This window comes from Paraburkholderia suaedae, from assembly GCF_040812055.1.
Taxonomy (GTDB): domain Bacteria; phylum Pseudomonadota; class Gammaproteobacteria; order Burkholderiales; family Burkholderiaceae; genus Paraburkholderia.
On record NZ_JBFOAH010000035.1, the window covers coordinates 1 to 57,214 of the forward strand.

At 64.6% G+C, this 57,214-nt stretch carries 51 protein-coding genes, 2 tRNA genes and 2 pseudogenes; 29 read left to right on the forward strand and 26 right to left on the reverse strand.

From position 1 onward, the window contains the following. Positions 1–345 precede the first annotated feature (345 nt). From ABQJ48_RS32050 to ABQJ48_RS32075, 6 genes are all read left to right on the forward strand, one after another. A complete protein-coding gene (locus ABQJ48_RS32050; protein ID WP_367841955.1) occupies positions 346–891 on the forward strand; it encodes an NUDIX hydrolase in 546 nt (181 codons plus the stop codon). Between the two features lie 9 nt (positions 892–900). Further along, positions 901–1,638 carry a leucyl/phenylalanyl-tRNA--protein transferase gene (gene aat, locus ABQJ48_RS32055; RefSeq protein WP_367841956.1) on the forward strand — a complete coding sequence of 246 codons (738 nt, stop codon included), beginning with the start codon at positions 901–903 and terminating at the stop codon, positions 1,636–1,638. Between the two features lie 104 nt (positions 1,639–1,742). Then, entirely contained in the window at positions 1,743–2,564 is an 822-nt protein-coding gene (locus ABQJ48_RS32060; RefSeq protein ID WP_367841957.1) for an arginyltransferase, read from the forward strand. 250 nt (positions 2,565–2,814) lie between these two features. Next, entirely contained in the window at positions 2,815–3,837 is a 1,023-nt protein-coding gene (locus ABQJ48_RS32065; RefSeq protein WP_367841958.1) for a quinone-dependent dihydroorotate dehydrogenase, read from the forward strand. A gap of 196 nt (positions 3,838–4,033) precedes the next feature. Then, positions 4,034–4,828 carry a cystine ABC transporter substrate-binding protein gene (locus ABQJ48_RS32070; RefSeq protein WP_367841959.1) on the forward strand — a complete coding sequence of 265 codons (795 nt, stop codon included), beginning with the start codon at positions 4,034–4,036 and terminating at the stop codon, positions 4,826–4,828. A gap of 203 nt (positions 4,829–5,031) precedes the next feature. Continuing rightward, positions 5,032–5,691 (forward strand): amino acid ABC transporter permease, encoded by a 660-nt coding sequence (locus tag ABQJ48_RS32075; protein WP_367841960.1) that lies wholly within the window; start codon positions 5,032–5,034, stop codon positions 5,689–5,691. A 43-nt stretch (positions 5,692–5,734) separates the two neighbouring features. On the opposite strand, the gene lepB is transcribed toward ABQJ48_RS32075, so the two are convergent. The 5 genes from lepB to ABQJ48_RS32100 all read right to left on the reverse strand — a co-directional run bounded on the left by lepB (position 5,735) and on the right by ABQJ48_RS32100 (position 10,646). Further along, a complete protein-coding gene (gene lepB, locus ABQJ48_RS32080; RefSeq protein ID WP_367841961.1) occupies positions 5,735–6,433 on the reverse strand; it encodes a signal peptidase I in 699 nt (232 codons plus the stop codon). Between the two features lie 127 nt (positions 6,434–6,560). Beyond that, a complete protein-coding gene (locus tag ABQJ48_RS32085) occupies positions 6,561–7,559 on the reverse strand; it encodes a Gfo/Idh/MocA family protein (protein ID WP_367841962.1) in 999 nt (332 codons plus the stop codon). Between the two features lie 137 nt (positions 7,560–7,696). Next, positions 7,697–8,416, reverse strand: coding sequence for a FadR/GntR family transcriptional regulator (locus tag ABQJ48_RS32090; protein ID WP_367841963.1), 720 nt, complete (start codon positions 8,414–8,416; stop codon positions 7,697–7,699). A 487-nt stretch (positions 8,417–8,903) separates the two neighbouring features. After that, positions 8,904–9,956, reverse strand: a complete 1,053-nt coding sequence (locus ABQJ48_RS32095) for a sugar phosphate nucleotidyltransferase (RefSeq protein ID WP_367841964.1) — start codon at positions 9,954–9,956, stop codon at positions 8,904–8,906. A gap of 162 nt (positions 9,957–10,118) precedes the next feature. Then, on the reverse strand, positions 10,119–10,646 hold the full coding sequence (locus ABQJ48_RS32100) for a GNAT family N-acetyltransferase (protein WP_367841965.1): 528 nt from the start codon (positions 10,644–10,646) through the stop codon (positions 10,119–10,121). 352 nt (positions 10,647–10,998) lie between these two features. On the opposite strand from ABQJ48_RS32100, the gene ABQJ48_RS32105 reads away from it, so the two are divergent. The 7 genes from ABQJ48_RS32105 to ABQJ48_RS32135 all read left to right on the forward strand — a co-directional run bounded on the left by ABQJ48_RS32105 (position 10,999) and on the right by ABQJ48_RS32135 (position 20,112). Continuing rightward, on the forward strand, positions 10,999–11,247 hold the full coding sequence (locus ABQJ48_RS32105) for an acyl carrier protein (RefSeq protein ID WP_367841966.1): 249 nt from the start codon (positions 10,999–11,001) through the stop codon (positions 11,245–11,247). Next, complete coding sequence (locus ABQJ48_RS32110) at positions 11,244–12,521, forward strand: acyl-CoA dehydrogenase family protein (RefSeq protein ID WP_367841967.1); 1,278 nt, start codon at positions 11,244–11,246, stop codon at positions 12,519–12,521. The genes ABQJ48_RS32105 and ABQJ48_RS32110 overlap by 4 nt, the downstream gene beginning before the upstream one ends. Further along, the gene (locus ABQJ48_RS32115) at positions 12,522–13,574 is read left to right on the forward strand and encodes an amino acid--[acyl-carrier-protein] ligase (RefSeq protein WP_367841968.1); all 1,053 of its coding nucleotides are present in this window, start codon (positions 12,522–12,524) and stop codon (positions 13,572–13,574) included. After that, complete coding sequence (locus tag ABQJ48_RS32120) at positions 13,571–14,617, forward strand: DUF1839 family protein (RefSeq protein WP_367841969.1); 1,047 nt, start codon at positions 13,571–13,573, stop codon at positions 14,615–14,617. Before ABQJ48_RS32115 ends, ABQJ48_RS32120 begins: the two co-directional genes overlap by 4 nt. A 39-nt stretch (positions 14,618–14,656) precedes the next feature. Further along, on the forward strand, positions 14,657–17,329 hold the full coding sequence (locus ABQJ48_RS32125; RefSeq protein WP_367841970.1) for a glycosyl hydrolase 2 galactose-binding domain-containing protein: 2,673 nt from the start codon (positions 14,657–14,659) through the stop codon (positions 17,327–17,329). Positions 17,330–17,955: 626 nt separating this feature from the next. After that, entirely contained in the window at positions 17,956–18,690 is a 735-nt protein-coding gene (locus ABQJ48_RS32130) for a Crp/Fnr family transcriptional regulator (RefSeq protein WP_007182187.1), read from the forward strand. Between the two features lie 36 nt (positions 18,691–18,726). Next, positions 18,727–20,112, forward strand: coding sequence for an undecaprenyl-phosphate glucose phosphotransferase (locus tag ABQJ48_RS32135; RefSeq protein ID WP_367841971.1), 1,386 nt, complete (start codon positions 18,727–18,729; stop codon positions 20,110–20,112). 289 nt (positions 20,113–20,401) lie between these two features. On the opposite strand, the gene ABQJ48_RS32140 is transcribed toward ABQJ48_RS32135, so the two are convergent. The 6 genes from ABQJ48_RS32140 to rnr form a co-directional block, all read right to left on the reverse strand. Then, positions 20,402–20,824 carry a helix-turn-helix domain-containing protein gene (locus ABQJ48_RS32140; RefSeq protein ID WP_367841972.1) on the reverse strand — a complete coding sequence of 141 codons (423 nt, stop codon included), beginning with the start codon at positions 20,822–20,824 and terminating at the stop codon, positions 20,402–20,404. Beyond that, the gene (locus tag ABQJ48_RS32145) at positions 20,821–20,943 is read right to left on the reverse strand and encodes a type II toxin-antitoxin system HigB family toxin (protein ID WP_367841973.1); all 123 of its coding nucleotides are present in this window, start codon (positions 20,941–20,943) and stop codon (positions 20,821–20,823) included. Before ABQJ48_RS32145 ends, ABQJ48_RS32140 begins: the two co-directional genes overlap by 4 nt. Positions 20,944–21,336: 393 nt before the next feature. Further along, positions 21,337–22,581, reverse strand: a complete 1,245-nt coding sequence (locus ABQJ48_RS32150) for a glycosyltransferase (RefSeq protein ID WP_367841974.1) — start codon at positions 22,579–22,581, stop codon at positions 21,337–21,339. 511 nt (positions 22,582–23,092) lie between these two features. After that, positions 23,093–23,788, reverse strand: a complete 696-nt coding sequence (gene rpiA / locus ABQJ48_RS32155) for a ribose-5-phosphate isomerase RpiA (protein WP_367841975.1) — start codon at positions 23,786–23,788, stop codon at positions 23,093–23,095. Between the two features lie 77 nt (positions 23,789–23,865). After that, a complete protein-coding gene (gene rlmB / locus ABQJ48_RS32160) occupies positions 23,866–24,609 on the reverse strand; it encodes a 23S rRNA (guanosine(2251)-2'-O)-methyltransferase RlmB (RefSeq protein WP_121319478.1) in 744 nt (247 codons plus the stop codon). A gap of 225 nt (positions 24,610–24,834) precedes the next feature. After that, entirely contained in the window at positions 24,835–27,336 is a 2,502-nt protein-coding gene (gene rnr, locus ABQJ48_RS32165) for a ribonuclease R (protein WP_367841976.1), read from the reverse strand. A gap of 303 nt (positions 27,337–27,639) precedes the next feature. On the opposite strand from rnr, the gene ABQJ48_RS32170 reads away from it, so the two are divergent. From ABQJ48_RS32170 to ABQJ48_RS32180, 3 genes are all read left to right on the forward strand, one after another. Next, positions 27,640–27,726, forward strand: a tRNA-Leu gene (locus tag ABQJ48_RS32170). Positions 27,727–27,944: 218 nt separating this feature from the next. Then, positions 27,945–28,031 (forward strand) — tRNA-Leu (locus ABQJ48_RS32175). A gap of 370 nt (positions 28,032–28,401) precedes the next feature. Next, entirely contained in the window at positions 28,402–28,950 is a 549-nt protein-coding gene (locus ABQJ48_RS32180) for a DUF488 domain-containing protein (RefSeq protein ID WP_367841977.1), read from the forward strand. 728 nt (positions 28,951–29,678) lie between these two features. On the opposite strand, the gene ABQJ48_RS32185 is transcribed toward ABQJ48_RS32180, so the two are convergent. Further along, a complete protein-coding gene (locus tag ABQJ48_RS32185; protein WP_367841978.1) occupies positions 29,679–30,191 on the reverse strand; it encodes an A24 family peptidase in 513 nt (170 codons plus the stop codon). Between the two features lie 209 nt (positions 30,192–30,400). Here ABQJ48_RS32185 and ABQJ48_RS32190 point away from each other — a divergent pair, with 209 nt between their 5' ends. Then, positions 30,401–31,372, forward strand: a complete 972-nt coding sequence (locus ABQJ48_RS32190; protein ID WP_367841979.1) for a LysR family transcriptional regulator — start codon at positions 30,401–30,403, stop codon at positions 31,370–31,372. A gap of 22 nt (positions 31,373–31,394) precedes the next feature. Here ABQJ48_RS32190 and ABQJ48_RS32195 read toward each other — a convergent pair. Continuing rightward, positions 31,395–32,112: pseudogene (locus ABQJ48_RS32195) on the reverse strand (aldehyde dehydrogenase family protein); the annotation flags it as partial. 150 nt (positions 32,113–32,262) lie between these two features. Next, entirely contained in the window at positions 32,263–32,955 is a 693-nt protein-coding gene (locus ABQJ48_RS32200; RefSeq protein ID WP_367841980.1) for a phosphatase PAP2 family protein, read from the reverse strand. 468 nt (positions 32,956–33,423) lie between these two features. Here ABQJ48_RS32200 and ABQJ48_RS32205 point away from each other — a divergent pair, with 468 nt between their 5' ends. After that, positions 33,424–33,882, forward strand: a complete 459-nt coding sequence (locus ABQJ48_RS32205; protein WP_367841981.1) for a hypothetical protein — start codon at positions 33,424–33,426, stop codon at positions 33,880–33,882. A 216-nt stretch (positions 33,883–34,098) separates the two neighbouring features. Here ABQJ48_RS32205 and ABQJ48_RS32210 read toward each other — a convergent pair whose 3' ends face one another. Continuing rightward, complete coding sequence (locus ABQJ48_RS32210; protein ID WP_367841982.1) at positions 34,099–34,482, reverse strand: hypothetical protein; 384 nt, start codon at positions 34,480–34,482, stop codon at positions 34,099–34,101. A gap of 421 nt (positions 34,483–34,903) precedes the next feature. Between ABQJ48_RS32210 and ABQJ48_RS32215 the strand changes: the two genes are divergently transcribed. From ABQJ48_RS32215 to ABQJ48_RS32245, 7 genes are all read left to right on the forward strand, one after another. Then, positions 34,904–36,151 carry an MFS transporter gene (locus tag ABQJ48_RS32215; protein WP_367841983.1) on the forward strand — a complete coding sequence of 416 codons (1,248 nt, stop codon included), beginning with the start codon at positions 34,904–34,906 and terminating at the stop codon, positions 36,149–36,151. 640 nt (positions 36,152–36,791) lie between these two features. After that, the gene (locus tag ABQJ48_RS32220; protein WP_367841984.1) at positions 36,792–39,290 is read left to right on the forward strand and encodes an acyl-CoA dehydrogenase; all 2,499 of its coding nucleotides are present in this window, start codon (positions 36,792–36,794) and stop codon (positions 39,288–39,290) included. Positions 39,291–39,388: 98 nt separating this feature from the next. After that, complete coding sequence (locus ABQJ48_RS32225) at positions 39,389–41,059, forward strand: 3-oxoacyl-ACP reductase (protein WP_473094221.1); 1,671 nt, start codon at positions 39,389–39,391, stop codon at positions 41,057–41,059. Between the two features lie 2 nt (positions 41,060–41,061). Continuing rightward, positions 41,062–41,988: a MaoC family dehydratase gene (locus ABQJ48_RS32230; protein ID WP_367841985.1), complete on the forward strand. Its 927-nt coding sequence runs from the start codon at positions 41,062–41,064 to the stop codon at positions 41,986–41,988. Positions 41,989–42,114: 126 nt separating this feature from the next. Then, entirely contained in the window at positions 42,115–43,416 is a 1,302-nt protein-coding gene (locus ABQJ48_RS32235; RefSeq protein ID WP_367841986.1) for an acetyl-CoA C-acetyltransferase, read from the forward strand. Between the two features lie 151 nt (positions 43,417–43,567). Next, positions 43,568–45,349: an AMP-binding protein gene (locus tag ABQJ48_RS32240; protein WP_367841987.1), complete on the forward strand. Its 1,782-nt coding sequence runs from the start codon at positions 43,568–43,570 to the stop codon at positions 45,347–45,349. Between the two features lie 87 nt (positions 45,350–45,436). Next, entirely contained in the window at positions 45,437–46,450 is a 1,014-nt protein-coding gene (locus ABQJ48_RS32245; protein WP_367841988.1) for a DUF1571 domain-containing protein, read from the forward strand. Here ABQJ48_RS32245 and ABQJ48_RS32250 read toward each other — a convergent pair. The 5 genes from ABQJ48_RS32250 to ABQJ48_RS32270 all read right to left on the reverse strand — a co-directional run bounded on the left by ABQJ48_RS32250 (position 46,447) and on the right by ABQJ48_RS32270 (position 50,203). Beyond that, positions 46,447–46,896 carry a hypothetical protein gene (locus ABQJ48_RS32250; protein ID WP_367841989.1) on the reverse strand — a complete coding sequence of 150 codons (450 nt, stop codon included), beginning with the start codon at positions 46,894–46,896 and terminating at the stop codon, positions 46,447–46,449. The two genes, ABQJ48_RS32245 and ABQJ48_RS32250, sit on opposite strands and share 4 nt — an antisense overlap. A 45-nt stretch (positions 46,897–46,941) precedes the next feature. Beyond that, positions 46,942–48,519 (reverse strand): FAD-binding oxidoreductase, encoded by a 1,578-nt coding sequence (locus ABQJ48_RS32255; protein WP_367841990.1) that lies wholly within the window; start codon positions 48,517–48,519, stop codon positions 46,942–46,944. A gap of 90 nt (positions 48,520–48,609) precedes the next feature. Next, a complete protein-coding gene (locus ABQJ48_RS32260) occupies positions 48,610–49,479 on the reverse strand; it encodes an anti-sigma factor (protein ID WP_367841991.1) in 870 nt (289 codons plus the stop codon). Then, on the reverse strand, positions 49,472–50,044 hold the full coding sequence (locus ABQJ48_RS32265; RefSeq protein ID WP_367841992.1) for an RNA polymerase sigma factor: 573 nt from the start codon (positions 50,042–50,044) through the stop codon (positions 49,472–49,474). Before ABQJ48_RS32265 ends, ABQJ48_RS32260 begins: the two co-directional genes overlap by 8 nt. Before the next feature lie 15 nt (positions 50,045–50,059). Next, complete coding sequence (locus ABQJ48_RS32270; RefSeq protein ID WP_367841993.1) at positions 50,060–50,203, reverse strand: hypothetical protein; 144 nt, start codon at positions 50,201–50,203, stop codon at positions 50,060–50,062. Between the two features lie 377 nt (positions 50,204–50,580). Here ABQJ48_RS32270 and hfq point away from each other — a divergent pair, with 377 nt between their 5' ends. Further along, positions 50,581–51,084: an RNA chaperone Hfq gene (gene hfq, locus ABQJ48_RS32275; protein WP_367841994.1), complete on the forward strand. Its 504-nt coding sequence runs from the start codon at positions 50,581–50,583 to the stop codon at positions 51,082–51,084. Between the two features lie 412 nt (positions 51,085–51,496). Then, positions 51,497–51,706 (forward strand): hypothetical protein, encoded by a 210-nt coding sequence (locus ABQJ48_RS32280; RefSeq protein ID WP_367841995.1) that lies wholly within the window; start codon positions 51,497–51,499, stop codon positions 51,704–51,706. Between the two features lie 379 nt (positions 51,707–52,085). Here ABQJ48_RS32280 and ABQJ48_RS32285 read toward each other — a convergent pair whose 3' ends face one another. Further along, a complete protein-coding gene (locus ABQJ48_RS32285) occupies positions 52,086–52,802 on the reverse strand; it encodes a DUF2968 domain-containing protein (protein WP_367841996.1) in 717 nt (238 codons plus the stop codon). A 733-nt stretch (positions 52,803–53,535) separates the two neighbouring features. Between ABQJ48_RS32285 and ABQJ48_RS32290 the strand changes: the two genes are divergently transcribed. After that, positions 53,536–54,021, forward strand: coding sequence for a DUF2147 domain-containing protein (locus ABQJ48_RS32290; protein WP_367841997.1), 486 nt, complete (start codon positions 53,536–53,538; stop codon positions 54,019–54,021). Between the two features lie 193 nt (positions 54,022–54,214). On the opposite strand, the pseudogene ABQJ48_RS32295 reads toward ABQJ48_RS32290, so the two are convergent. After that, positions 54,215–54,562, reverse strand: a pseudogene (locus tag ABQJ48_RS32295) (transposase); the annotation flags it as partial. Positions 54,563–54,643: 81 nt separating this feature from the next. On the opposite strand from ABQJ48_RS32295, the gene ABQJ48_RS32300 reads away from it, so the two are divergent. Beyond that, positions 54,644–55,666, forward strand: a complete 1,023-nt coding sequence (locus ABQJ48_RS32300; RefSeq protein WP_367841998.1) for a site-specific integrase — start codon at positions 54,644–54,646, stop codon at positions 55,664–55,666. Between the two features lie 109 nt (positions 55,667–55,775). On the opposite strand, the gene ABQJ48_RS32305 is transcribed toward ABQJ48_RS32300, so the two are convergent. From ABQJ48_RS32305 to ABQJ48_RS32320, 4 genes are read right to left on the reverse strand one after another with little or no spacing between them, the layout of a single operon-like run. Next, complete coding sequence (locus ABQJ48_RS32305) at positions 55,776–55,973, reverse strand: hypothetical protein (protein ID WP_367841999.1); 198 nt, start codon at positions 55,971–55,973, stop codon at positions 55,776–55,778. Positions 55,974–56,026: 53 nt separating this feature from the next. Further along, the gene (locus ABQJ48_RS32310; RefSeq protein WP_367842000.1) at positions 56,027–56,596 is read right to left on the reverse strand and encodes a hypothetical protein; all 570 of its coding nucleotides are present in this window, start codon (positions 56,594–56,596) and stop codon (positions 56,027–56,029) included. A gap of 28 nt (positions 56,597–56,624) precedes the next feature. Next, complete coding sequence (locus ABQJ48_RS32315; RefSeq protein WP_367842001.1) at positions 56,625–56,858, reverse strand: hypothetical protein; 234 nt, start codon at positions 56,856–56,858, stop codon at positions 56,625–56,627. Then, on the reverse strand, positions 56,855–57,193 hold the full coding sequence (locus tag ABQJ48_RS32320) for a hypothetical protein (protein WP_367842002.1): 339 nt from the start codon (positions 57,191–57,193) through the stop codon (positions 56,855–56,857). Before ABQJ48_RS32320 ends, ABQJ48_RS32315 begins: the two co-directional genes overlap by 4 nt. Positions 57,194–57,214 lie beyond the last annotated feature (21 nt).

Here is a 57,214-nt window from a genome sequence, read left to right on the forward strand (position 1 = left end):
CTACTTCCAGCTTGAAGCTGGCGTCAAATTGCCGGCGCCTTCTTGTTGTCATCTTGCTCTTTTTCCTCGTCGATTCAGGGATTGTCCTCCTATCGACCTGTCCGAGGAAATTAGACCACTACACTCGGCGGCAAACCGTTATTGCGTTATCGGAAACGTATTCCGCTCTATCGCATGGCACAGCGGCGAGCGCGGTCTATCGCGGCAGTCACCGGTTGAGCGGGTGGCAGCCGCATTGCCGGCGCGTCCATTGCCGCCGGCATGATGTACCCATTCCCCCCAACCCCCGCATCTCCCCGCCCGCCCCGGTGATAAACTCCCATCACCCCTTCTCGTCCCCATCCTATGAAATTCTGTTCTGTCTGCGGTCAAGGCGTCAGTCTGAGCATTCCGCCGGGCGACAACCGCGAGCGCTTCGTATGCGTTAGCTGCGGCACGGTGCACTATCAGAATCCGCGCAACGTCGTCGGCACCGTCCCGGTATGGGACGACAAGGTGCTGCTGTGCCGTCGCGCGATCGAGCCGCGCTACGGCTACTGGACGCTGCCCGCAGGGTTCATGGAAATGGGTGAGACGACGGCCGAGGCCGCGTCGCGCGAAACGCTGGAAGAAGCCGGCGCGCGCGTCGAGGTGCAAAATCTCTTCTCGCTGCTGAACGTGCCGCACGTGCATCAGGTGCATATCTTCTATATGGCGCGGTTGCTCGATCTCGACATCGCCGCCGGCGAGGAAAGTCTCGAAGTCAAGCTCTTCGAGGAACACGAGATTCCGTGGGACGAGATCGCCTTTCCCACCGTCGGCCAGACGCTGCGTTTCTATTTCGCCGACCGCGCCACCGGCAGCTTCGGCCTGCACACGGGCGACATCTTCCGCTCGCTGCGCGAAGGCTGAGCGGCCCGCATGGTTCCCTGGCTCGGACCCGACGATCCGTTTCCGCCCGTCGAACGCGCGCTCGGCGCGGCCAGCGGCGCGCCCGGCCTGCTCGCGGCGAGCGGCGACCTGCTGCCGTCACGGCTGATCGACGCCTACCGGCGCGGCATCTTTCCGTGGTATTCGGAGGGTCAGCCGGTCTTGTGGTGGAGCCCCGACCCGCGCATGATCCTGCGCCCCGCGGAATTCAAACTATCGCCGTCGCTGCGCAAGACGCTCAAGCGCGTGCTGCGCGACGACGCCTGGGAAATCCGCGTCGACCATGACTTCGCCGGCGTGATGCGCGCGTGCGCGCAAGCGCCGCGACGCGGACAGCGCGGCACATGGATCACCGCGGACGTCGTCGAGGCGTATTCATCGCTGCATCGGCTGGGCGATGCGCACAGCGTCGAGAGCTGGTACGAGGGCAAGCGCGTCGGCGGCTTGTACGGTGTGTCGTTCGGCACGATGTTCTTCGGCGAATCGATGTTCGCGCACGCCACCGACGCGTCGAAAATCGCACTGGCGGCGCTGGTCGGCCACTTGCGCCGCCACAAAATAGAAATGATAGACTGCCAGCAGAACACGTCGCATCTGGCGTCGCTGGGCGGTCGCGAGATAGCGCGCAAGGCGTTCATCGCGCATGTTCGCGCGTCGGTCGACGCACCGTCCATTCCCTGGGGCTTCGACAAGACCGCGTTGCTCGAGGTGCTCGCGCGGGCGGCGTAACAGGAATCAGGCCGAATCCGGGCCCGCCGCCCACGGGGCCGCGGGTCGCGAGCCGCAAGGCATGCCGGGTTCGCATTACCAGAGACGCTTCGAGAGCTGCCAACGTGACTCATCCCAACGAGCTGCCTCTTTCTCCGCTTTCAGCGCTGCAATTTTATGCAACGGCGCCCTATCCCTGCAGTTACCTGGATGGCCGCATCGCGCGCTCGCAGGTCGCCACGCCCAGTCACCTGATCAATTCGGACGTCTACACCGACCTCGTGAAGGCCGGCTTCCGGCGCTCCGGGGTGTTCACCTATCGGCCGTATTGCGACGGCTGCCGCGCGTGCGTACCGGTGCGCGTGCCGGTCGAGCGCTTCGAGCCGAACCGCACGCAACGGCGCGTGTGGAAGAAACACGGCGAACTGATCGCCACGGTCGCGCCGCTCCATTACGACGAAGAGCATTACGCGCTCTACATGCGTTATCAATCGGCGCGGCATGCGGGCGGCGGCATGGACCGCGACAGCCGCGACCAGTACGAACAGTTCCTGCTGCAGAGCCGGATTAACTCACGCCTCGTCGAATTCCGCGAGCCATTGCGGGATCGGCCTGATCTGCCCGGCATGCTGCGCATGATCAGCATGATCGACATCCTCGGCGACGGGCTGTCGTCCGTCTACACCTTCTTCGAGCCCGCGCTCGCGCACACCAGTTTCGGTACCTACAACATCTACTGGCAGATCGAACAGGCGCGCAGCCTGAAGCTGCCGTACGTGTATCTCGGCTACTGGATCCGCGAGAGTCCGAAAATGGCGTACAAAGCGAATTTCCGTCCGCTCGAAGGGTTGATCGACGGTGCTTGGCACTTGCTCGATCCCGCCAGCGTCGACCCGCCGTCGGCCGATCTGGCGATTCACGGCAGGCGCGGGCCGCTTAGGCCGTAAGCGCAGCGGCTCATGGCATAGGCACTTGGCACCCGGCACACCCCGGCACCGGGCACCGGGCACATGGCACCGGGCACATGACACAGCAGCGCAACAATCACACCAGCACACCTTCGCACCCACGCACCCACGCGCAGTCCCGCATCCCGCCCCCGGCGCAGCCGTTCCCGGATCCGTGGATCAATCTCATTAACGCGGCAAAGCCGGTAAAATAGCGGGTTCCCATTTTTCGGCCGTCCGGCCTCCTCCCGTGTTCAGTTCCCTCTACCCGCTCGTACGCGCCCAACTCTTTCGCATGGACGCGGAAGACGCTCATCATCTGACCTTGCGGATGCTCGGCGCAGCCGGCCGCACCGGCCTCGCCGGCATGCTCGCGCCGCACGTGCCGCAGGCGCCGCGCACCGTGATGGGGCTGACATTCCGCAACCCGGTCGGGCTCGCGGCGGGACTCGACAAGGACGGCGCCTGCATCGACGGGCTGGCCGCGCTCGGCTTCGGCTTCATCGAAGTCGGTACCGTGACGCCGCGCGCGCAGCCGGGCAACCCGCGCCCGCGCATGTTCCGTCTGCCGCAGGCGAACGCGGTGATCAACCGGATGGGCTTTAACAACGCGGGTGTCGACCAGTTCGTGAAGAACGTGCAGGCGGCCCGCTATCGCGGCATTCTCGGGCTGAACATCGGCAAAAACGCCGACACGCCGATCGAGCGCGCCGCCGAAGACTATCTGTACTGCCTCGAACGCGTGTACCCGTTCGCGAGCTACGTGACGGTGAACATCTCCTCGCCGAATACGAAGAATCTGCGCCAGCTGCAAGGCGCCGGGGAGCTCGACGCGCTGCTCGCGGCGCTCAAGGACAAGCAGCAGCGTCTGGCGGACCTGCATGGCAAGCTCGTGCCGCTCGCGCTGAAAATCGCGCCGGATCTCGACGACGAACAGATCGGGTCGATCGCCGGCACGCTGTTGCGCCATCGGTTCGAAGGGGTGATCGCCACTAACACCACGCTTTCGCGCACCGCGGTCGCCGGCCTGCAGCACGGCGACGAAGCCGGCGGCCTGTCGGGCCAACCCGTGTTCGACGCGTCGAACGAGGTGATCCGCAAGCTGCGCGCCGAAGTCGGCGAAACGGTGCCGATCATCGGCGTCGGTGGCATTTTCTCGGGCGACGATGCGCGTGCGAAGCTGGCAGCCGGCGCCTCGCTGGTGCAGCTTTATACTGGCTTTATCTACCGTGGACCGGCGCTGGTGGCAGAATGCGCGCAGGCGCTCCGATAAGCCGCGCGCCCACTGGCACCCGAAGCGCCAGCAGCGCTCGCCGCGGGCGGCCGAGCCCGGCGCCCCCTCGGCCCGATCCACGGCGCCTGTCGCGCGGCGCGGATAATATAGACATAAACAAACGGTATTTAGCTTCGATAGCTTGCTTTGCTAAGCTCTCGTCCGTCAAAACTTCAGACGAATAACAAGGAACACGATGAAATTCGGCTTGCTCAAAAAGCTCCTCGTCGCCGGTCTGATCGGCGCGTCGTTCACCGCCGTCGCCGCGCACGCGGAAGACCTGCTCGATCAGGTCAAGCAACGCGGCACGCTGCGCATCGGCCTGGAAGGCACCTTCCCGCCGTTCGATTCCAAATCGCCGTCGGGCGAACTGGTCGGCTATGACGTCGACATCGCCAAGGCGGTCGCGGCCAAACTCGGCGTGAAGCCCGAGTTCATCACGACCGAGTGGAGCGGCATCATCGCCGGCCTGCAGGCGGGCAAGTTCGACGTGATCGTCAACCAGGTCGGCATCACCGACGCGCGCAAGAAGGTGCTCGACTTCTCGCCGCCCTACACGTATTCGGCCGCGCAGTTGATCCAGCGCAAGGACGACTCCCGCCAGTTCGAGTCGCTGGAGGATCTGAAGGGCAAGAAGCTCGGCGTCGGACTGGGCACGAACTACATGGACATGGCGAAGTCCGTGCCTGGCATCGACGTGAAGACGTATCCAGGCGCGCCCGAATATCTGCGCGATCTCGCCGCCGGGCGCCTCGACGCCGCGCTCAACGACCGCCTGATGCTCGCTTACCTGCTGAAAAACTCGCAGTTGCCACTGCGCACCGGCGCGACGGTCGGCCCGGGTAACCCGTCGGGCATTCCGTTCAGGAAGGGCAATCCGAAGTTCGCCAAGGCGATCGACGACGCGATGACCCAGCTCGAAGCGGACGGCACGTTCACGAAGATCTCGGAAAAGTGGTTCGGCATCGACGTCAGCAAGCCGATCAAGTGAGACTTGCGGGATGACACGAAGGGCGGCATCGTCGGCGATGCCGCCCTTCGCGTTTGTTCGGAGTCGCGAGGGCGTCGCCGGTTGCACCGCGCCCGCTGCCCGACGATTCCCAGCGCGCGCGGTCACTTCCCCGCATGCAGTCGCGCCGAAGCGCCCGCCAAAGTTTATGATGTGCGCTTTGCGCGCCAACCAGACCACTCCACATGTCCATCACTTCGCTGCTCGTCCAATCGCTTCCTGTGCTGGTACAGGGTGCCGTCCTGACGGTCAAGTTCGCGGTTCTGTCGATGTTCTTCGGCCTGATCGGCGGCGCGGTGCTCGCGTTGATGGGCATCAGTCACAGCCGTGCGCTGAACTGGATCGCGCGCTTTTACGTGAGCGTGATGCGCGGCACGCCGCTGCTGGTGCAGATCTTCGTGATCTACTACGGCCTGCCGAGTTTCGGCATCTCGCTCGATCCCACGCCGGCCGGCGTGATCGCGTTATCGGCGAACGTGGCGGCTTATCTGTCGGAGAGCATGCGCGGCGCGATTCTCGGCATCCCTTCGGGGCAGTGGCTGGCCGCCTATAGCCTCGGCCTTTCGCGCCGCCAGACACTGCGCTACGTGGTCGCCCCGCAGGCGTTGCGCATCGCCGTGCCAAGCCTGTCGAATAGCCTGATCAGCCTGATCAAGGACACCTCGCTGGTGTCGGTGATCACGGTGACCGAGCTGCTGCGCAGCGCGCAGGAAATCATCGCGTCGACCTATCAGCCGCTGCCGCTCTATCTGGCCGCCGCTGCGGTGTACTGGGTGTTGTGCCAGGTGCTGGAATGGGCGCAGCGCTGGTATGAACGGCGCCTCGCGCTGCCCACGCGTCATTGAGCATGACCGATTGGGCAGCCGCTGACCGCCCTGCCGCCCCGCGCTAACGGCCGGCGAGCGATGCCGCGGCATCCAGCGGCGCGCCGAAGCGCTCGAAGCGCGGCTGGTAGAAATGCTCGGGATCGAGCGAGTACGCGACGCGCCGCGTGCGACCCATCAGCTCCTCGCGTGGAAAGAAGCCGAAGTAGCGCGAATCGGCACTGTCGTCGCGATTGTCGCCGAGCATCAGATACTCGCCTCGCGGCACGATGACCGGACCGAAAGAATCGCGCGGACTGGGCGCGTCCGGCGCGAGCCGCACCGAATGCGCGACACCGTCGAAACGCTCGGTCAGGTAATCGCCGCGTGACAGCGCGTCGCCCGGCAGCGGCGCGCGATTCTGCGGCTGATAAGCGGCGCGCACGCCGTTCACGTACAGCACGTTCTCGCGCATTGCGACGCTGTCGCCGGGCAAGCCGATCAGGCGCTTGACGATCAGCTCGTGCGCGGCCGACGAGTCGATCGTGACGATGTCGCCGCGCTTCGGATCATGCAGATGCGCAATCGCGATATGCGTGAACGGCACGCGCAGATCGTAGGCCATCTTGTCGACGAAGATCCGGTCGCCCTCGCGGATGGTCGGCAGCATCGATCCGCTCGGCACGACGTTCCAGTCGGCCACGGCGCTGCGAAAAAGCACCATCAGGAACAGAAAGGCGACGAGGCTCTTGTTCTCGCGCCACAGTTTTTTGAGCATGCGCATGACGTGCGGCTCCAGTGAAAAGGTACATGAACGGTGCCCCGCAACCGCGTTTTTCACCTTCGCAGTCGCGTTCGCGGGCCCGCGCAGATCGTATCACCGTGGCTCGCCGGTCTGCGTTTTCGCGTTGTTACTCGCCCGCGAATTTCAATCCCAACGCCGCACGCGCCGCGTCGGCCATCGCGATCATCTGCAACGACTTGCTGTGCGGCATCAGCGGGCTCTCCAGTCGCCCCGCGCGGATCAGCTCGCAAAAGTGCGCGGTCTCATAGTTCAGCCCGCCGCCAGTGAACGGTTCGTCGAGGTCGACCACGCGCCCATCGGCGTAGCGGATCGTGGCGCGCGACGGATTCCACCAGGGTTCGTGAATCGTCACGTGCCCGCCTTTGGCCATCAGCAATGCATCGCCTTTGCCATGCAGATCGAGCCCGCAGAAAAGCTGCGCAATACCGCGCTCGTGCTGGCTGTTCAGGCTGGCAAACGTATCGACGCCGGTCACGCCGAGCCGTCCCAGCGTCTGCACTTCACGCGGCGCGCCGAGCCAGTCCACGGCGAGGAATATCTCGTAGATGCCGATATCGAGCAGCGCGCCGCCCGCGTGTTCGAACGATAACGACGGATGATCATCCGGCACGCCCGGCACCGAACAGCCCGCCCGCACGAGACCCACGTCGCCGATCGGGTCGGCCGCGAGATGCTCGCGCAATTTTTTGTAAAGCGGATAGAACGGCGGCTTCATCGCTTCCATGAAGAGCCGTTGCGCGGCGCGCGCCGCGTCGAGCACGCGTTCGAGTTGCGGGCGGTTGATGGTGGCGGGCTTTTCGCACAGCACATGCAAGCCGGCTTGCAGCGCGGCGAGCGCATAATCGGCATGACTGTCCTGGACGGTGGCGATGTAGAGCGCGTCGATACCGTGCCTGAGCAGCGCATCGAAACTCGCGCAAGCCTCGCCGCCGAATTCCCCGGCGAAGGCCTGCGCCGGTTCGGCGCGGCGCGACCAGAGCGCGGCGAGTCGCGCCTGCGGCACGTGCGCGAGGCCTTGGGCAAAGCGACGGGCGATCCGCCCGGCGCCGACGATCCCCCAGCGAACCACGTCGCCCTGAGGCTTTTGCTGCGTCGCGATTGTCATCGTTTCCTCGAGTCCTGCATTAGACGAGGCGCTATTGTCGCGCATGCCGAACGTGGACGCGAATCCCGGCTTGCGCCTTGCTTCGGGCGCTGTCTTTCGAGGCAACGATGATTGGCAGGCCGCCTGCGCGGCTGCGTTCAGACGTGCGTGGGCGGCTCAGCCGAAAATTTGCCGCCGACTTCTTCGGCAGAGTAGGCGATCATCGCCAGCGCGGCCATTTCCGCTTCTTTGGGCTCGCGCCGTTCGATCGCTTCGAGCACCCGCTGATGCGAACTCACCGCCGTTTCCCACAAACCATTCTTGTCGGCGACGAGCGGGTTGACGGTCGACAGCGCGCCGCGCACGATCGCGGCCATCTGCTTGAAAAACTGATTGCCGCTCGCCACCACGATGCGGGTGTGGAACAACTCGTCGGCTTCCTGATAGCCCGGCTCGCCCGGACGGATCGCGCGAAACGCGTCGAACGCGTCGCGGATCGCGGCGATGTCGGCGCCGCTGCCGCGCGCGGCCGCCTGGGCGGATGCGTGCGGCTCGATCAGCATGCGAAATTCGATCACGTCGCGCAGAAACACGGGGTCCGGCTTCGCACGAAAACGCCAGTTCACGACGTCCTCGTCGATCATGCGCCAGTCGCTCATCGGCCGAATGCGCGTGCCGATCTTCGGCCGCACGTCCAGCATGTCGCGCGCGAGCAGCATCGACAGCGCCTCGCGCATCACGGTGCGGCTGACGTTGAACTCTTTGGACAGCACGTCCTGCGGCGGCAATATCGCGCCGTACTTTTCTTCGACGATGCCGGTGACAAGCCCATCCATCACTTTGCTCACCAGCGATCGCTCTTTGTTTGCCTGTGCCATGACACTCCCCGAAGCGGTGTTTCCCCCGCGCAGCCTGTTGATCGAGTGGCCCTTCGTGTCGTTTTGTCGTGCGGCAACTGTGCTATCACGATACGTTGCTAGCTTCAAAACGGTTGCGCCAGTTGGGACACTTCCTGACAGGGTTATCCCTCTGAAGATTTGTTTCTTCGATGTAACGCCGGCGCTTTAAAGGGCCATATGTTTGCGCGTCAAGCGTGCCTGCGTTGCGAAGGTTGCATAGTGCGAATACGCACGTAGCGCGATGAAATTGTCTGATTTGCACGCACCTGCCGTTGCACCGGCGCAAAGCGCGAGCAGTCGGGGTGCATGTCGGAGTGGTGAACGCGCGCGCCGTATGTCGCGGTATATGGCCGTATATGCCGCAGCGTGGCTCTCGCGCCCGCGCCGGGAGCACCGCACCGTGCGCCACGGCTGTCTTGCCGCTCGACGATAAGGTTGCATCTGCAACGACGGCGCTCGCCGGGCTTCACGAAGATGCGGGCGCGATCACACCGGCGCCCTCGAACGCCACACCGAGGTCCGCGAGGTTAAGGGCGCCATGCCTGATGAACGGGCCCCACCCCGCGTTGCGCTCGCTCGCGTCCGACCAGCCCGCGAGCAGCGGCACCGTCACGCCGGCCACACGTGCGTCGGTCGCAATGCGCTCCATTAGCGCATCGTCGATCGAATCGGACGGACACGAGGCGAATGCATCGCGCGCGAGGCGCAGCGCGCCGTCGCTGTCCTGCGGGGCATCCCTGAATGCGTCGGCGCACGCAGCGGCGATGACCGGACGGCACAGCGCGATCGTCGACAGCCACACCGACGCGCGCACGACGAAGATGCCGCTGTTCCACCAGTACTGACCGCAAGCGACATAACGTTCGGCGAGCTCCGCATCGGGCTTGTCGACGAAGCGGACGATCGCGCGCGCGCCCCGCGTGCCGAGCGCCGTGCCCGTGCGCAGGTAGCCATATGCGGTTGCCGCGCGCGCCGGCGGCACGCCGAAAGCGACGATTGCGCCGTGCGCCGCGTGCGTGAACGCCTCGGCGAGCGCGATGCCGAACGCCGCGTGATCGGCGATCAGATGCTCGGCCGGCAGCGCCACGATGATCGGATCGTCGCCGCAAGCGGCCGCCGCGCGCGCGGCGAGTGCGGCCACGGTGAGTGCAGGCGCGCTGTTGCGCGAATTCGGTTGGACCACTAGGCGCGGCACGTGTCGCTCAAACGCTTGCGACCGCAGCGCTTCGCAGCAGACCACCAGCGGCGCCGCTGTCGCGAGCGGATGAGTTGGCGACATGTTGTGCGCGGCCACGACGAATGCGTCATCGAGGCGATCCAGCGTCGCTTCGAGCAGCGACTCTTCGCTCGTCAGGCCGGTCGGTTGTCGCGAACCGCGCTCGCACGCTGACGGCCAGCGCCGCGTGCCCGCGCTACCCGCGAGAAGCGCCGGCTGCACGGACACACGCACAACCGCCTGCGGAAGACTCGCGCTCGAGCTCGGATCGAGCGAATTGCCTGGTTCTACGATGCGATTCATGAGCGCTTCTCGTGGGTGTGCGGTCCGATTTGATCAGTCATCCTAATCATTGATGTGAGCGATGCCATGCCGGCGGTTGCGCACACGCACTTCGCCCCATCTGCCCGCGCAAGCGCCGCAGCGCTGCGGCGCATGACACCGGGGCGATGCTCGCGCGCGCCGTTATAGCAGCTCGAACGTGTCGACCACGGTCGTGCGCGCACGCTGGCGCGAGCCGAAGCGCGGCTCACTCGCGCGGAGCTGGCGCGTGAAGCCGATGAACGGCACACCGTGTTCGAGAAACGGCCCTTCCGTCTTGCGAAAGCCGAACTGCTCATAGAAGCCGCGCAAGCCGACCGGCGCGCTCACGCGCACGGCGCGCCCCGGCCAGCGTTGCGCGATCGCTTCCAGCACGCGTTCGATCAGCATCTCGGCCGTGCCGTCGCCGCGCCGCATCGGACTCGTGAGCACCTTGTCGATGGTGATCTCCGGATCTTCCGCGTCGCCCGGTTGCACGCGCGCATAAGCGAGAATCGGCATAGGCCGCGCCATGTCGTCCGCCGCAAACACATGCAGCGCGTTTTCATCACGGCCATCGGCGTCGAGGCAGACGTGTGACTGTTCGACCACGAATACCGCGCTGCGCGCCCGCAAGATCACATAGAGCTCGCGTGCCGAGAGCTGATCGAATTCCAGCGTTTTCCAGTTCATCCGGTTCCTCAGCGATCAGTGGTTCAACAGAGGCCGGCATTGCATGCCGCCCTCGACGGCCCGCTCGGCACGCGGCGCATCTGTCATGGCTACACGGTACATCCGCGAAACGGCAGTTTCCGTGCGCCATCGCACCGACGCTGGAGGTTGACGATTCTTAAATAGCCCTACCGGTGAACGGCGTCGCAGCGACGCTCTGCACATGGCAGACGATAGCCGTAGGCGTGACGCAGTCACATGCGTCGACAGCGCAGCGATGCGGACCGGGGCGATAACGACAAAAAAACCGCACCTGTAGCGGGTTTTCGTCAAGACCTTTCGAAGACTGATGGATCACAAGGGGCACCACAAAATGAAGAACGAATTGCGCCGCATCCTTTCCGAATCCGCCCGCCTCGATGTTTCCCCCGATAGCCTCGCGGACAACGCCGATCTCTACGCCGCGGGTCTGTCGTCGCTTGCGACGGTGCATGTGATGCTGGCCATCGAAGAAGCGTTCGACATCGAGATTCCCGACCGTCTTCTGACGCGGCGCCTGTTCTCGAGCATCGATTCGATGGCCGCTGCGATCGTCGAATTGCAGCAGGCGAAAGCAGCATGAACGCGCCGCTCATGGACGCGTCGGCGCCGCGCAGCGAAGCGCCGGCGCACGACGGCGCGGATGCGGCCGTACAGCTGAGCGCGCTCGATGCCAAGCCGTGCTGGCGCGCCGCGGCGCATCGCTGCAGTGCGGTAGCCGCGCAATTCGCCGATGCAGTGGACCGCGACGCGCGCTTCCCGAGCGAGGCATTCGATGCGCTCAAGCGCGAACGTCTGCTGTCGGCGATGGTGCCGGCGGCATTCGGCGGCGCGGGGCTGTCGCTCGCGGAAGTCGGTGCCATTTGCGAGACGCTCGCGCAAGGCTGTGCGTCCACTGCGATGGTGTACGCGATGCATCAGATCCAGGTCGCGTGCATCGAGGCCCACGGCAGCGAGTCGGCCTGGCACCGGCATCTGCTCGGGCAGCTGGTCGAGCATCAATGGCTGCTCGCTTCGGCCACCTCGGAGGAAACCATCGGCGGCAACATGCGCACGAGCGCATGTTCGGTCGAACTCGACGGCGCGCGCTTGCGCATCGAGAAGCTGGCACCGACCATTTCGTATGGCGCGCACGCGGACGGCATCCTGATCACCGCGCGCCGCACGGCCGAGTCGGCCGCCGCGGACCAGGTGCTGGTCGTCGCGTTGCGTGACGACATCCAGCTGGAAAAGCGTGGCGGCTGGGACGCGATGGGCATGCGCGGCACTTGCAGCGAGGGCTTCCGGCTCGTCGCGACGGGACTTGCCGAGCAGATCCTCGCGACGCCGTTCGCCGAGATCGCCGACCAGACCATGCTGCCCGTCTCGCACACGCTGTGGGCTGCCGTGTGGACCGGCGTCGCCGGCGACGCGGTGAACCGCGCCAAGGCGTTCTTTCGCGCCCAGGCTCGCGGGAAGCCCGGCTCGGTGCCGCCCGCCGGGTTGCGCCTTGCCGAAGCGGTCGGTCTGCTGCAGATGATGCAGGCGCGGCTGGCGGTCGCGCTCGAAGCGACGCGCACGGCCCACCTCCCCCGCCACGGCGGCGCACAAGCGGATGCGCCGCTCGCCGCGCAGCTCGGCTTTGCGTCCGACATGAACACGCTGAAAACCAGCATCTCGACCACCGCGCTGCAGGTCGTCCACGAAGTGCTGATGATCTGCGGAATGGCAGGCTACAAGAACGGCACGCCGTACAGCGTCGGGCGTCACTTGCGCGACCTGCACTCAGCGCCGCTGATGATCAATAACGACCGCATCGCGCAAAACACAGCGAGCCTGCTGCTCGCACAGCGCCCTGCCGCCCCGGGAAGAGCCTGAATGAACAACACGACACCTACCGCTGCCGCAGCCGGTGCGGCGGCCGAGCCCTGCACGGCACCGGCCTTTCGCGACGAGTTGCTGGCCGCGGGCCTGCTGATCGACACCGGCGAAAACGGCCTGTATGGCCGCAGCCAGGTTTTCGAAGACGTAGTGGACCGTTTGAACGTGGCGATCACGCATCTGGGCGCGGACCAGCAGCCGGAAGTGCTGCGCTTCCCGCCGGCCATGCGTCGCACCGATTTCGAGGACAGCGAATACCTGAAGAGCTTTCCGACGCTGGCCGGCACCATTCATTCGTTCTGCGGCAACGACATGGGCCACCAGCGCCTGTTGCGCGCGTTGGACGATGCGCTGTGCGAGAGCGGCGACGCGCGCAGCGATGCATGGATGGCGCAGCAAAAACCCACGCGCGTGGTGCTCACGCCCGCCGCCTGCTATCCGGTCTATCCGGTCATCGCCCGACGCGGCGCGCTGCCCGCCGACGGCTGCACCATCGACGTGTTGTCGTATTGCTTCCGTCACGAACCGTCGCTCGACCCGGGCCGCATGCAGATGTTCCGGCAGCGCGAATACGTGCGCCTGGGCAACGCCGAACAGGTGATGGCATTCCGCCAGATGTGGATAGAACGCGGCTCGCTGCTGGTGACGCTGCTGCAGTTGCCACTCGACGTCGAGCTCGCCAACGATCCGTTCTTCGGGCGCGGCGGCAAGATCATTGCCGACAGCCAGCGTGCCCAGGCGCTGAAGTTCGAGCTGCTGATCCCGGTCGCGGACCCGCGCGGCAAGACGGCGTGCCTGTCGTTCAACTATCACATGGAGCATTTCGGCGCGATCTGGAAGATCGCGTGTCAGGACGGCTCGGTGGCGCACACGGGCTGTGTCGGCTTCGGCATGGAGCGCATCACGCTCGCGCTGTTGCGCCATCACGGGCTCGACGTGAACCGCTGGCCGGACGACGTGCGCGCGCTGCTCTGGGGCGACACCGAAGCACGCGTTGCACAGGGCATGCAGCAAATCCACGCGACGCAACGTACAGGAACCGGCGCATGAACCCGTCTTCGATCACCGCGGCTATCGGTACGCCTTGCGCGTTGCCGTTGGACGGTGGCCTGCCGGCTCAAGGCACGGTTTGCGCGCGTTCGCGCGAGCACGTCCCGCACGCGCTGCACCGGGGCGAGCGCGTGTGGCAGGAGACCAACTGCTACGTCGATCTGTGGATCGAACTGCTGCACGGCTTCGGGCTCGATCCGCGCGCGGCGCTCGCTTTCACCGTCACGCAGGATTTCGAGGGCGACCAGTTCACGTTCTTCAAGTTTCCGCTCGAAGATCTCGAACGGCTGTACGGCGCGCAGGTGCAGGAACTGGCTATCTACGATTCGCTCGAAGCCCGGGTGCTTGCACAGACTCTGCGGGGCCACACGGTGCTGGTCGAGGTGGACGGCTATTACCTGCCGGATACGCGCGCCACCTCGTATCGCCGCGAGCATCCGAAGACCACCATCGGCATCGACTTCATCGATCCTGACGCACGCCGCCTCGGCTACTTTCACAACACCGGCTATCACCGCCTCGACGGCGACGACTACGACGGCGTGTTCCGCAAGCTGGCGCAGTTCGCGCAGCAACCCGACCTGCTGTTTCCGTACGTGGAATTCGTCAAGCAGGCGCGGCCCGCGCTGGAGGGCACCGCGCTCGCGGATGCGTCGGCGGAACTGCTGTGCGCGCACCTGCTGCGCCGCCCGCTCGGCAATCCGGTGTCGCAATGGCGTGCCGCGTTTCCCGCGCACCTCGACATGCTGCTCGAGCGCGGCGAAGCGTTCTTCCACCCGTATTCGTTCAACCTGATGCGTCAGCTCGGCGCGAACTTCGAGCTTCTGTCGAGGTATCTGCAGTGGCTCTCGAGCCAGGGTTTCGGCATTCCGCAGTCGATCACCGATTGCGCGCAGCGTATCGCGGCGGAGTCGATGGTGATGCAGTTCCGGCTCGTGCGGGCCATCGCGCGCGGCCGACGCGACACCTGTGAAGATTGCTTCGACGTACTCGAAAGCGCTTATGAAAACACGCTGCCGCCGCTCGCCGCGCTGGTGTGCTGACACGCGTTTCGCACAGCGTCCGCTAGTCGGGAGTTCGCCGTGGATGCACTGATGCTGGAGCCGGCCGCCGACGAAGGTGGCGACGGCAGCGGCCGGCTTGCGGCTGCGACCATCGCCCGTCAGGACGTGCAGACCGCGCCGACAGACCCGCCGGACGATACGGACGTGAACGCCGCCAGCGTGGACAGCACGCCTGAATCGCTTTGGCCGCAGCGGCTCGAGATCGGCTGGCAATGTCTCAGCACGCCAGCGGGCGCCTTCGAATCGCCACTGGATTTACCGGCGCACGGCTGGCTCGAAGCGCAGGTACCGGGCACGGTGGCTGGTGCACGCCGCGCGGCGGCCCAGCTCGACATCAACGATCCGCCCCCGCTCGCGTTCGACGATCACTGGTATCGCATCACGCTGTCCGGTGTCGGCAAACGCCGCTTGCGCCTGCACGGACTCGCGACCCTATCCGAAGTGTGGCTCGACGGCGTGAGGCGACTGGAATCCGATTCGATGTTCATCGCACATGATCTGGACATCGAACTCAATGGCACGACCACGCTCGCGCTCCGCTTTCGCTCGTTGACCCCTGCATTGACGCAGAAGCGTGCGCGCGCGCGCTGGCGGCCACGGCTCGTGTCGCCGCCCACCTTGCGCAACGTGCGCACCACGCTGCTCGGCTACATGCCCGGCTGGTGCCCCTCGATCCAGGCAGTCGGCCCATGGCGCCCTGTCGAATTGCTAGGCAGCACGCCGCACGCGTTCGATACCGTCGATCTGATGAGCCGGATGGAAGGCAACGACGGCGTCGTTTCGCTGACGTTACGTTTCGTGAATCCGCACGACCCTGCCGCCTGCCGCGCAACGCTCGAATGCGGCGCGGCTATATCGTCATTGAAGTGGAGCGATGCCCACACACTCAGCGGCAGCGTGCGCGTAGCTGACCCACGACGCTGGTGGCCACACACGCACGGAACCCCCACTTTATATCCTGTCACGTTGCAATTGGATGACGGCTGTGCAACGCGTCACGCGCTCGGTCCGATCGGCTTTCGCAGCATCGAGGTGGAACGCGGCGCCGACGGCGCCGGTTTCGCGTTGCGCGTGAACGGCGTACCGGTGTTTTGCCGCGGCGCATGCTGGAGCAGTGCGGACCTCGTCACGCTCGCCGGCACCGATGCACAACTACGGCATACGTTTGCGCTGGCTCGCGACGCGGGCATGAACATGCTGCGCGTAGGCGGGACGATGGTGTACGAGTCGGACGCGTTTTACGCACTCGCCGACGAATACGGGATTCTCGTGTGGCAAGACTTCGCGCTGGCCAACTTCGACTATCCGAACGATGCCGCATTCAGAACGTCGATCGAGCGTGAAGCGAGCCAGTTTCTGATCCGCACGCGGCGCTTCGCAGCGCTCGCGGTGCTGTGCGGCGGCAGCGAAGCCGACCAGCAGGCCGCGATGTTCGGCCTGCCGCCAGCAGGGCGCGCACAAGACGTGTTCACGGCACACCTGCCGGCAATCGTCGCGCGCGAACGGCCGGACCTGCCCTATGTCGGCAACTCGCCGTCGGGCGGCCCGTGGCCGTTTTCCACCGACGAAGGCATCACCCACTACTATGGCGTGGGCGCCTATCAGCGTTCGCTCGACGACGTGCGCCGCGCAAGGGTGCGCTTCGCCGCGGAATGCCTCGCATTCGCCAACGTGCCCGACGACGCGACCTTGCGCGACGCGCTCGGCACGCGAAACCCGCACGATCCGCGCTGGAAGGCCGCCGTGCCGCGCGACCCTGGCGCGGGCTGGGATTTCGACGACGTGCGCGACCACTATCTGCACACGTGCTACGGTGTCGACGCTGCGCGGCTGCGTTACGAAGACAATGAGCGCTATCTGGATCTGTCGCGCGCCGTGGTGGCGGAACTGATGAGCGAGGTCTTCGCCGAATGGCGGCGTGCGGAGTCCCACTGCGGCGGCGCGCTCGTCTGGCAGTTGCAGGATCTGCGCTGCGGCGCGGGATGGGGCGTGATCGATGCCACAGGACGGCCCAAAAGCGCGCTACACGGGCTGTCGCAAACGTTGCAACCGGTACAGGTGGTCATCACCGACGAAGGGCTCAACGGCCTCGACGTTCATCTGATCAACGAGCGAGCGCAAACGTTTAGCGCGCAACTGGAACTGCTCTGCCTGCGCGACGGCAAGGTATGCGTTGCCAGCGCGAACTGCCCGGTCGAGCTGCAGCCGCACAGCGTGCAACGCGTCAGTGCGGCCGCATGCCTAGGCCAGTTCTTCGACTTCACGCATGCCTACCGTTTCGGCCCGCGCGCGCACGACGTCACAATTGCAACACTGCGCGATGCGGCGAGCGGCGCGATGTTGTCGGAAGCATTTCACCTGCCTGATCGGCGGGTGCACGAGCGTCGGGATCTCGGCCTCACGGTGGCCGTCGAGCACACGGCTGACGGCTGGCGCCTCGTCGTCGAAGCGCAGCGCTTTGCGCGCTTCGTCCACATCGTCGACCCGCACTATCGGGCCGCGCACGACTGGTTTCACCTCGCGCCTAACCGCCCTCGCATCGTGCCGCTCATCGCGACGGCCCCCTTCGCCTCGCCGCAAACAATGGTTGCGCGCGCAGCCAACTTCGCATGCAAAGATGATGCAACATGTGCGGCACCCTCGGGTGAAGTGCGCGCAATCAATGCGATATCCGCCACGTTCTACGGCTGAGCGTTCCGCTGAGCTAGGCGGTCCTTCGCCAGCGGCGAAAAATCTCACGCTACGCGCGTGCATATGTCTGTTTGCCGGCATCACTGTTGGTTCTCGTACGACTCCCTGCCCTCCAAAAACGCGAACCGTACGGCAGCGAACGCAGCCCATTGAACACTTCTGAATCAATTCCGGCACATCCCGGACATCGCATTACGACGAGCACTGGAAGGGCCTCGCAACCCTCAGACAACTGCAGGCGAATCGCCGAAACTAGCTGCAAACCCAATGCCATCAATGCGTGGCATCGTTTCGCCCGGGGCGGCGCAGGACACCCCTCCAGGCGAGGCGTTGTGCAGAAGTGAAACAAAAAGACTCCTCTTGCGCGACCCGTTGGCCGCCGGCGATTCGCTGCGCCGCACCCGGGCTCGCTTTGCCTGCCATTGGCACGCTCCTCGCTAATATCCCTGCGCAGCACGGCGCCGCCCCATCGAGTTTTAAAAGAATGCCGGTGACGCAAGGCCAATACGGGGCCGGTCCTGTTCATCCTGCGCTGCTCGCCGGGCAGCATGTGGTTCTCACTGGATGCAGGCACCGGATCAAAAACAGAAAGTCGCCACACCGCGGCTTTCACGCGAGGACCGATCATGTTGACACTTCAATCAGATCTGCACGGTAACCATTTGCTCGGCGCATTGCCGTCGCACGAATGGCAAGCGCTAGCTCCCCACCTCGAACTGGTTCATCTGCGCACCGAGCAGTTGCTGTGCGATTCCGGCCAACGCATTCATCACGTCTACTTCCCGACCACGGCCATCATCTCGATGCTCTCCACGATGGAAGACGGCAGCTCCGTCGAAATCGCCGCTGTGGGCCGCGAAGGCATGACCGGCGTACCGGTCCTTACCGGCGGCGAAACCATGCCGAACCGCGTGCAGGTGCAATGCGCCGGCTTCGCGTACCGGATGAGCGCCCAAGCGCTCAAGCAGCAATTCGCCCGCTCGGATTTCCTGCGCCGCCTGATGCTGCTGTATATGCACGCCCTGCTCACGCAAGTCGCGCAAACCGCGGCCTGCAATCGTCACCACGCGCTGAACAAACAACTGTGCCGCTGGCTGCTGATCGAGGTGGATCGCGTTGCGTCGAACGATCTGACGGTGACGCAGCAACTGATCGCCGACATGCTCGGCGTGCGCCGCGAAGGCATTACCGAAGCCGCCGGCAAACTGCACGACGAAGGCCTGATCCACCACAGCCGTGGGCACATCAAGGTGCTGGACCGCAAGGGCCTCGAAGCGCGCGCATGCGAATGCTACGGCCTCGTCAAGCGTGAGTTCGACCGTCTGCTGCCGCGCCTGCGCCAGGCCGAAGCCGTCGAATAAACGCTGCACCGTTCGACCTGTGAAGAAAACCGAAATATGTTCAGGAATACTGCGCGTTGTCTCGACGCACTCTTCGTGATTGCGGGAGGGCTGCTTGCTCACTGGCTGCGCTACGCCGCGCCTGTGCCGTTGTCGGACACGCAGTGTCTTCTGATCGCCTTCAACTGCGTGCTCGTGCTGCTGCTGTTTCCTGGCTTCGGCGTGTATGAGAGCTGGCGCGGCAAAGCGTTGGCTCCAGTGTTGGCGAGAATCGCCGCGGCGTGGATGGTCGTGGTCGCCGCCGGCCTGGTACTGGCGTTCACGCTGCACCGGGTGGATGCGGTGTCGCGTCTATGGTTCGGCTATTCGACGCTGACCTCGGGTGCGCTGATCGTCGCGACGCGATGCGCGATGCACGTCGTGCTGCGCAGCGTGCGAAGCCACGGGATCAACATGCGCACGGTCGCGATCGTCGGAGCGCCCGGGTTTTCGCGCACCCTGCTCGCCCACCTCGAACATGCGCCGCAAGCCGGCTTCAAACCGGTCTGCGTGTTCGACACCAGCGTCGAAGGCGCGGGCGCGTATGGCCCGCGTCTTGGCCGCCTGCCGGTGCTGACCGATCTGGACGCGTTCGCCGACAAGGTGCGCGACGAGCGCGTGAACGAAGTGTGGCTCGCGCTGCCCCTTTCCGAGGAGCATACGCTGTACCGCTTCACGCGCACCTTCAGACACGACTTCGTGAACTTGCGCTTCATTCCGGACGTGCGCAGCCTCTCCCTATTCCGGCAGGCGCCGGTGGACGTGGTCGGTTTGCCCACGCTCAACCTGAGCGCGACGCCCATCTCGCCGCCGCAGATGTGGGCGAAGCTGATGTTCGACCGCCTGTTCGCGGCGCTGGCGCTGCTCGCGCTCGCACCGGTGTTGATCGTGCTCGCAATCGGCATCAAGCTCGGTTCGCGCGGCCCGGTATTTTTTCGCCAGACGCGCAAGGGCGTCGACGGCCAGCCGTTCGCCATCTACAAGTTCCGCTCGATGAGCGTGCATCATGAAGCGCACGGTCAGATCACCCAGGCCACCCGCAACGACGCACGCGTGACGAAGCTGGGCGGCTTCATGCGCCGCACGAGCCTCGACGAGCTGCCGCAATTCCTGAATGTGCTGCTCGGACAGATGTCGGTGGTCGGGCCTCGCCCCCACGCAGTCGAGCATGACGATCTCTATAAAGACCAGGTGTATGGCTATATGCACCGCTATCGCATCAAGCCCGGCATTACCGGCTGGGCCCAGGTGAACGGCTATCGCGGAGCGACCACCAAGGTGGAGAAGATGCAGGCACGGGTCAAGTTCGACCTGTTCTACATCGACAACTGGTCGTTCTGGTTCGATATGAAAATCGTGCTCCTCACGATCTTCAAAGGCTTTGTCGGGCGCAATGCATTCTGATCGGGCGATCGGGGCGCCACGCGTGACATACCTGTTCCTTGCCGACGCCGGTTTCTTTAGCGTGTCGATCAAGCTTTGCCTCACTGCACGAATACCCGAGCCCGGGCGGCCGGTGCCGTTCGTCGCTTACTCGATCAACCCACCATTGCAACAGCGCCAGACAGAGAAGCGCCGGCTGCCGACGGCTTAGTTGCAGGCCGCCGGCACCGGCGCGGATTGAACGATCAACAGTGCGCGCAAGCTCATCGTGCCGTGCTGGGCACGGCACGATCCTGGCGCTGCCCGACTTTCACAGAAAGGCGCTGACGTCGATATGAAAGCGCGAGGCCAACGCTTTCGCGACTTTCTTGCTGATCGAGCGGCGGCCCGCAAGAATATCGCTTACCACCGTGGGCGACGCGATACCTATCAGATCTTTCTGCTTGAGCCCGTGCGTTGCGAGCAGATGCCGCAACACTTCGCGCGGCTCGGCTTTTGGAATCGCCACGCTGTGCGCTTCCCAGCGTGCGATCAGATCCGTGACGATCGCGTGCAGATCGGCAAGCGGATCCTCCCCATTACCGCTCAGATGATCGGAGAGCGTGTTGGCTACCCGCACCATCTGCTGGTAGTCCTCTTCGTTACGAATGGGTCTGATCGGCAACTGGCTACGCAGCATGGCCCACGTTTGAGCAACATCGGGAAAAGCTCCCGGAAGGCGATCGGCGTTCATGAGATTAGATTCTTCCTCGTCCAAGGGTCGTACTCCGCATGCGTCAGTAATCGACGAACGAATAACGACTGCCTGTTGCAGTGAATCGCCGCGATGAGCCAGGACCGCGTGTCGCGCACATGGAAACCCTGGATTGAAGCGGCACGTAGTCCTCGCCGGCGAACATCTGCTTCAGGTCGTTATAGCCATACGCGAGGCAAGCCAGCGCCAGCGGGCACCACGCAAATTGCCCACTGTGCACGCCCCGTTGTTTTTTAAAACCCAGCAACGCATTGTTGACGTGACCCGCCTCGTCCTTGCCCGCCCGTGCCCGCGCTTCGAACTTGCGCGCGCCACCTGCGAGGCCGAACGGAGCGAATCGACAGCGACAGCCGGCCGGACGCCTGCACCCGAACGGCTCGTTACAGCCTACTGCGATACGACGAAAAGCCTTTTGTTCGTGCATTGAGCCATTCACAAGCGCCAATGAATCGAATCCGTTCCTGCGCCGCGGCCCCGAGCAACGCGTCAGCTCAAAAGTCGGACGCACGCGGCGTGAGGGCGTCGGCGTCCCCCGCGGCTTCCGGATGCCGGTTCTCTCGCTCGCCCAATAGTTCGGGCTGCCACACGGCGCCGCTGCGTTGCCCTGCCGGCACCGGTTGACGCGTGCCCGCCGCCGCGATCGTCCGCGTGACCTCGGCCATGAACGCGCGCCGGAACACCGCTGGCGCAAAACGCTCGGCGTTCGCGCGGCAGGCCGCTGGGCTGATATGCTCGCGCAACCGTTCAAAGCGGGCGATCGCGCCCAGTATCGACGCAACCGTTTGGGCTCCGAAATAGATGCCGGTCGCGCGCGTCTCGCCGACCGGCACCACCGCTTCGAGCGCAACGCCCTTGCCGAGCGCAATGACCGGCGTGCCGCACGCTTGCGCTTCGAGCGGGACGATGCCGAAGTCTTCTTCCGCGCAGACAAAAGCCCGCGCACGTTGCAGGTAGTCTTTCAAGACCTCGAACGGCTGGTAGCCGAGAATGGTCACGTTCGGTGCGGCTTTGGCGCGAAGCGGGGCCGCCTGCGGCCCGTCGCCGATCACGATCAGCTTGCGCTGCGGCGTTGCGTTGAACGCGTCGACGATCAGATCGACGCGTTTGGCCGGCACCATGCGTGCTACCGTCAGATAGAAGTCGTCCTTATCCGAGCGGGGCTCGAAGCGATGCACCTCTACCGGCGGCGGAATCACCGCGGCTTCGCGCCCGTAGGCTTTCATCAGACGCCGCGCGCCGAAGTGCGAATTCGCGATCAGTCGGTCGACGCCGCGCGCCGACTGCGCATCCCAGTTGCGCAGGTAGTGCAGCATCGCGCGCGCCGCCCACGACCTCGGTCCGCGCGTCAAATCCGCTTCGCGCAGATATTCGTGTTGCTGATCCCACGCGCAGCGCAGCGGCGCGTGCACGTAACTCACATGCGTTTTTCCCGGTCTGACGGGCACACCTTTGGCGACCGCCGAACAGCTGGAGACGACGAGATCGTATTCGGATAAATCGAGGCGTCCGATGGCGAGCGGCATCAAGGGCAGATACGCGCGATAACGCCGCCGCGCGAACGGCAGGCTCTGAATGAACGACGTGGTGACGGGCCGACCGCCGAGCAGCTTGCGGTCCTCGAGAAAGTCGACCACGCTGAAGAGGTCCGCTTCGGGAAAGCATTCGACGATCTGCGCGAGCACCTTCTCCGCACCGCCGGGTGCGTCGAGCCAGTCGTGCACGATCGCCACTCTCATGATCTCCCTGCCTGTCGGAACGCCTCTGGGGCTCAACAACGAGTGTATGTGCCACATTCCTCGCCGTGCGTGCGCGTGCCCACATTGGACATCTGACAGTGCGCGAATAATTGCGGCTTTTCGTTCGCCCGAGGTGAGCGGCGCCCGGATGCCTGGCCTGGGTGATTGGCGTAGCGGGCGCGAGCGCGCGAGCATCGCGGATGGCGTGCGCGTGACCGCTTTGCAACGGCATGCGCACAACCGATAAAAGCAGTGAATGCGCTGTGCGCAGGTCGATCGAAGCCGGGCCGTTTGGCCGGTGATCATCAATCAGGTGAATGTGCGGGCGCCGAGCGACGCCGAGTGACGCGGGGTGACGCCGAGCGACGCCGGGTGGGTCGACGCGATCCCGCCTTGCGTGCCGGACCGCCACGCCACGCATCGACTCGACAGGTATGACACGCAGCGGCAATCGAGACGAAGCGCGCGCAAGCCCTCACGGCGACTCGCGCGCGGGTTCAACGCATGCGGCTCAATCCTTGCGGTACTCGATCGTTTCTACGCCGGAGTCCGTGCCGAGCAGACACAAATCCGCGCCACGGCCCGCGAACAGGCCGACCGTGACCACCCCGGGCCATGCGTTGACGTGCATCTCGAGCGTGCGCGGATCGCTGATACGCAAACCCTTCACGTCGATGATCTCGTTGCCATTGTCGGTGATGAACGGCGAACCCTCCTGGGTCACGCGCACCACTGGCACACCACCGAGCGCGGTGACACGGCGGCCGATCGCGGTGCGCGCCATCGGCACCACCTCGATAGGCAGCGGGAAGTTGCCGAGCGTGTCGACCAGCTTGCTCGCGTCCGCGATGCAGACGAACACGTCCGACACCGACGCGACGATCTTCTCACGCGTGAGCGCGCCACCGCCGCCCTTGATCATCGCGCCGCTGCGGTCGATCTCGTCGGCGCCGTCCACGTAGACGGGCAGCGAATCAATTTCGTTGAGGTCGAACACCTTGATGCCGTGCGACTGCAAACGCGCCGTGGTGGCGAGCGAACTCGACACCGCGCCGCGATAGCGTGCCTTGTTGGCGGCGAGCGCGTCGATGAAGCAGTTCGCGGTGGAGCCGGTGCCGACGCCGATCACTGCGCCGTCAGGCACGGTAGCACTGACGTAGTCGGCGGCGGCCTGGCCGACCAGTTGTTTGAGTTCGTCTTGAGTCATGGGAAAGGCTGGCGAGCAGTGGAAACCACTAGTTTACCGGAGTGAGACGCGCGCAGTGGCACCCCCGCGCCGGGGGATCACTTCTTCACCGCCCGCTGCCGCACCGCTTCGAACAGACACACACCGCTCGCCACCGAGACGTTCAGGCTCTCGACCGTGCCCGCCATCGGAATCTGCATGACGACATCGCAAGTGTCACGGGTGAGACGGCGCATGCCCTCGCCTTCGGCGCCCATCACGAGCGCGACCGGCCCGTCGAGCTCGGTGTCGTAGAGGCTTTTGGTCGCTTCACCCGCCGTGCCGACGACCCACACGCCAGCGTCCTTCAGTTCGCGCAGCGCCCGCGCCAGATTGGTGACCGTGATGTACGGCACGGTGTCGGCCGCGCCACTCGCCACCTTCGCTGCGGTCGCATTCAAACCGACCGCGCGATCGCGCGGCGCGATCACCGCGTGTGCGCCGGCGGCATCGGCCACGCGCAGGCAGGCGCCGAGATTGTGCGGATCGGTCACGCCGTCGAGCACCAGAATGAGTGGCGAACCGTTGATTCCGTCGAGCAGTTCCGCCAGGTTCTGCGCGAGCGGCATGTCGCCCGCGCGGGCCACCACGCCCTGGTGACGCTCGGTGTGAGCGAGACCCCATAGACGCGTTTCGTCGGCGGCGATCAGACGGACGCCGGCTTCTTTTGCAGAATGCAGGAATTCGGTCATGCGACGGTCTTTGCGCGTCGCGTCGTAATAGACATCTTCGACCGTCGACGCATCGTGGCGGATGCGCGCGGTCACTGCGTGGAAACCGTATAAAACCTTAAGACGTGCCATGACTGAACAACCTTTGATTGAGCACGCGTTCAACGCGTGCCGCTGTGATGAATACGAGCCTGAGTGCTTCGCTCGAGTAATGGTTTGTAGCTACCTGCCGCGCGGACGCCAGTGCGTACGTCAGGGCGTACGTCCCTGCAGCCGTGGCTGCGATAAAACGCAGACCGCGCGCAACCGGCACGTAGGAACGTGCCCGATGCGCGCGGTTCAGGACGAGTGAGCGTTTCAGCGCTTCTTGCGTGCGGTCGCTTTCGGCGCCGCCTGGGCCGCAGCGCCGTGCTTCTTCGGCGCGCCACGTGCGGCGCGCGCCTCGCTAACGGCTGCGCTTTGCCCGGAGGCGGCCTTATTGCGCCGCGCGCCCGGCGCCGCCGCGCCACCCTCGAGCGGCGGCAACGCGCGCACGCGCGCGCCGCCAGTGTCACTCGAACCCTTGTCGGCCAGCGAGCCGCGCGCGGCCGGCGGCTTGATCGGCGTGTCGCGCACGAGCCGGAAGTCGATCTTGCGTGCGTCGAGATCGACGCGGCTCACCTGCACGCGCACGCGATCGGACAGACGGTAACGAATGCCGGTGCGCTCGCCGCGCAACTCGTTCTTGATTTCGTCGTACTGGAAGTAGTCCGAGCCGAGTTCGGTGACGTGCACGAGTCCTTCGATGAACAGCGAATCGAGCTGCACGAAAATGCCGAACGACGTGACGCCATTCACCATGCCGCCATACTCCTCGCCGAGCTTGTCGCGCATGAAGTAGCACTTCAGCCAGGCTTCGACGTCACGCGACGCTTCGTCCGCGCGGCGCTCGTTGGCCGAGCAGTGCAGCCCCAGTTCCTCCCAGATCGCGACATGGTTGCCGCGCTGCCGGCCGCGCTTTTCGTCGTCGGCCTGTTGCATGGCGCGGGCACGCGGCGAGAGCGCCGTATTGAGCTCGACGCCTTGCGGCGGCTGCGGCTGATATTTGCGGCCTTGCAGGATCGCGTAGATCGCGCGATGCGTGAGCAGGTCGGGATAGCGGCGGATCGGGCTCGTGAAGTGCGCATACGCCTCGTACGCGAGACCGAAGTGGCCGATGTTCTCCGGACTGTAGACCGCCTGCTGCATCGAGCGCAGCAGCATGGTTTGCAACATCTGTGCATCGGGCCGCTCGCGGATCTGCGCCATCAGCGCGGCGTAGTCGCTCGCGTGCGGCGTGTCGCCCCCGCCGAGCGTGAGGCCCATGCCGCGCAGGAACGTGCGCAGATTTTCGAGCTTCTCCGCGGTCGGCCCGGCGTGCACGCGGAACAGTCCCGGATGCTTGTGGCGCTTGAGGAAATCGGCCGCGCAGACGTTCGCGGCTAGCATGCACTCCTCGATCAGCTTATGCGCGTCGTTGCGGGTGCGCGGCACGATCTGTTCGATCTTGCCCTGCGCATTGCAGACGATGTAGGTCTCGGTGGTATCGAAATCGATCGCGCCGCGTTTCTGACGCGCCGCGAAAAGTGACTTGTAGACGCCGTACAGATTCTGCAATTGCGGCAGCAATGCGGCGCGGCGCGTGGCCTCCGGACCCTTGGTGTTTTTCAGCACCGCGGCGACTTCCGTATAGGTCAGCCGCGCGGCCGAGTGCATCACGCCCGGATAGAACTGATACCCCTTCACTTCGCCGCGCGCGGTGACGACCATGTCGCACACCAGCACGCAACGGTCGACATGCGGATTAAGCGAGCACAAACCGTTCGACAGCTTCTCCGGCAGCATCGGAATCACGCGGCGTGGGAAGTACACCGAGGTGCTGCGCTCGATCGCGTCGGCGTCGAGCCCGCTGTTGGGCAGCACGTAGTGCGACACGTCCGCGATCGCGACGATCAGCCGGAAGCCCTCGCCGCGGCCGACCTGGATCGGCTCGCAATACACCGCGTCGTCGAAGTCGCGCGCATCTTCGCCGTCGATCGTGACGAGCGGCACGTCGCGCAGATCGATCCTGTGGCGTGCGTCGACGGGACGGACTTCGTCGGGCAGCTTCGCGGCTTCGGCTAGCGCGTCGGCGCTGAACTCGTGCGGCACGCCGTATTTGCGCACCGCGATTTCGATTTCCATGCCGGGGTCGTCGATATCGCCGAGCACCTCGGCCACGCGGCCTAGCGGCTGCGAGTGCCGGCTCGGAAAATCGGTCAGCTCGACCACCACCACCTGGCCGACCTTGGCTTTCTTGGTGTTCTGCGTGATCAGAATGTCGTGGCCGATGCGCTTGTCTTCGGGCGCGACGATCAGCGCGCCGTTTTCATTGAGCAGCCGGCCGATCACGCGCTTGTTGGCGCGATCCGTGACCTCGACGACGTGCCCTTCCGGACGGCCGCGCCGGTCATAACCGACGATGCGCGCGAGCACGCGGTCGTTGTGCATGACCTTTTGCATCTCGGCGGTGGGCAGAAACAGATCGTCCTGGCCGTCGTCGCGAATCAGGAAGCCGTAGCCGTCGCGATGACCCTGCACACGGCCCGCCACGAAGTTCGACGGATGCGTCAGCTGATAGAGATTGCGCTGATCGAGCCGGATCTGGCCGTCGCGCTCCATCGCGCCGAGGCGCTTGAAAAATCCTTCGCGCTCCTGGCGCTTGATCGACAGCGCTTCGGCGATGTCGTTCGCGGCAAGCGGCGCTTCACTCGTGCGCAGGACGCCAAGAATTTCTTCGCGGCTTGGAATCGGATACGGGAATTTGCTCAAGGGCTTGTCGATGATTTTTTCTCGTTGCATGGACGTCGGTCGGCGATGTGGCTCGGCTTGGAATGCGTTTGCGCTGCGCTTGATTCGCAGTTGCGATTGCACTGGAAACTGCTCGGGTCCGGCTCGTTCAAGGCTGAGTCGACGGGCGTGTGCGCACCGTGCCAACGAACTACTGCCAGGCATTCTAACACCCGTCTCGCGCGCCACGCGGCCCGTCAATAGTCGCGCGAAGGCGTACGCGGCGGCGTCGGCGGCTTGTTGGAGCAAGTTTTGCGAGGCGCTTGACAGGTCCTAATCTGTCGCTATAATGTCGGTCTTTGCTGGTCATCACCTGCCCAGGTGGCGAAATTGGTAGACGCACTAGGTTCAGGTCCTAGCGGTGGCAACACTGTGGAGGTTCGAGTCCTCTCTTGGGCACCAGATTCAACACTGAAGCCGCCTACGGGCGGCTTCAGTTTTTATGTGAAGATGTGGTTCGGTTCGCGCGTTGCTGGCGTCGTTAGCAGGACGGTAGTTGGGTAAGGAAAGCAGCGCTTTTCTGATCGGCTGAACCGGGCAGTTCGAAGGCGGAGTTTGTTTGCAGTGGGCATTGACACGCTGCACCACCTCGCTAAAATAGCGGTCTAGCTTGAAGATGTGCCCAGGTGGCGGAATTGGTAGACGCACTAGGTTCAGGTCCTAGCGGTGGCAACACCGTGGAGGTTCGAGTCCTCTCCTGGGCACCACAAGTAAGGCCGTTTAAAGAAGTTCAGAAGACCCCGTAAATCGTTGAATTTTCGGGGTTTTTTGTTTTATTGGCGTTCGAGTGGAAATACGGCAAGCCAGGTCATCGCGACACCCGCCCGGAAGCCGAAGCCCTACCCCCATCTCCTCGAACCAGAACTGCCCGATTTCCTGCGCGCGCTCAAGCAATCAACCAGCGGCCTGATTGCCTACGTCGCTCACTGTCGACGTACTCGCCCGCCTGCCACGATGAGTAGCGTGACGATTGGCGCGACCACAAACAGTTGCGAGTAACAGGCGGTATGCTGACCATAGATCCTGTCGCGGCCCATGCGAAGAGCACTCGTGAATCCACATCGGAAAAGGCGAGGTATGAGGCTTCCGTTCTACACGATCGGTCATTCGAACCGAACCCTTGAAGAATTTATCGGACTGCTGAGCGCTGCCGGCATCGGTACGCTCGCGGACATCAGAAAGATTCCCAGGTCGAGGTCCAATCCGCAGTTCAACGAAGAAACCCTTCCCGACGCGCTGGATGCATTCGATATCTCGTACGAACATATTGCCGCCCTGGGCGGACGTCGCGGAAAAGCGCTGACCTTGCCCCCGGATGCCAACGGCTTCTGGGAAAACAGCAGCTTTCATAACTGCGCCGACTATGCCCTCTCAGCAGATTTCCGCGCGGCCCTGGACCATCTCATGGAAAAGGGGCGCAAGCGGCGTTGCGCCGTCATGTGTTCGGAAGCTATCTGGTGGTGGTGTCACCGGCGCATCGTTGCCGATCATCTAATCGCGCGGGGCGAAACGGTTTTCCATATTATGGCGAGGCACCGCCTGGAACCCGCGCATCTTACGGTGGGTGCTGTCATTCAAGCCGATGGCACGGTCGTCTATCCGGGCAGCGCTGAATCGAACGCGTGACTGGCGAGGCATACACGAAGCAGGGGTGCCGGCACCCTCGCATATGCGCACCTCGGCATAGCCTTCGGCCGGCACCGGCTGCGATTGCAACGGCACGTCCATAACGCATTCAGTGGAGTCCCGGCAGGACGCGATATCGCACTGTGCTTCTATGCACGATACAGCGCGTCGTTGCTCAACAGCCGTTCCTCCCGCGCGATTCTGCCGCCCTGTAACGCAAACTGAATCGCGTACACCAAGAGGTTCTGTAAGCCGAAGTTCGATAGCAGGAAGCCTATGTCTCCAATGAAATAGCCAGATACATCGGCTGTCTTACGAAACGGTATGCGCCCGTGGAAACGGCCCCGCGGTTCGCCGGCAAAATCGCGAGCGAGCGGCGCACCAAAGCTTTGCAAACAGCTGCCAGCAGATCCCGGCGACCTGTAACGCCGCACTCACCGGCTCGGGCACAACCTGGACACCCGGGCCGAGCCGAACCGCGAGAAAGTAATATGAAGCGCCCATCGAACAGATACATGCGAACGGCGTCCAGTCGCGCCGCAGCGGGACGCGGGAGAACAGCAACAGGCCCACCGTGAAGCATTGCGCGCGGACGGCTGGCAATAACGTAACGCGTGCTGGATCGGCAAGCCCGTGGAGCATCGCCACATAGCTGAAGATATGTTCTGCAATCCTTTCTTTTGCCCCTCGATGTGGGCTCTACTGTGTTGCGTAAAGCCGGCTAGCCGTCAACCGATACCCTGCCCCGTGTGCACGACCATGATGCTCAGCGTGCCCAGGGCGATGACCGCGCCATACGGCAGCGATCCGACAGAAGACGATGCGCCGCCCTTGCCTGTCTCACCGCACTGTCCGCCCCGCGAAAGCAGGATAGCCAGCATATGGATGCCGACGGACCTCGCCGCGCGCTTGAAGGCAACTGCTGCGAGCGCCCAGACGCCGCCCATGACGCAAGTCACCAGCACGATCTCCAGCGCAAGCTCCGGCCCGACGAACGCGCGCACGGCCGCCATCAGCTTCGCGTCCCCCGCACCCATGCCGCGCAACAGGTAGAGCGGCAAGAACAGGCCGCCTCGGGTGAGCAGCCCCAACGTCCAGCGCTGGATGCCCAGGCCTGCTCCGTGCAGGCCCCACTGCACTGCGAACGCGAGCGCAAGGCCCACGAGCACCAGCACTTTCGGAATGCGTCGCTCGTGCAAATCCAAACCTGCAGCGGCGAGACCGGTGCGTCCGCAGCGCACAGAATGGCTCAATCTTGCGAAAGGTCGCAGGGAAATCGACGCGATGCACGGCCCATAACGTTTCTCTGCCGATCCGATCGAAACACCCGTTTTCGGTCGTGCGTCCATTTCGTCCCGTCCCACTGTACACGCCTGCCTTAGGGAAAACATAGGCGGCGCCCTGTCTGGCGGCAATTCCCAAATGGTTGGACAAGGCATAACATCAGGTCATGCCTAACCTTCGCAAAAAACTGCCGAGCGCCAATGCGCTGTTCGTGTTCGAAGCTGCCGCGCGCTGCGGCAACTTCACGCGCGCCGCGCAGGAGTTATACGTGAGCCAGCCTGCGGTGAGCCGCATGCTGGCGCGCATGGAAGACCGTCTCGGCGTGCGCCTCTTCGAGCGCGTGCGCGGCGGCATCGAGCTGACCGAGAACGGCAGAATCCTTTACCGGAAAATCTCCGAAGGCTTCAACGGCATTGAAGGCGCGATACGCGAGATCGAGGCGCGCGCCACCGGCGTCGAGTCGGTCACGCTGTCGGTGTCCACGGCCTTTACCACGCACTGGCTGATGCCGCGCATGAACCGGCTGAATGAGGCGTTTCCGAACGTCGACTTGCGGTTTCAGTTGATTTCGGGGCGGATCGGCGGGCCGCTAGTCGATGTCGATCTCGGCATGCGCTTCATGCACGAAGGCGAGATGGGCGAGAACTGCGTGCTGGTCATGCCGGAGACGCTGCTGCCGGTGTGCAACCGCCGCTATCACGAGAGCGCGCTCAGCGAGGCGGGCCGCGCGCACGGCGACACGGTGATCGTCATGGACGACGGCGAGCGGGGCTGGCACGACCGCTTCCAGGCGTTTGCGGCACACGGGCGGCACGCTACCAGCATGCTGAGCTTCAACGACTATGCGATCGTCGTGCAGGCCGCGTTGCTCGGCCAGGGTGTTGCGCTCGGCTGGCTCAACGTGGTGTCGTACTGGCTGCTGGACGGGGCGCTCTTGCCGGCAGAGCAGGAATTGATCGTCACCAACCGACGGTGCTGCCTGGCGTGGCCGGAGAGTCGCGCGCTGCGGCCGGTCGCGGCCGCCGTGCGCGACTGGATCATCGGCGAAACGCGCGGCGACGTGCGCGCGGTCGATCGCGCGTATCCGCAGTTGCAGCTGGAGCGCTCGCTGGGCGAGGCCGGAATGGTGATCGGCTAACGTGTTTGTCAGCTGCAACGATTCATGCGTAGTACCCGAGGATCGACTTGACCTCCATGTACTCTTCCATGCCCTCGATGCCATACTCGCGCCCGTTGCCAGACTGCTTGTATCCCCCGAACGGAGCCTGTGGGTCCCATGCCGGCTAGTTCAGATGCACCTGGCCGGACTGGATGCGAGCGGCGACCGAGCGCAGCAGTTCCCTGTCGCTGCCTTGCACGTGCCGCGCCCAGGCCGTACACGGTATCGTTCGCGATGGCGATCGCTTCTTCGACCGTGTCGTAAGGAAGGATCGCGAGGACCGGCCCAAAGATTTCCTGTTGCGCAATCGTCATGTCGGTGCGGACATCCGAGAAGATCGTCGGGCGTGCGTAAAAGCCCTTGCTGAATCCGGCGGGTCTTCCAGCGCCACCCGCAATCAGGTTCGTGCCTTCATCGATGCCTGCCTCGATGATCCGCTGCACCCTGCCGAACTGCGCGCGATTGGCGAGCGGGCCGTGGGTCGTCGCTTCGGCGAACGGGTCGCCGACGATCATCTGTTCGGTCGCCGCAAGGGCCAGCGCTTCGACCTGGACCGCGACATTGCGCGGCACGATCATGCGGGTCGGCGCGCTGCACGACTGGCCCATGTTCCGGAACGCGGCGGCGACGCCGAGCAAGACGGCTCGCGGCAGATCGGCGTCAGGTAGCACAATGTTCGGTGACTTGCCACCAAGCTCCTGTGCCACGCGCGGCAGTGTACAAACGTGGCCGCGTTTCTACGGCTGGTAAGCCGCTCGAACGGAACACGCAGCGCGTGGGATGGTTCCCGGACCTCTGCCGCCTGGGTATGCGCACCCATGACGGGCTATCTCGCGCTGCTGAGCACGAATCATGAAAAACCCCACGTCTCAGATCACTTTGGTTAAAGAACTTGCGAATTTCCTTAGTTCTTCGAACTGTGTGACCAGTTCCAGGCAGAGCACAAACGCAAGCATCGCCGAAACGCCAGGGTAGCGATCCATCCATCGCAGCACGCTGGGCGCGTAAAGACTTCGGATAGCGTCGCGCGTCATGACGTAAGTAATCACAATGCCCATCGCCGCGCCCGCAAGCAAGTCGGTGGGGTAATGAAAACCCAGATAAGCGCGCGGAGCGCAAATGAAAAGCGCGGTATAGAGCAGTGCAAAGATGCCGACCGTGCGTGAAGCGATGAAGATACCGACCGCTACGGACGTCCATAGTATGGCGTGATCGCTAGGAAAGGAACTCCAGGTTGGCAGCATGCTTTCCCGGTGCAAAATAGACACGAAGTGCTCATGCAGGCCCGGGGTGTTGATCGGCCGCGCGCGGAACGGCAAAAAGTCGGCGAGCGCACGTCCTATGAAAAGCGCCAATATACCGCTCAGCGTCGTGGCGATAACGACTTCGCGCCTCCATTGCGCGCGCTCGCCCGGGCGGAACCATAACCACCACAAGAGGGGAAGGAGCACCAGCCCCTTGAATGAGTAAAAACTCGCGACCGCGTTTATCGCATGGTTACATAACGGGCAAAAATTGAGTCTTGCCAGATAGCTTTCGAGAACCCCATCGATACTGTTCATAGTGGCAGCTATGGTGTTGGACGCAGCAAGCCGGGCCTTGCTCTTCCGTCGAAATGCGTCGACCGAGGGATCGCCGTAAATTGATCCGTTCGTAGATAAAGAATAGGCCATTTGACGGTGACGCGGAACGCACCGTTACCAATCGAGATTGCGATGGCCAGGTGCACGGCGCTCTTGCTTGCCGATTGCCGATTGCCGATTGCCGATTGCCGATTGCCAATTGCCAATTGCCAATTGCCAATTGCTAGCCAGCAGCGTCACACGACTTCACGCGGCTTCTCCTGCGTGCCCCGGACTCTCCATTACCGTTTCAATCGAAGGAATGGTCAGCGGCCAGCGAACATTGAATGAGGAGTTACAGAAGGTGCAACTGCGTGTAAATTAAGATCTTCTGGTTTGCGACCCGCCACTGCGTCTTCGAATCGGTCGCCATCGGAGTCAGTCCAGAAGAACTTCACAGGAGCCGGCATGAATGGGAAGCACAGCAAGAAAGGTCATCTCGAAGCCGCGGCGTCGCACCACGAGCAGGCCGCGCGACATCACCGCGAGGCGTCGCGGCATTTCGAGGACGGTCGAGACTTTGCGCACGCGGCGCATCAGGCGATGATGGCCCTTGGCCACACATTGCACGCAATCGATCAGGCACACGACGCTGGCGCGCATACCGCCAATGCGCCCCCGACAACGTCTGCATCGACCGGCTCACTCGTCACCGCGGCCGACGTAGCGAAGCATCACGCGGCGGCGGTGGAGCTTCACACGCAGGCCGCGCAGCACATGCGACACGCGGTCAAGCTCTTCGAACAGGACCGTAGCGCGGTCTCGCACGACGCACAGCTAGCGCTCTCTCTTGCTTTGCGTGCCTTGTCGCACAGCAATGAAGCGGCCAGACTGTTCATCAAACTCGCTGCCAGTGCTGCTTCGTGAATTGCCGCATCGAATCGGGACCGACTACCTCGCGTCTGGAATAGTCATCGGAATAGTACGGTACCCGTTAATAGCGCAAATCGAAGGCACCGGAAGCCGCACCGGTTTCCGCACGCATGCGCACTGTGTAGCACCGGATTGTCGCGCGGACCTACGGTAGTAGACCGTCAACCTCCGCGCATCATCACCTATCGCGCAATCCAGCGCCACTTCAGACTAGGCCTTTCGCTCCAGCAAGTCTGCGGCCATAGACTTCGCATGCGCTACGGCCGCTTGTGCGTCGAGGAATACACCAAGCTCCTCCCAGTGTTCTTCGACCGCGTAAGTGCCTTTCATACCGAGTGCTCTCTGGACGCGCAATTGCGCTGCGTACCTGCCGTCCTCCAATGGTCGGGCAGTCGCTACGACCTTATGCGGAAGACCGGATCTTTCTGGCTGAACCAACTCGGCAGGACTCCCAGGTATGCCGATGTCTTTCAACTCGTTCCTCGCGTTGCAGTCCGGGCAGTAGAAACACCACCCCGCCTCCTCATGATTGGATCTGACCTGCCCGCGCGCCAGCACGGCACGACATTCAACATTCTCGCAAATGAAAGGCATAGCAGTTTCCGGAGTTGTTTGAAAGAAATCCTAGCATGTCCACCGGCGACCAACCATCGGAATTGTTGCCATGCCGGAGGCTAAGGAAAACCCTTGAGCGGGAGTCGGCGAGATCGCTTTGCGCAACTGCAGAATCGCCATCATTGGATATCGCTGTGCGGAAAGCCGTCCACGGGCGCCATGGAACCCGCCCACCTTACGGAAAACGAACGCAAACCCCACGCGGCTAATACAACAATTACATTCTTCCGACATCTCGCATCCCGCCAGCATGAGAATTGCTGCCGCAGTAATAGCCGTTAAATACCGGTTCAATCATGCAAGTGCTTAACGGTCGGCGTACACTCGCCGGAAGCCATTATCAGCGGCCGTAGCCACCCGTCGTCGGACACGGGTCACTGGAGACAGAGGAGAACAATCAATGAACTGGACACGCGAACAAAGGAACGTCACGATCGCCGCCTATCTCGGGTGGACGCTCGACGCATTCGATTTCTTCCTGATGGTGTTCGTATTGAAAGACATCGCGGCAGAATTCAATACGACCATTCCGTCGGTTGCGGTCGCGATCATGCTGACCTTGATGATGCGTCCGGTCGGCGCATTGATCTTCGGCTGGCTCGCCGACAAGTACGGCCGCCGCCCCACGCTGATGCTCAACATCGCGTGTTTCTCGCTGCTCGAACTGCTGTCCGGCTTGTCGCCGAACCTGATCACCTTGCTGGTGCTGCGCGCGCTGTTCGGCATTGCGATGGGCGGCGAATGGGGCGTAGGCGGCGCACTGACCATGGAAACCGTGCCGCCCAAATCTCGCGGCATCGTCTCCGGCCTGCTGCAGGCAGGCTATCCGAGCGGCTACTTGCTAGCGTCGATCGTGTTCGGCGTGTTCTACCAATACATCGGCTGGCGCGGCATGTTCTTCGTCGGCGTGCTGCCCGCACTGCTCGTGCTGTATGTGCGCGCGCACGTGCCGGAATCGCCGGCCTTCAAGACGCTCGAAAAGAGAGCGCGGCCTGGCCTCATCGCCACCTTGAAGCAGAACGTCGGCTTGTCGCTTTACGCGATCGTGCTGATGACCGCGTTCAACGTCTTCTCGCACGGCTCGCAGGATCTGTATCCGACCTTCCTGCGCGTGCAGCGTCAGTTCGACGCGCATACGGTGTCGTGGATCACGATTACGTTGAACATCGGTGCGATCTGCGGCGGGCTGTTCTTCGGCTGGTTCTCCGAAAAGATCGGACGCAAGCGCGCAATCTTCATCGCCGCGCTGATCGCGTTGCCGGTGCTGCCCCTGTGGGCGTTCTCGAGCACACCTGTGTTGCTCGCGCTGGGCGCGTTCCTGATGCAGATCTCCGTGCAAGGCGCGTGGGGCGTCATTCCGGTGCACCTGAACGAAATCTCGCCCGATGAAATCCGCGCGACCTTCCCCGGCCTCGTGTACCAGCTCGGCAATCTGATCGCGTCGGTCAACGGTCCGTTGCAGGCGAGCGCCGCCGAAGCGCACGGCAACGACTACGCGCTCGTGATGGCGGTGGTGATCGGCGTCGTCGCCGTCGTGATTGCCGCGCTGATTCCGTTTAGCCGCGAGCGGCGCGGCATCGACATGACGCGCTCGGCCGAAGAGGTGACCGCCCATGCCGCAGGAAGCCCGGTGGGAGGACACGTTTGAGCATTTGAAGGCAACGGCTGTTTCGTCCGCGTTCTCGCTGACGATAGCCGGCAAGGCGGTTCGAAGCCCCGCGCAAAGCAATAAGCGCGTCGCGGTGTAGCAACGCATATCAGGCCGTTCCGACCGGAACGGCCTTTTCGTTTGCGTGCCATTTGATGCGACGCGCAACGAAAGATGGCCTTTTCAGCTCTTCTAGAGGAGTTAATCCACCATGATCCTTGATCGCCTTACCCGTCCTTCCTTATCCTGAGGCGCAACATGATCAGCACGCCGCAGATGCAGAGCCGCAACAGCAACGCTACGAGGCCGCCCCATCAACGGATCTGACACGCAGCGGGAATCGCAACACAGCGAAGCGGCACGCAGGCAAGCGCATCACCACGAACCGTGCATGTTCGATCCACGCTTGCGGACTGCGCACCTAAGCCATCTCACACGGTCGAACTATCAACACGGCGCGCAGGAATCGACAGGCGCGATTAACGGCACACCCGCGGCGCAACAGCAATAACAACTCGTATCGAAGCATCGCAACCGCCACAGAAAGAAGCCGGGGCGCTGACACACATCATCGAAACGCGAGCCATCCCGCGCGCCATGGATGCGTCGTTCAAGCATCATCGAAACAGGAGGAAACATCATGTCGTGGTTCGTCCTGATACTCGTCATTGCCGCTCTGGCGCTCGTCTACATGCAGGCGCGCGCGTCGTGGTGGCTGGTCACGATGATCGTCTGGCTGGCGGCCGCGCAGGTCAGCGGCGCAGCGGGTGCCATCGCCACGACACTGCTTGCGATCGTGCTGGTCCTCCCTGCCCTGCTGCTCACACTCAAGCCGCTGCGCCGCGCGTGGCTGGCCAAACCGATGCTCGATATCTTCCGCAACAGCTTGCCGGCGATGTCGCCGACCGAGCGTGAGGCGATCGAAGCCGGCACCATCTGGTGGGACGCGGAGCTGTTCTCGGGACGCCCGCACTGGGACAAGCTGCTCGGCTACGGCCCGCCCACCCTGACGCCCGAAGAGCAGGCATTCCTCGACGTCGAATGCGAGCAGCTTTGCGATCTGGCGAACGACTGGGAAACCACCGCGCTCTGGCAGGACGTGTCGCCGGCCGCGTGGCGGTTCATCAAGGAGCGCGGCTTTCTCGGCATGATCATTCCGAAGCAGTACGGCGGCAAGCAGTTCTCCGCGTATGCGCATTCGCAGGTCATCATGAAGCTCGCCACGCGCTGCTCGGCCGCCGCCGTTTCGGTGATGGTGCCGAACTCGCTCGGCCCCGCCGAACTGCTGATGCATTACGGTACCGACGAACAGAAGAACCACTACTTGCCGCGCCTTGCGTGCGGCGACGAAATTCCCTGCTTCGCGTTGACGAGCCCTTACGCCGGCTCCGACGCAGCGGCAATTCCGGACATCGGCATCGTCTGCAAGGGTAGCTTCGAAGGCCGCGAGACGCTGGGCTTTCGCGTGACGTGGGACAAGCGCTACATCACCCTCGGGCCGATTGCCACCGTGCTCGGCCTCGCGTTTCGCGCGCTCGACCCGGATCACCTGCTCGGACCGAGCGACGAGCCCGGCATCACCTGCGCGCTGATTCCAACCCATCACCCGGGCGTGACCATTGGCCGCCGTCACTGGCCGCTGAACGCGGTGTTCCAGAACGGCCCGAACTCGGGCAAGGACGTGTTCGTTCCGCTGGATTGGGTGATCGGCGGCCGCGCGCAGGTCGGCAACGGCTGGCGCATGCTGATGCAATGCCTCGCGGCAGGCCGCGCGATTTCGCTGCCGTCGTCGAACGTCGGGATGGCGAAGCTCGCTGTGCGCGGCACCGGCGCATATGCCGCGATTCGCCGCCAGTTCCGCACCGCCGTCGGCCGGTTCGAAGGGGTGCAGGAAGCGCTCGGCCGCATGGGCGGCAATCTGTACGTGATGGACGCCGCACGCCGGCTGTCCGCGCAGGCGGTGGACCTGGGCGAAAAGCCCTCGGTGATTTCGGCGATCGCCAAGTATCACATCACCGAGCGCGCCCGCAGCGTCATCAACGACGGCATGGATGTGGCCGGCGGCAAGGGCATTTGCCTCGGGCCATCGAACTTTCTCGCGCGCGCCTATCAGCAGATGCCGATCTCGATCACCGTGGAGGGCGCGAACATCCTCACGCGCTGCCTGATCATCTTCGGCCAGGGCGCGATCCGCTGCCATCCGTATCTGCTGAAGGAAATGGCCGCAACGCGCGATACCGACCTTACCCGAGCGCTACGCGATTTCGACGAGGCGTTCTTCGGCCACGTGAGCTTCACGCTTTCGAACGTCGTGCGCAGCTTCGTGTACGGCATCACAGGCGGCGCGCTGATCGCGAGGCCGCGCACCGCGTATGCGCCGCTGCACGGCTACTATCGCGCGGCAACGCGCGTGTCGACCGCCTTTGCGCTCCTCGCCGACGTCTCGATGCTGGTGCTGGGCGGCGCTCTGAAACGCCGTGAGCGCCTCTCCGGCCGGCTCGGCGACGTGCTGTCGCAGTTGTACCTGATCTCGGCGACGCTCAAGCGCTTCGAGGACGAAGGCCGTCAGGAGGCCGACTTGCCGCTCGTGCGCTGGGGCGTCGAAGACGCGCTGTACCGGGCGCAGCGCGCGCTCGACGGCGTGCTCGCCAATTACCCGAACCGCATCGCCGCCGGCCTCGTGCGCGTGCTCGCGTTCCCGTTAGGACTGCCATACCGCGAGCCGCCGGACCGCCTCGGCGGCGACATCGCCCAGCTGATGCAAACGCCCGGCGCGGCGCGCGAGCGTCTGGTGTCCGACTCCTATGTTCCGCATGCTGACGGCGACGCGCTCGGCTATGCGGAGCGGGTGTTCGAGCTGAACCCGCGCTTCACGCAGATCGAGCAGAAGCTGCGCGACGCGCTCAGGCAAGGCCTGCTCGCGCCGATGCCGCAAAGCCTGGTGGAACTCGCCGCATGGACCGACAGCGCCTCGCAGCGAGGCCTGATCGACGCGGACGAGCGCCGGGTGCTCGACGACTATGCGCGCTACGGCGCGCAAGTCGTGGCCGTCGACGACTTCCCGGCCGACTTCGACATGCTCGCCGGGCTGCAAACCCGCCAGGAGGCGCTCGACCACGCGCTCGAACTGACCGCGTGAGTGCGCTTCACGCGCGAAAAACCTCGCGGCAAAGCGCACCGGATGCGCTCAACTCAGTGCACACTGGCACACGTCCGGCCAGCGGAGCAAACAACAATATGAACGACGCTTACCTGAAGTTCGTCAACTCGCCGTTCGGCGCGCGCTTCGCGCGCTCGCTCGGGCTGCCCAGGCCCGAGGTGCTGCGCCGCTATCGCGCGGACCGGCCGGAGTTCGAAGGGCTGGTGGCGATCGGCGGAGCGCGCGAGCCGCGACTGTTCGATGCGCTCGCGAATCTGGTGGCGAACATCGGCGTAACGAGCGTCGCGCACGAGAGCGCGGGCCTGTGGGTGCCGCTCGCCACCCGCCACGGTCTGATGACCGGCCGCTTCGAAGCGGCGCAGCCCGGCTCGCCAGGCAGGCTCGCCGCACTGCTGTTCGACGCGAGCGGGATCGAAGACAGCAGCCAGTTCGCGCCGGTGCACCAGTTCTTCCACGACACGCTGCGCTCGCTCGGCAAGTGCGGCCGCATCGTCGTGCTCGGGCGGCCGCCGCAGCGTTGCGCGAGCCCGCGCCAATGGACCGCGCAGCGCGCGCTCGAAGGCCTGACGCGCTCGCTCGGCAAGGAAGCGGGACACGGCATTACCGCCAATCTCGTGTATGTCGCGCAAGGCGCGGAAAACGGCGTGGAAGCGACGCTGCGCTTCTTTCTGTCGCCGCGCTCGGCCTATGTGTCGGGGCAGGTGGTGAGCATCGACGTGAGCGGTGTGAGCGGTGTGAGCGGTGTGAGCGGTGTGAGCGGTGTGAGCGGTGTGAGCGGTGTGGGCGGTGTGGGCGGTGTGGGCGGTGTGGGCGGTGTGGGCGGTGTGGGCGGTGTGGGCGGTGTGGGCGGTGTGGGCGGTGTGGGCGGTGTGGGCGGTGTGGGCGGTGTGGGCGGTGTGGGCGACGTGGGCGACGTGGGCGACGTGGGCGACGTGGGCGACGTGGGCGACGTAGGCGACCTGAGCGAACCGGCCCACGCGGCTCACCACCGCGCGCCGCCCGCATTCGACTGGGCGCAACCGCTCGCGGGCCGGCGTGCAGTCGTGACGGGCGCTGCGCGCGGCATCGGCGCGTCGATTGCGAGCGTGCTGGCCGCCGAGGGCGCGCACGTGATCGGCATCGACATTCCGTCGGCACGCGACGCGCTCGACGCCACGCTGCGCCAGCTCAACGGCACCCCGCTCGCCTTCGACATCGCCGCACCGGAAGCCGCCGCGCGAATCGCCGCCGCGCTCGACGAACTGGGCGTCGACATCGTCGTGCACAATGCCGGCATCACGAAGGACAAGACCATCGCGAAGATGAGCGATGCCGCATGGCAAAGCGTGATCGACATCAATCTGAGCGCGCAGGAACGCATCGACGACGCGCTGCTCGGCGCCGGCATTCTGCGCGACGGCGGCCGCATCGTGGCGGTGTCGTCGATCAACGGCATTGCGGGCAATCGCGGCCAGACCAACTACGCGACCTCGAAGGCCGGCGTGATCGGCCGGGTGCAAAGCATGGCGCCGTCTTTGCGCGCGCGCGGCATCACCATCAACGCGGTCGCGCCCGGCTTCATCGAAACGCACATGACCGCGAAGATGCCGCTCGCGCTGCGCGAAGCGGGCCGTCGCATGAACTCGTTGAGCCAGGGCGGCCAGCCGGTCGACGTCGCGCAGACCATCGCGTGGCTCGCGCATCCTGGATCGGCGGGCGTCACGGGCCAGGTGGTGCGCGTGTGCGGACAAAGCCTGATCGGAGCATGAGCATGCGCGAACCAGGCGATCCGTTCGGCAACGGCTCGGTGGGCGCGGCGCGGCCCAAAACCGTCGTCATCGAAACCTTGCCGACACCGGCCAGGCTCTATGCGCGTGCGTTGACGGGCATCGTCAAGGGCAGGCGTCACACGCCTAGCCCGCAACTGCCGGCGCTGCGGCTCGTGCGCCCGGCCGTCGCGCTGGAGCCCGAGCCGGTCTCCCGTTACGCGCGCGTGTGCGGCTTCATCCCCGAGCACGGCGTGCCGCTCACCTATGCGCACCTGCTCGCCTTCCCGCTGCATCTGCTGATGCTGACCGATCCGGCGTTTCCATGGCCCGCGCTCGGGCTCGTGCATCTCGCCAACCATGTGCGCTTGCGCCGGCCCCTCGCTTACAAGGACGTGCTGCGCGTCGAGGCGGAATTCGGCGCGCTGCTGCGGCACGACAAGGGTCAGGCGTTCGTGCTGCACACGCGCCTGTACCGGCGCGGCGAAGCGGTGTGGGACGGCGACAGCGTCTATCTGAAACGCGCGGTGCCGGCGAGCGGCAGCGCGCTCGATCCGCTCGAACTGGGCCCGGCCCCGCTGCAACGTATCGCGCGCTGGCAACTGGCGCCGCAACTGGGCCGCGACTACGCGAGCGTGTCGGGCGACTACAACCCGATCCACCTCACCGCGTTGTCGGCGAAGGCGTTCGGTTTTCCGCGCGCGATCGCCCACGGCATGTGGACGCTCGCGCGTGCCGCCTCCGCGCTGCAGCCGCCCAAGCCGCTGGCCGAAGCGTCGCTCAGCGCGGAATTCAAGCAGCCGCTGCTGCTGCCGGGCGAGGCGTCGTTGTGGAGCGCGTCGCCGTCGCTGATCGAACGCGATATCGAGGTGCGCGACATCGCCGGAACAAAGCCGCATTTGCGCGGCCGCATGCAGTGGAGGCTGCAATGACGCGGGCGCACGAGCATCGCCGGCGGCATTCATGGCGTCGCGCAGGCCTTGCCGGATCGGGGACCGTCGATCCCGCCCGCCCGCACCATAGCGCCCGTTGACAGCGAACCAACCAAGGAGCCGAGCATGTCCAACCCGCTACCCGCCGTGCGTCGCGTCGCCATCGTGGGGGGCAACCGGATACCGTTTGCCCGCTCGAACACGGCCTACGCGAGCGCGTCGAATCGGGACATGCTGACCTTCACGCTGCAAGGGCTGGTCGACCGCTACGAGCTGCATGGCGAGCGGCTCGGCGAGGTCGCGGCCGGCGCGGTCATCAAGCATTCGCGCGACTTCAATCTGACGCGCGAAGCGGTGCTGTCCACCACGCTCGCCAGCCAGACGCCTGCCTACGACGTGCAGCAGGCCTGCGGCACCGGACTCGAAGCGACGATCCTCGTCGCCAACAAGATCGCGCTCGGGCAGATCGACGCGGGCATCGCGGGCGGCGTCGACTCCGCCTCGGATGCGCCGATCGGCGTGAACGAACAGATGCGCCAGATCCTGCTCGAAGCGAATCGCAGCAAAACAGCCGGGCAGCGCATCGGCGCGCTCGCCAGACTGCGCCCCGGCATGTTCCTCAAGCCTCTGCTGCCGCGCAACCGCGAGCCGCGCACCGGGCTCTCGATGGGCGAGCATTGCGAGCTGATGGCCAAGCGCTGGAACATCTCGCGCGAGGCGCAGGACGTGTTGGCGCGGGAGAGCCATCGCAAGCTCGCCGACGCTTATGCACGGGGCTTTTTCAACGACCTGATGACGCCGTACCGCGGCCTCGCGCGCGACAACAACCTGCGCACGGATCTCACGCTCGAAAAGCTCGCCGCGCTCAAGCCGGTATTCGACCGCGACGCCGGCACGCTGAGCGCCGGCAATTCGACGCCGCTCACCGACGGCGCGTCCGCGGTGCTGCTCGCAAGCGATGAATGGGCAGCCCGGCGCGGCTTGCCGGTGCTTGCCTACCTGAGCTGGTCGCAGACGGCCGCGGTTGATTTCTTCGACCAGAAAGAAGGCCTGCTGATGGCGCCCGCCTATGCGGTGCCGCGCATGCTCGCGCGCGCCGGCCTCACGCTGCAGGACTTCGATCTGTACGAAATCCACGAAGCCTTCGCGGCCCAGGTGTTATGCACGCTTGCGGCATGGCAGGATGACGAATATTGCCGCACCCAGCTCGGCTTGCCCGGCCCGCTCGGCGCGCTTGACCGGGCAAAGCTGAACGTGAACGGCGGCTCGCTCGCCACCGGCCACCCGTTTGCGGCGACGGGCGCACGGCTCGTCGCCGGCCTCGCGAAGATGCTCGCGCAGCTCGAGCAACCGGCCGGCGCCGCGCGTGGACTGATCTCGATCTGCGCGGCAGGCGGCCAGGGGGTGGTCGCGATTCTGGAGCGCTAACGGTGGCAGCCGTCTTTGCGCTCGCCCGATTGAACGGTTTGCCCGCCGCGCGGCCGCAATCCGCGCTTTGCCTGCTTTGAGGACTGGCCGCCAAACCAGCATACGAACAGATGACACCAAGAGATGACACCACGGCTTCAGGAGACGACCGATGATCCAGCCTAATCCAGCCCCGCTCCCGCCTGGCGCCGAGCCCGCAGCGTCGAAGCCCGCCCCGCACGCCGCGCCCGACACCGACGGCATCTGGTACGCGTCGTATCCGGCGGACGTGCCGCATGAGATCGATGTCACGCAGTACGAATCGCTCGTGCAGTTCTTCGACGAATGTGTCGCGCGCTTTCGCGAGCGGGTCGCGTATGTGAGCGTCGGCGCGAATCTGACCTATGGCGAACTGGGCCGCAAGGCCACCGCATTTGCCTCATATTTGCAGAGCATCGGCGTGCAGCCCGGCGAGCGCGTCGCGATCATGCTGCCTAACACGTTCCAATATCCAGTGTCGCTCTTCGGGGTACTGAAGGCGGGCGCGGTGGTCGTCAACGTGAATCCGCTTTACACGGTGCGCGAGCTCGCGCATCAGTTGAAGGACAGCGGCGCGCAAACCATCATCGTGTTCGAGAACTTCGCGAAGACCGTCGAAGACGCGCTGCCCGGCACCAAGGTGAAAAATGTGATCGTGACCGGTCTCGGCGATCTGCTGGCCGACGGTCTGAATGTGAAGGGACGTCTGCTCAATTTCATGTTGCGCCACGTGAAGAAGATGGTGCCCGCGTACAAGCTGCCGCAAGCGGTGCCGCTGCTCGACGCACTGTCGACCGGTTACTCGCGGCCGTTGACGCCCGTGCATGTCACGCACGAGGACCTCGCCCTGCTGCAGTACACGGGCGGCACCACGGGCGTCGCGAAAGGCGCGATGCTCACGCATAAGAACATCGTCGCCAACCTGCTGCAGGCCAAGGCGTGGGCCGAGCGGCAGTTGAACAGCGAGGGCGAGACGGTCCTCACGCCGCTGCCGCTCTATCACATCTATTCGCTGACGGTGAACGCGCTGATCTTCATGGGGCTCGGCGGGCGCAACATCCTGATCGCCAATCCGCGCGACATGAAGCGCGTGATGATGATCATCCGCCACGAGAAGTTCACCGGCATGACGGCGATCAACACGCTCTACAACGCATTCCTCGACAACGAGGAATTCTGCAAGCGCGACTTCTCCAACCTCAAGCTCGCGATGGCGGGCGGCATGGCGACGCAGAAAGCGGTGGCCGACCGGTTCAAGGCCGTCACCGGCAAGTCGATCATAGAAGGCTATGGGCTGACCGAATGCTCGCCGATCGTGTCGATGAACCCGATCGACGTGAACCATCAGCGCGACTTTGAAGGCTCGATCGGCCTGCCCGCGCCGTCCACCCAGGTGCGCTTCCGGAAGGACGACGGCAGCTGGGCTCGCATCGGCGAAGCGGGCGAGCTGTGCGTGAAGGGTCCGCAGGTCATGAAAGGCTACTGGAACCGCCCCGAAGAAACCGCGAAAGCAATCGACGACGAAGGCTGGTTCGCCACCGGCGACATCGGTGTGATGGACTCGCGCGGCTTCATCCGGCTGATCGACCGCAAGAAGGACATGATCAACGTGTCGGGCTTCAACGTGTATCCGAATGAAATCGAGGACGTGATTGCGATGCATCCGGACGTGCGCGAAGTGGCCGCCATCGGCGTGCCGGACGCGGCGCACGGCGAGCGGGTGAAGGTGTTCGTCGTCAGGCGCGATCCCGCGTTGACCGCCGAGCAGGTGATCGCCCATTGCCGCAAGAATCTGACGGGCTACAAGGTGCCAAAGCAGGTGGAGTTCCGCGACGAGCTGCCGCAAACCAACGTCGGCAAGATTCTGCGCCGCGCGTTGCGCGATGAGGAACTCGCCAGGCAGAAGTCTGCCTGACAGGGAACGGCGCTTTTTTGTCGCGCCTTGTTGTCGTGCTTCGGCGCGACCCTTTTGCGCTCTCTCGCGTCATATTCCGGAGGTCCGATGAAACATCGCTTGTCCGCACGCTTACGCCGTTCGCTGGCCTTCATGCGCGTCGGCGAAGCCGTCAAGCTGGCGGCGCGCGCGGCCGCGTCATGGCGCCCCCGGTCGGCACGCGCACTGCTGACCGGCGCGCTGATTGCGGGGGCGGCCATCGTTGCGGCGCCAACGGCGTTCGCGCAGAACGACGATACCCCACCCCCGCTCGATGCCGCGAGCGCGGTCAAGCCGCCGACCACGCCGCCCGCGCAGGTCGGCAAGCTCACGCTGGATCAGCAGGTCAAATGGCTGCGCGCGGCGCAACGCAGCGGCACGCTGGAAAAGCTCGCCGACGCGCAACTCGTCGCCCTGTTCGAGTCGCTCGATCCGCTCGCGCTGCCGCGCTACATCAAGGAAGGGCCGAACGGCTACGCGTCGTACGAGTTCACCATGTCGCGCTCGGAGCGCATTCACGGCCAGTGGCCCGACAAGCCCGATCACATGCTGGTCCGGGTCGCACACGATCCGCTGCGAATCTATGCGAAGTGGCTGCCCGACGGCGCGCATGCGGGTCAGGAAATCATCTACGACGAGTCCAAACGGACCGACGAGATGTACGGCCACCTCGGCGGGCTGCTGAACGTGATGCCGGTGTGGACGTCGCTGAACGGTGTGCTCGCGCGCACGCAGTCGAAGCACGACGTGCGCGATCTGGGCACCGAGTACATCGCGAATCAGTACCTCAGCGAAGGCAAGAAATACGTCGAGGCCGGCTTGCCGCGCTCGACGCAGGTGGAGGTCAAAACCATCGACGGCGTGCGCGTGGTGACCTTCACATTCGAAACGCCGACCGGCCAGCCGCAGTTCTACGCAAAGAAGGAAACGCTCGGGCTCGATCTGCGGCATCCGTATTTCCGCACCGTCGAGTCTTATGACAACGACGGCAAGCCGTTCGAGCGGATCGTGTTCGAAACGATCACGCCGAAGACTTTCGACGACGCCACTTTCGATCCGAAGAACAAGGCGTACAGCTTCTAGGTTGCGCTGTTGTCGTCGGCGATCAGGCGCGGGGTGAAAGCGAAGACGACGCGCGCCTGTTGCTCGGCTGAACCGGTGCGCGGTTCGTGGCTGTGCGCGACCACCTGATGCCCGGCGCGAGCGAGCAGTTCGCCGAGCACGAAGTAGTCGGACGCGCGCGTGAGGCCGATCAGCGCGGGCGACCTGTGGGCCAAGGCCGAGCCGGAAGTCCGGCCAAGCAGCGGTGCGAGCGTCGAGTACCACAGCGCGCCGATGTCGCCGCCGGTTTCGAACGTCGGCAGCTCCAGTTGCGCGGCGTACCGTGCGAAGGACGGCCCGTCGGCAAGCGTCGAATCGACGATCGCGAGCGTGCCCTCACGCGTTGCTGCGCGCGCGAGCCACGGCCATGCACTGCCTGCCACGGTCGACCACCATGCTCCGGTCATCATGAAAGTGCGTCGGTCCATGCGTCACTCCTTCGCTCCAAAGCGAGCCGCGCGCGTTGCCCGCATTCACGTGTACCCGCGCCGGTCGCGCCATGCCGCCGGCCAGATGCCCTGCTTGCCCGGCGCGAGAATGCCGTTCGGGTCGAGCGCGTCCTTGATCGTTTCCGACAGCCGCAGCAGCGCGCCGTCGTTGAAGCTGTATTGGGCGGCCGCGAAATCCATGTACGCGAGGTGCGCGCGATATTCGCCGTAGCCCGCCGCGCGCGCATCGCTCATCAGCGAACGCAGCAACGCGCCGGCCTGTTCGACCTGGTCCGGGTCGTCGCGGTCGAAGATCGCCGCGAAGATGTGGTGCAGATGACGCTCGCCCGCCGTAAAGCCGCCGTAGTAATCAAAGCCGTATTCCGCCGCGCGCGTCTTGACCATTGTGTATTGGCGCAACGCGTCGCGTCCGCTCGCCGGGCACACCGGCGCGAAGTCGACGTGCGCGCCCGCGCCGCCGCGCCAGTCGAGCATGCGGAACGCGCTCATCGCGGGAATGCCGGCGAGATTGCGGTCGCCGCCGCCGGTGGGCTGCGCGTCGCCCGCATAACGCGCGGCGAAGAACCGCGCCTGCGGCACGCGGGCGAACGCGCGCTGCACGAGCGCGTGGCGCGCGTCGATCAATTCCGGTGTGCCGTAGAGCGCGAAATGCAGATTCCAGCGGCCGACGTTCAGCTTGTCGAGCATCGCGGCGACCGCGCTTTCCGGCATCGCGCCCGGGCCTTCGTACCACTGCCTGCGAGCCGATACACTCGCTGCGCGGCGCAGGCCACCTTCGATCACCGCGTGATTGCGGATCGTCTCGTCGAGCCGCAGCGGCCGCAACGTGTCGACGATCGCTTCGAGATCGGCCTCGTGGCGAAACTGGATCTCGCCGAGCAGATACGCGGGCGGCGCGGGCATCAGCCAGACTCCCAGCTTGGTGACGATGCCGTAGTTCGACTGCATGAACATCGAATCGAATGACGGGCCGTAGCCCGGCTGATACAGCTGCCATGCAGTGCCGATTTCGATGCCGCCCATGCCGGTGCGCAACACGTCGCCGTTCGCGAGCACCACTTCCATGCCGCACTGCGTCGCTGCGTGATCGCCGTACGCGGTGTAGCCGAAACCGCGTTCGAGTGTGTTGCCCACCACGCTGCCCCAGCCGGCCGCGGGCGGATCGACCCACAGCCGGTAGCCCTTGTCGCGCAGATGCGCATACAGATCGAAGTAGCTGACGCCCGGCTCGACCAGCGCGTAGGCGAGCGTCTCGTTGACCTCGATGATGCGGTTCATCCGCTGCAGATCCAGCACGACCGATCCCGCCAGACGCGGCGCGGCGCCGCCATACGCGAAGTTGCGGCCGGTCGAGACGGTCCACAACGGAATCCGGTACTGATTGGCGATGCGCAGCACCGCGCGAATTTCGTCGACCGATGCGGGCAGCAGCGCAGCGCTCGCCGAAAACGCCGCGCGCTCGCCGGGCGCGAACGGATCGCGATAGGCGGCGAGCCCTGTGCTCGACGTCACCACGTGCGCGTCGCCCACAATCGGCCGCCACGCGGCGAGCGCGCGATCGAACTGCGCGGCGGACAGCTTGGGCGGGACGCTCGCGGGCAATGAAGGTTCCTCCGGCGGATGAAGGGGGCGGCGGCGTATGCGTTGGTCTGTTTGCGCTGACGGGCTCCTGCGGCTGGGTGCGCTCGCCCGCTACTGCCACGCTTCGGGCTTGCCGCCCAGCGCGCTGCACACCTCGATTGCGATCGAGCGCAGCTTGCCTTCCGCGATCGGCCCGGACAACGCATAGCCCATGCCGTCGCTGACCCAGTAGAAGGTGCGCCGGTTGCCGTCGCGCAGCAGCCGGAACGCGGTCTCGTCGCGCCCGATGCCGGTGACGTACAGCGTGAGGCGCGCGCCGGCGCTGTTCTCGTACATGAACTGCGCGGCGGGTCCGGTCTCGCCGGGCAACAGTCGCCCCCCCACCAGCGAGTAGCCGTATTCCTGCAACGAGGGCACCGACAGCGGACGGTTCAGCCGCTTGGACAGCCAGTTGATCAGATGCTCTTCTTCGCTCGCGGCGACTTCCACCGGATGACGCCGCTCAGGCGTGTACACCGCGTAGGCGATATCCGCGCGCTGCGCGAAGCTCGGCGGCTGGCTGCCCGCGCCGCCCCATGCTCCGCCCCACTTGCCGCCCGTCAGGCGCGGCGCGAACGGTCCCGCCGCCAGTGTGAGCCCCGCGCCCAGCGCGAGCCAGCACGCGGCGAGGCCCACGCGCTGCCACCATGGCGAGCGGCGCCGTACGACGATGACGGCGGGATCGTCCGCGTCGTTGCGCTCGCGCTCTTCGTGACGCTCGTTGGCATCGCGCGCGCTGCTCGGCGGCGCCCCGCATAGCGCGCGCAGCGCGGCTTTCTGCGCGCGCCAGGCGGCTACCCGCGCGGCGGCCTGCGGATGCCGCTCCAGTTGCGCCTCGATCGCGACATGCTGGGCATGGGGCAGTTCGCCGTCGACAAACGCCGACAGCGCTCGCAGATCGAGCCCTTCGGGCAAGCCGGAATCGTAGTCGTCGTCATTCATTACTGGTTCTCACCACTTTCAACGGCGCGGACTTGCGCGTTGGGCCTTGGGTCGGACCTTGCGTCGGTCCTTGCGTTGGGCCGTGCGCCGGCCCGTCCATCAGTAGCACGCGTAGACGCTCACGCGCGCGCGAGAGCCGCGACATCACCGTGCCTATCGGCACGCCGAGCGCCTTCGACGCCTCCTGATAAGACAGTTCTTCCACGCAAACGAGCAGCAGCACTTCGCGCTGCTCGAGCGGCAGACAGTACAGCGCGCGCTGCAAGTCGCGCAGCATCAGACCGTCGACTTCGCCTTGCGGCGCTTCCAGATTGCGCCACGGCGCGCTTTCCTCGTCGACGGCGATCTCGCGGCGGCCGCGCAACTGATCGATATACAGGTGCCGCAGGATCGTCAGAAGCCACGCGCGCAGATTGCTGTCGGGCCGAAACGCCGACCAGCGCGCAAGCGCACGCTCCGCCGTGTCCTGCACGAGATCGTCGGCCCAGGCGCGGTCGCCCGTCAGCGCGCGCGCATAGCGGCGCAACTGCGGCAGCCACGCGATCACATCCGCTTCGAAGCTCACCTTGTGCGCGGAAACTTAGTAGCCGCCGCCGCCACTGCTGGTGCCGCTGCTACTCGAGGCGCCGCTGTCGGTCGCCGACGTGCAGCCGCTCGTAGCCAGCGACCCGAGGGTCAGCGCGAGCAACACAAAGGCGGCGGACAGAATACGGAATGCTTTCATGGCGACTCTCCTTTGGAACGTCCGGCTTTGCTGGCCAGCGCCCCCAGCGGCCAGCCACGGAATTGCGGCGCAGCCATGCATGACTTAACGCAAGCGCAGGGAGATTTATTCCACATCACCCTTCGCATCCTTCCTTTTACGCCATCCGCGCGGGAAACGCCTGGCAAATGCTTGCCGGATGCAGCGCCGATGTTCGCGGCGATGCGGAATAAAACGCCATATCCCAGCGCATTCGTAACTCAACGTTACCGCCATAAGTTATCAGATGCTTCCGCGCTCACAAGCCGTTATAGTGGACGCAGTTCGGCCGCCGGCTCGTTGCGCCCCACACGGGGTAGAATTGCGGCCAACCACCGTCTTTCTAACCTGAATTGTCCATGGCATCCGCAGAATCGCATCCGCAAAACGATTTCATGAACGCCGCGCGCAAAGAACGAAAGCGCGTCGAGATCTACCTCGTCAACGGCATTCGCCTGACGGGGTGCATCGAGTCGTTCGATCAATACCTGGTGATGCTGCGCACGCCTGTGGGTCTGCAAGGCATCTACAAGCGCGCAATCTCCACGATCCAGCTCGACACCGGCACGCGTCCGGCGCCGCGCGCAGGGCGTCCGTCGCATGGGGAGCACAACACGCGCGGCCCGCACGGCTCGCGTGAACCGCGCGAGCATCGTGAGCCGCGCGAACCGCGCGAGTCGTTTGGCGCGCCGTCCACGGAGCGCGGCTCGTCCGAGCGCAGCAGCGGCACGTCCGACGGCCCGGTGGTCGTCACGCGCCGCCGGCGTCTGTTCGGCACGGGGGGCGACGGCAGCCACGGCGGCGGCAATCATGGTGGCGGTGGTAATCCCGGCAACCAGGGCGGTGGCAACGGCAACGAATAAGCAGCCGTCGCGGTGCTCGGCTGCGTCACCGGCTGGCCGAGCCGCTGAAAGATCGTCTCCACTTGCATTGGGCGCTGCCAAGTCAGCGCCATTTCCCTTCGACCGCCAACGCGCGGTGCCGCCAATCGGCGGTTCCAGCCTGCATAGCGCCGGTTTTTTCTCACTGCAAATTTCGCCCCTCTGCTGGCGCGCCGCGCGGCGCGCTCACGCACTCCGCGCGCACGATTTCCGGGCTCCGTTGTTCACTGTCTGTTTGATTGGCCAGTGCCGCTACACACTCCGTCCGAACGCACGATGCATGCGGCTTAGAAACCAGACGCTTGCCGTGCGCGCTCGCTGAGCCATTCGGTCGACCCTCGCCAAGAGTCACCATGCGCTATGCTAAATAGAGTCTCTTCTAGCGGAGCCCGTCATGACCAGCAAGAAACCTCGCGTATCGCAGCCCGGCATGCAGCCGGAAAACAGGTTCACGGCGGAGCGACCGTCGGTGGAACCCGACGATAGCCGTCTCGACGAGGCACTAGCGGAAAGCTTTCCTGCCAGCGACCCAATTGCAGTAGACGTGAGAGATCCGCATGCGCCGGAGAAATCAGCGCCACCCGGAGCAAAGAAAGCGCGTTAGTGCAGGTGATCGCGACGGCTTTCGCCAATGTGTGGCGGCAGCGCTAGCGAGCTTACGGAATCGAAAAATTGTCGCCATGACTGCTCGCGCGGAACAGCGGCTTCCAGGCGGAAGAGCTGCGCGTGCGATGGCGATGTGCCTGACGGCACGCAAATGCAGCGGACAGTACAAACGCGGACCGGCGAACGCGCGCGGCTTCACGAAGAGCGCTACCTGGCACCGGCCAGATACCGACGTTGGCAGAGAACACACTGAATATTGAGACGAACGTCATGCGGCGGACGACCGCACACTATCGGTCGCTCTCACTCACTCGGACAGGGAAGGCGGCGCTTCCCCGCACCGCCTTCCCCGTCCGACGAATCTCAACCCAACTCACTCAACGGCCAGGCAGGCCGCTTTCCAGTTGACGCTGAAGCTCGCGCACCTGGCGCTGCGCGACGCGCAGCTGCTCCTGCGCGGCAAGTTTCTGCTGAGCCAGTGCAGCGGCTTCGGCGCGCTTGGCCTCCTGCTGCGTCGCAACGATGCTCTGCTGCTGACGCGCGATGTCGAGGTCGGCCTGCAAGCGGTTCGCGCGGTCCTGCGACAATGCGATCATCCGCTGCGTGAACGCCTTCTGCGCTTCGAGCTGGGTGCGGCGAATCTCGACATCGGACAGTTGCACGGTCTGACGCACAAAGTCCTTGTAAATCATGTCGGCGCGCGCGGCGTCCTGCGTCTTGATGACACGCCAGAAATTCTTTTGCTGGAACAGCGCGACGTAGTACGTCATCTCTTTGCCGTAAAACAGCAAGCTCGCGCCGTAGCTGCCGTTGTACGTGGTGCGCAGCTCGCTCAGATCCGACCCGCCGATCATCTGCTGCAATTCCGCGACGTTGCCAGCGGCGGATTGTCGGCTTTCGTCCGGCGTCAGTGCGGTGGTCTCCGCCTGCCCGTTCTGAGCGGCGGCGGGCAGCGCCGTGGTCGTGCGGGGCTGCGAAACGACGCCAGCGCTGCCGCTACTGTCCTGCACAGCCTGAGCATTCACACCTTGCACGGCTCCCGCTGCGATGAATGCGGCAAGAGCAATCTGCCGTAGCTTCGACTTTCGGTCCATGTTTCGGTCCATGTAATTCCTGCTTGAACAGTTTTTGTTTTAGTAGAAACAGCTAATTATTACCCACTTTCGCGGATTTCGGGCTCTTCGTCGAAAATTTGGCAATTGCGCGTTTTCTGCCACGCAACGTTGCGGCTGATGGCGGGAAAACATGCCGCATCGCCGCCGCATCAGCCGCGGGCATTGCGCGGGAGCACCGCGCCGCCCGTGAACCGATCGCTCGAGTGACCGCCGAGGCAGGAGCCGACTAGCCGCTCAAAATCGCCCCACAGGTTTCGGCGACCAACAGGCTTCTGCCGAGGTCTTGCAATGCGTTCGATATGGCGCAGCCCGTCTGCACGACGGTCCGCCCTCGCAGACGAAACTGCCGTTGATCCTCCTACACGCCGAATCTGTCGATGGCGAAGCCGGTCGGCGATCTCGTGGAACGCGCGTCGGGCGGGCGGCGTATCGACTTGATACGCTCGGGCCGGTTGCGTTGGCTCTGCTCGACAGTGCGGGACCGGCATTAGAGGCGCCCCTATCAAACGACGCGCCCACTTTCGCGTATTCTGCGCGGGCGATCCAACCGGCGGCATGCAAGCATGCGCGCTGCGAGATGCAAAGCACGCAAACCGAAGCCAGCGGTGACAGGCAACACCGGGTAGCACGACGGGCCTCGTCCTGGCACCACCCGACATGCCGATAATGCCGCGCGACCACGATCGCGCGTCTTTGTTCAAGGAGGAAGACAGTGACGCAATTTACTCAATGTGCCCGCGCAATCGCGCTTCGCACTGCCAAACATGCTGCCGTCGCCGGTCTGCTGCTCGCGAGCGCGATGACGGCCATGGCGCAGACCGACACACCGGTGGGCACGTGGCAGAGCATCGACGATCACAGCGGTCAGCCGAAAGCACTCGTACAAATCGCGCAGGATGGCAACGGCCAACTTACCGGCAAAGTGATCAAGGGTCTCGACCCGAACGCTCAGCCCGATCGCCGCTGCACCGCTTGCACCGACGCACGCAAGGATCAGCCGATTGTCGGCATGACCATCATCAGCGGCATGAAGAAGGACGGCGACGGCTGGGATCACGGGCAGATTCTCGATCCCGAAAACGGCAAGCTCTACAACTGCAAGATGCACCTGGAAGATGGTGGCAACAAGCTGGTGGTGCGGGGCTATATCGGCGTTGCGCTGCTGGGCCGCTCGCAAACCTGGGTTCGTCATCCGTAGTGCCGCGACGCACCCCGGCGCGGCCTTCTTGTGGCGCGGCGCGAATCAAGTCTGGAATGCGGCTGAGGCTGCAAGTACCGCATGCCGCCAGCGTCACCGCCTCCTCAGGGCCGCGGCGGTCAGCATAAAGAGAAACGGCCGGCGATTATGATCGTGCGGCCGTTTGGCAGGTGAAGCAGAAAGATCGATCTTCTCATGCAGCGTGCTTGAATGGCGATGTGTACGCGAACGGGGAAGCCGGCAGCGGTTTGCCCAATGCAGGCTTGAACGCAGGCGGTGCGGCAGGCACGGCAGGCGGCTCTGCCTGAGCAGTTTGCGCTGCGGCGCGCTTCTGTTGATCGCTCGCGTGCGTGCGCATGCGCGCTTGCATCAAACTGCACAGTTCCTCGCTTGCTGTGCCGAACAGTTGCTGCGTCACATTCTTGAGCACGCCGGATTCATACCATGCCTTGAAGCGGCGATGACAAGTTTGATACGACGGGTATCTGCGCGGCATTGCGGACCACGTTGCTCCGCTCCGTCTGGCGCGGGTTACAGCATTCCGCGCCCTCCTGCATCACCCACAGCTATCGACGCTAAAACGCCCTGCCGAGGTCCACTGGGACACTACTGGGACATCGACATGGCAACTATCACACACCGCCCTGAGAACGCATTGAGCCGCCGCTGGCAGGCCAAGGTACGCCGCAAGGGTTTCCCCGCGCAGAGCAAGGCATTCCCCAACAAAGCAGAGGCCGAGGCTTGGGCACGCGAGCTAGAGGCCGAGTACGACAAGGGCCACACCATCGACCATAAGGACGCCCGCGAGACGGTGCTGCGGGACGTGCTGAAGCGTTACCTAGATGAAGTGGTGCCGACACACAAAGGCCATGAGCCGGAGGGCTACGTGGTCCGTCGCCTCATGCGGGCACCGTTCGCGTCCTATGCGTTGGCGAACATCACCCGCGCCGCCGTCACTGAATACCGGGACACCCGCCTGCGCGAAGTTACCGGATCGACCGTGCGCGTTGAACTGAACCTCTTAGCCCGCGTGATTGAGACTGCCCGCCGTGACTGGGGCGTGTACCTCGCGGCGAACCCGATCCGATCCATCCGCCTCCCGAAAGAGAACGCGGCCCGTGAGCGTCGCTTGTTGCCGGGTGAGGAGGAGCGGCTTCTCATAGAGTGCGAAGCGGCGCGGGCACCGTACCTAAAAGCTGCGGTGATAGTTGCGATTGAGACGGGTATGCGTCAGTCCGAGATGCTGGCGCTAACGTGGGAGCGGATCGACTTCGAGAAGCGCGTGGCACGGCTCACGGACACGAAGAACGGGGACGCCCGTGCAGTGCCTCTTACCCGCCGCGCCGTCGCTGCCCTAGAAGGCATGAAGCAGGTCCGCGTGTACGAGTGGACCAAGCACACCGCAGACGGCCCGTTCCGTTGGGTCGGTGCCACGGTGATACGCCATGCTTTCATGCGGGCCAGAGACAAGGCCGGTATGCCCGATCTGCGGTTCCATGATCTGCGCCATGAGGCTACATCGCGGCTATTCGAGAAGGGGCTGAACACGATGGAGGTGGCGTCAGTCACGGGACACAAGACGCTCACCATGCTGCGGCGGTACTCTCACCTGTCGATGGATCATCTACTGGCTAAGTTGGGTTAGTCCCGGCCAGACCAGCAAGGCTTGCGCTCCTCGCCTACCTTCGGTGGCTCGCCTGACGGGAGCGCGCAACAGATGGCGCATTCAATGTGAGGCGACCCGCCGTGCGGTACTACTGCGTCAGAATCAGCTTGGCGAACTGCATACCAACGGCAGCAAGCCCAGCGCCAACAGCAAGCACGGCGGAGAACGCCACAAGCGGCGTCAACCACCGCTGCTCGAACTGCCTTATCTTCTGATTCTCTGCGAATAGCCGCGTTGCCTCGGCTTGGAGCTTGGCAAGGTCTTCCTGAGTTTTGAGGATGTCCATGTCACGCCTGCTGTGAGGTGTACTGTACGGGCATTCTACGCCGTGTGGCCCAATCAAACGCTCCAGCCCGCCCGCCGCATCACCTCCACCAGAGCAGGCTCCCGGTTCCCGATCTCGAAGACGCGGCTAACAGGCACAGTCGCCCAGTCCGCGCAGTGGATGCTGAGCCGGTCACAGTCCACGGCAAGCCGTCCGGTCGGATACACCCGCGCTCGGAAGTCGCCCACCTCGAACGCCCAGCATTCGCCAACCGCCTCCCTGCGCTTCTCGCTGAGTCGGGCCTCGTACCCGGCCCTACTGTTCTTCCCCTGCCATACGGTAACGCAGCGGTTCCGGGAATCGACGGCGAAGTGTGTACGGCCACGCTGGCAGGCCCAGCACGAGTTGTCGTACACCCGGCGCTTCACGCTGGCGCACCGCTCGCACAGCTTGCCGGTGTAATGCGTCTGCCCAGCAATGAGAGCGTCAACACGCTGGGGATAAAGCGTCTGCTCGCGGAGCGCCTGTGCGTACGCATGATCGGCCCGCGCTGCGTCGCGGTGGCGGCGCGTCAGCTTCGACGCAAACGGGGGAACCTGCCACATTCCCCGGCTGCGGACATTCTTGGCTCCGTGCGGTTTCATCCCAGCGCCTCAGCGTTGTGATCGAGACTCATGCTAACTCCTTGGCCATACGCACAGCCTGCCGGGTCAATCCGATCCACTCGGCCATGAACGCCTGCACCTCGCCGTGATACAGCTTCTGCACCTTCTCCGGGTCGGAGATGCGCGCAGCGATACGCCCGATACGCTTCAGTTCTTGGGTCAGGTCACGCCCGATAGCCTGTGACGTTCTCAGCGCCTCGGCGGCGCGCTCCTCGAAGACGGACGTAGTACCGGCGCTCATACCGTCACCTCTGCCCACCGCGCCGCATGGCTCGTGGCTCGCGTTTCCGGCGTCGCCAGCGCGGCCTCTACGCGGGCATGGACAAGCGCCCCTTTAATCGTCTTCAGCACGGCGGTTTGCGTGGTGCCTCGCTTGTTCGCAATCTCCGAGATCAGGTCATCACTCAGGAAGTTGTACGTGATCGCCTCCTTCTCTGCTGCGCTCAGTGCCTCATACGCCACTGCCCTATGCACTTCTGAGGCGCAACAGCCCAGCCGTCTCGCCGTCTCGTTGAACTTCTCTGCACTGTTTCCGATGCGTGCGTTGCGGATTTCCTGCTGTGTAATGCGTGCCATTGTATGCACTCCTATTCTTTA

Coding starts and splice junctions, on each gene's coding strand:
- ABQJ48_RS32050 (WP_367841955.1), top strand. CDS start 346: ATGAAATTCTGTTCTGTCTGCGGTCAAGGCGTCAGTCTGAGCATTCCG.
- aat (WP_367841956.1), top strand. CDS start 901: ATGGTTCCCTGGCTCGGACCCGACGATCCGTTTCCGCCCGTCGAACGC.
- ABQJ48_RS32070 (WP_367841959.1), top strand. CDS start 4,034: ATGAAATTCGGCTTGCTCAAAAAGCTCCTCGTCGCCGGTCTGATCGGC.
- ABQJ48_RS32075 (WP_367841960.1), top strand. CDS start 5,032: ATGTCCATCACTTCGCTGCTCGTCCAATCGCTTCCTGTGCTGGTACAG.
- lepB (WP_367841961.1), bottom strand. CDS start 6,433: ATGCGCATGCTCAAAAAACTGTGGCGCGAGAACAAGAGCCTCGTCGCC.
- ABQJ48_RS32085 (WP_367841962.1), bottom strand. CDS start 7,559: ATGACAATCGCGACGCAGCAAAAGCCTCAGGGCGACGTGGTTCGCTGG.
- ABQJ48_RS32090 (WP_367841963.1), bottom strand. CDS start 8,416: ATGGCACAGGCAAACAAAGAGCGATCGCTGGTGAGCAAAGTGATGGAT.
- ABQJ48_RS32095 (WP_367841964.1), bottom strand. CDS start 9,956: ATGAATCGCATCGTAGAACCAGGCAATTCGCTCGATCCGAGCTCGAGC.
- ABQJ48_RS32100 (WP_367841965.1), bottom strand. CDS start 10,646: ATGAACTGGAAAACGCTGGAATTCGATCAGCTCTCGGCACGCGAGCTC.
- ABQJ48_RS32105 (WP_367841966.1), top strand. CDS start 10,999: ATGAAGAACGAATTGCGCCGCATCCTTTCCGAATCCGCCCGCCTCGAT.
- ABQJ48_RS32110 (WP_367841967.1), top strand. CDS start 11,244: ATGAACGCGCCGCTCATGGACGCGTCGGCGCCGCGCAGCGAAGCGCCG.
- ABQJ48_RS32115 (WP_367841968.1), top strand. CDS start 12,522: ATGAACAACACGACACCTACCGCTGCCGCAGCCGGTGCGGCGGCCGAG.
- ABQJ48_RS32120 (WP_367841969.1), top strand. CDS start 13,571: ATGAACCCGTCTTCGATCACCGCGGCTATCGGTACGCCTTGCGCGTTG.
- ABQJ48_RS32130 (WP_007182187.1), top strand. CDS start 17,956: ATGTTGACACTTCAATCAGATCTGCACGGTAACCATTTGCTCGGCGCA.
- ABQJ48_RS32135 (WP_367841971.1), top strand. CDS start 18,727: ATGTTCAGGAATACTGCGCGTTGTCTCGACGCACTCTTCGTGATTGCG.
- ABQJ48_RS32140 (WP_367841972.1), bottom strand. CDS start 20,824: ATGAACGCCGATCGCCTTCCGGGAGCTTTTCCCGATGTTGCTCAAACG.
- ABQJ48_RS32150 (WP_367841974.1), bottom strand. CDS start 22,581: ATGAGAGTGGCGATCGTGCACGACTGGCTCGACGCACCCGGCGGTGCG.
- rpiA (WP_367841975.1), bottom strand. CDS start 23,788: ATGACTCAAGACGAACTCAAACAACTGGTCGGCCAGGCCGCCGCCGAC.
- rlmB (WP_121319478.1), bottom strand. CDS start 24,609: ATGGCACGTCTTAAGGTTTTATACGGTTTCCACGCAGTGACCGCGCGC.
- rnr (WP_367841976.1), bottom strand. CDS start 27,336: ATGCAACGAGAAAAAATCATCGACAAGCCCTTGAGCAAATTCCCGTAT.
- ABQJ48_RS32180 (WP_367841977.1), top strand. CDS start 28,402: ATGAGGCTTCCGTTCTACACGATCGGTCATTCGAACCGAACCCTTGAA.
- ABQJ48_RS32190 (WP_367841979.1), top strand. CDS start 30,401: ATGCCTAACCTTCGCAAAAAACTGCCGAGCGCCAATGCGCTGTTCGTG.
- ABQJ48_RS32200 (WP_367841980.1), bottom strand. CDS start 32,955: ATGAACAGTATCGATGGGGTTCTCGAAAGCTATCTGGCAAGACTCAAT.
- ABQJ48_RS32205 (WP_367841981.1), top strand. CDS start 33,424: ATGAATGGGAAGCACAGCAAGAAAGGTCATCTCGAAGCCGCGGCGTCG.
- ABQJ48_RS32210 (WP_367841982.1), bottom strand. CDS start 34,482: ATGCCTTTCATTTGCGAGAATGTTGAATGTCGTGCCGTGCTGGCGCGC.
- ABQJ48_RS32215 (WP_367841983.1), top strand. CDS start 34,904: ATGAACTGGACACGCGAACAAAGGAACGTCACGATCGCCGCCTATCTC.
- ABQJ48_RS32220 (WP_367841984.1), top strand. CDS start 36,792: ATGTCGTGGTTCGTCCTGATACTCGTCATTGCCGCTCTGGCGCTCGTC.
- ABQJ48_RS32225 (WP_473094221.1), top strand. CDS start 39,389: ATGAACGACGCTTACCTGAAGTTCGTCAACTCGCCGTTCGGCGCGCGC.
- ABQJ48_RS32230 (WP_367841985.1), top strand. CDS start 41,062: ATGCGCGAACCAGGCGATCCGTTCGGCAACGGCTCGGTGGGCGCGGCG.
- ABQJ48_RS32235 (WP_367841986.1), top strand. CDS start 42,115: ATGTCCAACCCGCTACCCGCCGTGCGTCGCGTCGCCATCGTGGGGGGC.
- ABQJ48_RS32240 (WP_367841987.1), top strand. CDS start 43,568: ATGATCCAGCCTAATCCAGCCCCGCTCCCGCCTGGCGCCGAGCCCGCA.
- ABQJ48_RS32245 (WP_367841988.1), top strand. CDS start 45,437: ATGAAACATCGCTTGTCCGCACGCTTACGCCGTTCGCTGGCCTTCATG.
- ABQJ48_RS32250 (WP_367841989.1), bottom strand. CDS start 46,896: ATGGACCGACGCACTTTCATGATGACCGGAGCATGGTGGTCGACCGTG.
- ABQJ48_RS32260 (WP_367841991.1), bottom strand. CDS start 49,479: ATGAATGACGACGACTACGATTCCGGCTTGCCCGAAGGGCTCGATCTG.
- ABQJ48_RS32270 (WP_367841993.1), bottom strand. CDS start 50,203: ATGAAAGCATTCCGTATTCTGTCCGCCGCCTTTGTGTTGCTCGCGCTG.
- hfq (WP_367841994.1), top strand. CDS start 50,581: ATGGCATCCGCAGAATCGCATCCGCAAAACGATTTCATGAACGCCGCG.
- ABQJ48_RS32280 (WP_367841995.1), top strand. CDS start 51,497: ATGACCAGCAAGAAACCTCGCGTATCGCAGCCCGGCATGCAGCCGGAA.
- ABQJ48_RS32285 (WP_367841996.1), bottom strand. CDS start 52,802: ATGGACCGAAAGTCGAAGCTACGGCAGATTGCTCTTGCCGCATTCATC.
- ABQJ48_RS32300 (WP_367841998.1), top strand. CDS start 54,644: ATGGCAACTATCACACACCGCCCTGAGAACGCATTGAGCCGCCGCTGG.
- ABQJ48_RS32305 (WP_367841999.1), bottom strand. CDS start 55,973: ATGGACATCCTCAAAACTCAGGAAGACCTTGCCAAGCTCCAAGCCGAG.
- ABQJ48_RS32310 (WP_367842000.1), bottom strand. CDS start 56,596: ATGAAACCGCACGGAGCCAAGAATGTCCGCAGCCGGGGAATGTGGCAG.
- ABQJ48_RS32315 (WP_367842001.1), bottom strand. CDS start 56,858: ATGAGCGCCGGTACTACGTCCGTCTTCGAGGAGCGCGCCGCCGAGGCG.
- ABQJ48_RS32320 (WP_367842002.1), bottom strand. CDS start 57,193: ATGGCACGCATTACACAGCAGGAAATCCGCAACGCACGCATCGGAAAC.